The organism is Streptomyces atratus (assembly GCF_014648655.1).
Taxonomy (GTDB): Bacteria; Actinomycetota; Actinomycetes; order Streptomycetales; family Streptomycetaceae; genus Streptomyces; species Streptomyces atratus.
In genome coordinates this window covers 1-40,500 of record NZ_BMRN01000048.1, presented here as the reverse complement: position 1 = coordinate 40,500, position 40,500 = coordinate 1, and the positions used below count along the sequence as shown (strand labels likewise).

At 70.1% G+C, this 40,500-nt stretch carries 38 protein-coding genes and 6 pseudogenes; 20 read left to right on the top strand and 24 right to left on the bottom strand.

Annotated features, from left to right (window positions below):
• Window positions 1-33 precede the first annotated feature (33 nt).
• From IEZ15_RS37290 to IEZ15_RS37275, 4 genes are all read left to right on the top strand, one after another.
• On the top strand, window positions 34-7,302 hold the full coding sequence (locus IEZ15_RS37290) for a non-ribosomal peptide synthetase (protein WP_189281333.1): 7,269 nt from the start codon (window positions 34-36) through the stop codon (window positions 7,300-7,302).
• A gap of 281 nt (window positions 7,303-7,583) precedes the next feature.
• A complete protein-coding gene (locus IEZ15_RS37285) occupies window positions 7,584-7,940 on the top strand; it encodes a hypothetical protein (protein WP_189281331.1) in 357 nt (118 codons plus the stop codon).
• A 634-nt stretch (window positions 7,941-8,574) separates the two neighbouring features.
• Window positions 8,575-10,446 (top strand): ABC transporter ATP-binding protein, encoded by a 1,872-nt coding sequence (locus IEZ15_RS37280; protein ID WP_229846362.1) that lies wholly within the window; start codon window positions 8,575-8,577, stop codon window positions 10,444-10,446.
• Window positions 10,447-10,814: 368 nt separating this feature from the next.
• A complete protein-coding gene (locus IEZ15_RS37275) occupies window positions 10,815-11,027 on the top strand; it encodes an MbtH family protein (RefSeq protein ID WP_114242457.1) in 213 nt (70 codons plus the stop codon).
• A gap of 82 nt (window positions 11,028-11,109) precedes the next feature.
• Here IEZ15_RS37275 and IEZ15_RS37270 read toward each other — a convergent pair whose 3' ends face one another.
• From IEZ15_RS37270 to IEZ15_RS37260, 3 genes and pseudogenes are all read right to left on the bottom strand, one after another.
• Window positions 11,110-12,147, bottom strand: coding sequence for a threonine ammonia-lyase (locus IEZ15_RS37270; protein WP_157986974.1), 1,038 nt, complete (start codon window positions 12,145-12,147; stop codon window positions 11,110-11,112).
• A 497-nt stretch (window positions 12,148-12,644) separates the two neighbouring features.
• Window positions 12,645-12,920 (bottom strand): annotated as a pseudogene (locus IEZ15_RS37265) (transposase); the annotation flags it as partial.
• A gap of 182 nt (window positions 12,921-13,102) precedes the next feature.
• The gene (locus tag IEZ15_RS37260; RefSeq protein WP_114242455.1) at window positions 13,103-14,101 is read right to left on the bottom strand and encodes a LuxR C-terminal-related transcriptional regulator; all 999 of its coding nucleotides are present in this window, start codon (window positions 14,099-14,101) and stop codon (window positions 13,103-13,105) included.
• A 381-nt stretch (window positions 14,102-14,482) separates the two neighbouring features.
• Between IEZ15_RS37260 and IEZ15_RS37255 the strand changes: the two genes are divergently transcribed.
• From IEZ15_RS37255 to IEZ15_RS37235, 5 genes and pseudogenes are all read left to right on the top strand, one after another.
• Complete coding sequence (locus IEZ15_RS37255) at window positions 14,483-15,004, top strand: hypothetical protein (RefSeq protein ID WP_189281326.1); 522 nt, start codon at window positions 14,483-14,485, stop codon at window positions 15,002-15,004.
• Window positions 15,005-15,048: 44 nt separating this feature from the next.
• Window positions 15,049-15,351 carry a hypothetical protein gene (locus IEZ15_RS37250; protein ID WP_189281324.1) on the top strand — a complete coding sequence of 101 codons (303 nt, stop codon included), beginning with the start codon at window positions 15,049-15,051 and terminating at the stop codon, window positions 15,349-15,351.
• A gap of 178 nt (window positions 15,352-15,529) precedes the next feature.
• A complete protein-coding gene (locus IEZ15_RS37245) occupies window positions 15,530-15,685 on the top strand; it encodes a hypothetical protein (RefSeq protein WP_157986972.1) in 156 nt (51 codons plus the stop codon).
• Window positions 15,686-15,734: 49 nt separating this feature from the next.
• Window positions 15,735-16,775, top strand: a complete 1,041-nt coding sequence (locus tag IEZ15_RS37240) for a ParB/RepB/Spo0J family partition protein (RefSeq protein WP_189281322.1) — start codon at window positions 15,735-15,737, stop codon at window positions 16,773-16,775.
• 139 nt (window positions 16,776-16,914) lie between these two features.
• A pseudogene (locus IEZ15_RS37235) lies at window positions 16,915-18,018 on the top strand (prephenate dehydrogenase); the annotation flags it as partial.
• A 134-nt stretch (window positions 18,019-18,152) separates the two neighbouring features.
• On the opposite strand, the gene IEZ15_RS37230 reads toward IEZ15_RS37235, so the two are convergent.
• From IEZ15_RS37230 to IEZ15_RS37175, 13 genes and pseudogenes are all read right to left on the bottom strand, one after another.
• Window positions 18,153-18,317, bottom strand: a complete 165-nt coding sequence (locus tag IEZ15_RS37230) for a hypothetical protein (protein WP_189281318.1) — start codon at window positions 18,315-18,317, stop codon at window positions 18,153-18,155.
• Between the two features lie 32 nt (window positions 18,318-18,349).
• Entirely contained in the window at window positions 18,350-18,910 is a 561-nt protein-coding gene (locus IEZ15_RS37225; RefSeq protein WP_189281316.1) for a cysteine hydrolase family protein, read from the bottom strand.
• Window positions 18,907-19,083 (bottom strand): hypothetical protein, encoded by a 177-nt coding sequence (locus IEZ15_RS37220; protein ID WP_189281313.1) that lies wholly within the window; start codon window positions 19,081-19,083, stop codon window positions 18,907-18,909. Before IEZ15_RS37220 ends, IEZ15_RS37225 begins: the two co-directional genes overlap by 4 nt.
• Window positions 19,084-19,264: 181 nt before the next feature.
• A complete protein-coding gene (locus IEZ15_RS37215) occupies window positions 19,265-19,513 on the bottom strand; it encodes an SRPBCC family protein (protein WP_268250476.1) in 249 nt (82 codons plus the stop codon).
• Between the two features lie 30 nt (window positions 19,514-19,543).
• On the bottom strand, window positions 19,544-20,554 hold the full coding sequence (locus IEZ15_RS37210; protein WP_189281311.1) for an aldo/keto reductase: 1,011 nt from the start codon (window positions 20,552-20,554) through the stop codon (window positions 19,544-19,546).
• 651 nt (window positions 20,555-21,205) lie between these two features.
• Window positions 21,206-21,979 (bottom strand): SDR family NAD(P)-dependent oxidoreductase, encoded by a 774-nt coding sequence (locus tag IEZ15_RS37205; protein WP_189281309.1) that lies wholly within the window; start codon window positions 21,977-21,979, stop codon window positions 21,206-21,208.
• Window positions 21,980-22,120: 141 nt separating this feature from the next.
• Window positions 22,121-22,323 (bottom strand): annotated as a pseudogene (locus tag IEZ15_RS45630) (NAD(P)-binding domain-containing protein); the annotation flags it as partial.
• Window positions 22,272-22,592, bottom strand: coding sequence for a VOC family protein (locus IEZ15_RS37200; protein WP_189281307.1), 321 nt, complete (start codon window positions 22,590-22,592; stop codon window positions 22,272-22,274). The pseudogene IEZ15_RS45630 and the gene IEZ15_RS37200, both read right to left, overlap by 52 nt.
• 248 nt (window positions 22,593-22,840) lie before the next feature.
• Window positions 22,841-23,878 (bottom strand): TIGR03571 family LLM class oxidoreductase, encoded by a 1,038-nt coding sequence (locus IEZ15_RS37195; protein ID WP_114242446.1) that lies wholly within the window; start codon window positions 23,876-23,878, stop codon window positions 22,841-22,843.
• Window positions 23,879-24,064: 186 nt separating this feature from the next.
• Window positions 24,065-24,895, bottom strand: a complete 831-nt coding sequence (locus tag IEZ15_RS37190; RefSeq protein WP_189281305.1) for an aldo/keto reductase — start codon at window positions 24,893-24,895, stop codon at window positions 24,065-24,067.
• A 15-nt stretch (window positions 24,896-24,910) separates the two neighbouring features.
• Window positions 24,911-25,267 carry a nuclear transport factor 2 family protein gene (locus IEZ15_RS37185; protein ID WP_189281303.1) on the bottom strand — a complete coding sequence of 119 codons (357 nt, stop codon included), beginning with the start codon at window positions 25,265-25,267 and terminating at the stop codon, window positions 24,911-24,913.
• A complete protein-coding gene (locus tag IEZ15_RS37180; RefSeq protein ID WP_114242443.1) occupies window positions 25,267-25,689 on the bottom strand; it encodes a GlcG/HbpS family heme-binding protein in 423 nt (140 codons plus the stop codon). Before IEZ15_RS37180 ends, IEZ15_RS37185 begins: the two co-directional genes overlap by 1 nt.
• Before the next feature lie 91 nt (window positions 25,690-25,780).
• Window positions 25,781-26,992, bottom strand: a complete 1,212-nt coding sequence (locus tag IEZ15_RS37175; RefSeq protein ID WP_189281301.1) for an MFS transporter — start codon at window positions 26,990-26,992, stop codon at window positions 25,781-25,783.
• 149 nt (window positions 26,993-27,141) lie between these two features.
• Here IEZ15_RS37175 and IEZ15_RS37170 point away from each other — a divergent pair, with 149 nt between their 5' ends.
• Window positions 27,142-27,612 (top strand): MarR family winged helix-turn-helix transcriptional regulator, encoded by a 471-nt coding sequence (locus tag IEZ15_RS37170; protein ID WP_189281299.1) that lies wholly within the window; start codon window positions 27,142-27,144, stop codon window positions 27,610-27,612.
• Window positions 27,613-27,618: 6 nt separating this feature from the next.
• Here IEZ15_RS37170 and IEZ15_RS37165 read toward each other — a convergent pair whose 3' ends face one another.
• The 3 genes from IEZ15_RS37165 to IEZ15_RS37155 all read right to left on the bottom strand — a co-directional run bounded on the left by IEZ15_RS37165 (window position 27,619) and on the right by IEZ15_RS37155 (window position 29,132).
• On the bottom strand, window positions 27,619-27,783 hold the full coding sequence (locus IEZ15_RS37165; protein ID WP_189281297.1) for a transposase: 165 nt from the start codon (window positions 27,781-27,783) through the stop codon (window positions 27,619-27,621).
• Window positions 27,784-28,028: 245 nt separating this feature from the next.
• Complete coding sequence (locus IEZ15_RS37160) at window positions 28,029-28,265, bottom strand: hypothetical protein (protein WP_189281295.1); 237 nt, start codon at window positions 28,263-28,265, stop codon at window positions 28,029-28,031.
• Between the two features lie 267 nt (window positions 28,266-28,532).
• On the bottom strand, window positions 28,533-29,132 hold the full coding sequence (locus IEZ15_RS37155) for a TetR/AcrR family transcriptional regulator (protein WP_189281292.1): 600 nt from the start codon (window positions 29,130-29,132) through the stop codon (window positions 28,533-28,535).
• Between the two features lie 114 nt (window positions 29,133-29,246).
• Here IEZ15_RS37155 and IEZ15_RS37150 point away from each other — a divergent pair, with 114 nt between their 5' ends.
• From IEZ15_RS37150 to IEZ15_RS37140, 3 genes and pseudogenes are all read left to right on the top strand, one after another.
• Window positions 29,247-30,299 (top strand): alpha/beta hydrolase, encoded by a 1,053-nt coding sequence (locus IEZ15_RS37150; protein WP_189281290.1) that lies wholly within the window; start codon window positions 29,247-29,249, stop codon window positions 30,297-30,299.
• A gap of 128 nt (window positions 30,300-30,427) precedes the next feature.
• A pseudogene (locus IEZ15_RS37145) lies at window positions 30,428-30,613 on the top strand (IS256 family transposase); the annotation flags it as partial.
• Window positions 30,614-30,654: 41 nt separating this feature from the next.
• Entirely contained in the window at window positions 30,655-31,455 is an 801-nt protein-coding gene (locus IEZ15_RS37140; RefSeq protein ID WP_189281288.1) for an alpha/beta fold hydrolase, read from the top strand.
• Window positions 31,456-31,575: 120 nt separating this feature from the next.
• On the opposite strand, the gene IEZ15_RS37135 is transcribed toward IEZ15_RS37140, so the two are convergent.
• Window positions 31,576-32,034 (bottom strand): protein-tyrosine phosphatase family protein, encoded by a 459-nt coding sequence (locus tag IEZ15_RS37135; protein WP_189281286.1) that lies wholly within the window; start codon window positions 32,032-32,034, stop codon window positions 31,576-31,578.
• Entirely contained in the window at window positions 32,031-32,387 is a 357-nt protein-coding gene (locus IEZ15_RS37130) for a lysylphosphatidylglycerol synthase domain-containing protein (RefSeq protein WP_229846360.1), read from the bottom strand. The genes IEZ15_RS37135 and IEZ15_RS37130 overlap by 4 nt, the downstream gene beginning before the upstream one ends.
• 13 nt (window positions 32,388-32,400) lie before the next feature.
• On the opposite strand from IEZ15_RS37130, the gene IEZ15_RS37125 reads away from it, so the two are divergent.
• From IEZ15_RS37125 to IEZ15_RS37110, 4 genes and pseudogenes are all read left to right on the top strand, one after another.
• Window positions 32,401-32,814 (top strand): methyltransferase domain-containing protein, encoded by a 414-nt coding sequence (locus tag IEZ15_RS37125; RefSeq protein WP_189281284.1) that lies wholly within the window; start codon window positions 32,401-32,403, stop codon window positions 32,812-32,814.
• A gap of 490 nt (window positions 32,815-33,304) precedes the next feature.
• Window positions 33,305-33,634, top strand: a pseudogene (locus IEZ15_RS37120) (transposase); the annotation flags it as partial.
• Window positions 33,631-34,161: a GNAT family N-acetyltransferase gene (locus IEZ15_RS37115; RefSeq protein ID WP_114242433.1), complete on the top strand. Its 531-nt coding sequence runs from the start codon at window positions 33,631-33,633 to the stop codon at window positions 34,159-34,161. The pseudogene IEZ15_RS37120 and the gene IEZ15_RS37115, both read left to right, overlap by 4 nt.
• A 158-nt stretch (window positions 34,162-34,319) precedes the next feature.
• Window positions 34,320-34,694, top strand: coding sequence for a hypothetical protein (locus IEZ15_RS37110; RefSeq protein WP_189281282.1), 375 nt, complete (start codon window positions 34,320-34,322; stop codon window positions 34,692-34,694).
• A gap of 29 nt (window positions 34,695-34,723) precedes the next feature.
• Here IEZ15_RS37110 and IEZ15_RS37105 read toward each other — a convergent pair.
• Window positions 34,724-35,047, bottom strand: a pseudogene (locus IEZ15_RS37105) (ATP-binding protein); the annotation flags it as partial.
• Between the two features lie 160 nt (window positions 35,048-35,207).
• Here IEZ15_RS37105 and IEZ15_RS37100 point away from each other — a divergent pair.
• Both IEZ15_RS37100 and IEZ15_RS37095 read left to right on the top strand, forming a co-directional pair.
• A complete protein-coding gene (locus tag IEZ15_RS37100) occupies window positions 35,208-35,801 on the top strand; it encodes an Imm21 family immunity protein (protein ID WP_229846359.1) in 594 nt (197 codons plus the stop codon).
• Between the two features lie 196 nt (window positions 35,802-35,997).
• A complete protein-coding gene (locus tag IEZ15_RS37095) occupies window positions 35,998-36,294 on the top strand; it encodes a transposase (RefSeq protein WP_189281342.1) in 297 nt (98 codons plus the stop codon).
• 100 nt (window positions 36,295-36,394) lie between these two features.
• On the opposite strand, the gene IEZ15_RS37090 is transcribed toward IEZ15_RS37095, so the two are convergent.
• Complete coding sequence (locus IEZ15_RS37090) at window positions 36,395-36,976, bottom strand: TetR/AcrR family transcriptional regulator (protein ID WP_189281280.1); 582 nt, start codon at window positions 36,974-36,976, stop codon at window positions 36,395-36,397.
• Window positions 36,977-37,098: 122 nt separating this feature from the next.
• Between IEZ15_RS37090 and IEZ15_RS37085 the strand changes: the two genes are divergently transcribed.
• Window positions 37,099-37,887, top strand: coding sequence for an SDR family NAD(P)-dependent oxidoreductase (locus tag IEZ15_RS37085; RefSeq protein ID WP_189281277.1), 789 nt, complete (start codon window positions 37,099-37,101; stop codon window positions 37,885-37,887).
• Between the two features lie 315 nt (window positions 37,888-38,202).
• Here IEZ15_RS37085 and IEZ15_RS37080 read toward each other — a convergent pair whose 3' ends face one another.
• On the bottom strand, window positions 38,203-39,750 hold the full coding sequence (locus IEZ15_RS37080; RefSeq protein ID WP_189281275.1) for a hypothetical protein: 1,548 nt from the start codon (window positions 39,748-39,750) through the stop codon (window positions 38,203-38,205).
• Between the last annotated feature and the right edge of the window lie 750 nt (window positions 39,751-40,500).

The window sequence follows — 40,500 nt, the reverse complement described above, 5'->3', positions numbered from 1 at the left end:
GTCCCGCTGCGGGCCCTGTTCGGGACCCCGACCGTGGCCGGTCTCGCTGCCGGGCTGAGCGGCGCCGGACAGGCCCGGCTCGCCCTGACGGCCGGTGATCGCCCGGAGCGGATCCCGCTCTCCTTCGCCCAGCAACGACTCTGGTTCATCAGCCAGTTGGAGGGACCCAGCGCCACCTACAACAGCCCGATCGCCCTGCGCCTGTCCGGTGAGGTCGACCGGCAGGCCCTGAACGCGGCCCTGCGCGACGTCATCGGCCGCCACGAGGTCCTGCGGACCGTCTTCGGTACCGCGGACGGGCAGCCGTACCAGCAGGTCGTTGAACTCGACACGCTCAACTGGGAGTTGGGCGTCGTCGAGGTCGACGCGGCCGAGCTGGAGGACGCGGTCACCGGGGCCGCGCGGTACGCCTTCGACCTCTCCGTCGAGGTGCCGATCCGGGCCACCCTCTTCGAGACCCGCGAGGGCGAGCGCGTCCTCGTCGTCCTCGTCCACCACATCGCCAGCGACGGCTGGTCGCGGGCGCCCCTGGCCCGGGACTTCTCCACGGCCTACGCGGCGCGCGTCGAGGGCCGGGTCCCCGAGTGGACGCCGCTGCCGGTCCAGTACGCCGACTACGCGCTCTGGCAGCGCGAGCTGCTCGGCGACGAGGCCGACCCCGACAGCGTCGTCGCCCGCCAACTCTCGTACTGGCGCAAGACGTTGGCGGACATCCCGGAGGAGCTGGAGCTGCCCTTCGACCGGTCCCGCCCGGCCGTCGCCTCGCACCTGGGGCACAGCGTCGCGCTCGACGTCCCCGCCGAGGTGCACGGGCGCCTCGCGGAGCTGGCGCGGGCCGAGGGCGTGACCATGTTCATGGTCCTCCAGGCCGCCCTGGCCACCCTGCTCTCCAAGCTGGGCGCGGGCACCGACGTCCCGATCGGCTCGGCGCACGCGGGCCGCGGCGACGAGGCCCTCGACGACCTGGTCGGCTGCTTCGTCAACACGCAGGTGCTGCGGGCGGACCTCTCGGGCGACCCGGCCTTCACCGAACTGCTCGCCCGGGTGCGGGAAGCGGGCCTGTCCGGCTTCGCCCACCAGGACGTGCCGTTCGAGCGGCTGGTCGAGGAGCTGGCCCCGGCCCGCTCCATGGCCCGCCACCCGCTCTTCCAGGTCGTCCTGACGAAGCAGAACACCATCAGCGCCGGTCTCGACGCGCTGGCTACGCCCGTCGTGTGGACCGGGGGCATGTCCACCGGTACCCGTGCGGCGAAGTTCGACCTCGACGTGATGGTGGGGGAGACGTACGACGCCGAGGGCGCCCCGGCCGGGCTGCGCGGCTCGGTGACGGTCGCCGCCGACCTGTTCGACGCGGAGTGGGCCGAGCGGATCGCCCGGTCCTGGGTGCGCGTGCTCGACCTGCTCGGCGACAGCCCGCAGACCCGCCTCAGCGGCGTCCCGGCGCTCGACGAGGTGGAGCGCCACCGGGTGCTGGTCGGCTGGAACGACACGGCGACCGACGGCGAAGTCACCGTCGTGCACGAGCTCTTCGAGCAGCAGGCGACCCGTGCCCCCGAGGCCGCCGCGATCGTCAGCGAGGGCACGGAGGTCTCGTACGGGGAGCTGGACGCGCGGGCGAACCGGATCGCGCACTACCTGATCGGTCAGGGCATCGGTGCCGAGTCCGTGGTCGGGCTCTGCCTGCAGCGCGGTGTCGACATGATCGCGGCGATCCTGGGCGTATGGAAGGCGGGCGCGGGCTACCTGCCCATCGACCCGGCCCAGCCGACGGACCGGATCGCGTACATGCTGCGCGACAGCCGGGCCGCGCTGGCTCTGACCACCGAGGAGATCCTGGACGAGCTGCCGGCCGGGCGTTCGCGTCTGGTGGCCATCGACGACACGTTCGTGGAGATGCAGCTCGCGGCGGCCTCGACGGAGCGTCCCGAGCGGCGGGTCGCGCCGCAGTCGCTCGCGTATGTCATCTACACCTCGGGTTCGACCGGTCAGCCCAAGGGCGTGGCCGTCACGCACGGCGGCCTGGCGAACTACACCTCGTCGGTCCCGGAGCGGGTCGGCTTCGGTCAGCCCGGCGCGCGGTACGCGCTGCTCCAGGCGCAGGCGACGGACCTCGGTAACACCGTGGTCTTCGCGAGCCTGGCGACCGGGGGTGAGCTGCACGTCCTGGACGAGGGTGCCGTCACCGACCCGCAGGCCGTTGCCTCGTACCTCTCCGAGCACCGCATCGACCACTTCAAGGCCGTGCCCTCCCACCTGGCCGCTCTGTCGGCCGCCGGTGGCGTCGAAGGCGTCCTGCCGGCCCAGTCCCTCGTCCTCGGCGGGGAGGCCGCCTCGACCGTGTGGCTGCGGGAGCTGGTGGCCGCCGCCGGTGAGCGCGAGGTCCACAACCACTACGGGCCCACCGAGACCACGATCGGCGTCGCCACCACCCGGCTGACCCAGGAGCGGGCCGCCGGGGAGACCGTCCCGGTCGGGTCCCCGATCGCCAACACCCGCTTCTACGTCCTGGACCAGCACCTGAGCCCGGTCGTGCCGGGTGCGGCGGGCGAGCTGTACGTCGCGGGTGCGGGGCTGGCACGCGGTTACGTGGGGCGCGAGGGCCTGACATCCGAGCGGTTCCTGGCCAACCCCTTCGAGCCGGGTCAACGGATGTACCGCACCGGTGACCGGGCCAAGTGGACGGCGGACGGCCAAGTGGTCTTCCTGGGCCGCGCCGACGACCAGGTCAAGATCCGCGGCTACCGGGTCGAGCCCGGCGAGGTGCAGGGCGTCCTGACCGGCCACCCGCTGGTGGACCAGGCCGCCGTGGTCGCCCGCGAGGACGTCCCCGGTGACCGCAGGCTCGTCGCCTACGTGGTCGCCGACGACCTGGAGCCCCAGGAGAAGGTCCAACTCGGGCCCGCCCTGAGGGAGTTCGCGGGGCAGCGGCTGCCGGAGCACATGGTGCCGTCGGCGGTCGTGGTCCTGGAAGCGCTGCCGCTGACCGGCAACGGGAAGCTGGACCGCAAGGCCCTGCCCGCACCCGACTACTCCTCGTCGCCGGCCTCCGGCGGGCGCCGGGCGGCCACGCCCCAGGAGGAGATCCTGTGCATGGCCTTCGCCGAGGTCCTCGGCCTTTCCGAGGTCGGCGTCGACGACGACTTCTTCGAGCTGGGCGGCCACTCGCTCCTCGCGGTGCGCCTGGTCAGCCGGATCCGCTCGGTCCTCGGCGTCGAGGTCGAGATCCGGGCGCTCTTCGAGGCCCCGACGGTCGCGGGCCTGGCGGAGCGGCTGGCGGGTGCCCGTACGGCACGGGCCGCGCTGACGGCCATGGAGCGTCCCGAGCGGCTTCCGCTCTCGTACGGACAGCGCCGGCTCTGGATCATCAACCAGATGGACGGGCCGAGCCCCACCTACAACATCCCGGTGGCCGCCCGGCTCGCCGGAGCGGTGGACGCCGACGCGATGAGCGCGGCCTTCCGCGACCTGCTCGCGCGCCACGAGGTGCTGCGGACCGTCTTCGGGGTCGCCGACGGCGAGCCGTACCAGCGGATCGTCGACATCGACGAGCTGGACTGGGAGCTGACCGTCGCCGACGTCGAGCCGGACGCCCTGGCCGACGCGGTCGCCGGGGCGAAGGCGTACACCTTCGACATCGCGGCCGAAGTCCCCGTCCGCGCATGGCTGTTCAGAGCCGGACCCGAGGAGCACGTGCTGGTCGTCGTGGTCCACCACATCGCCAGCGACGGCTGGTCGTGGGCGCCGCTCGCCCGCGACGTGTCCACGGCCTACGAGGCCCGCAGCGCGGGCCGCGCGCCGCAGTGGCAGCCGCTGCCGGTCCAGTACGCGGACTACGCGCTGTGGCAGCGCGAGGTGCTCGGCGACAGCCAGGACCCGGAGAGCCTGATCTCCCAACAGGTCGCCTACTGGCGCGAGACGCTGGCGGGGGTGCCGGAGGAGCTGGAGCTGCCGTTCGACCGGACGCGTCCGGCGATCGCCTCGCACCGGGGCCACCGGGTGCCACTGGACGTCCCGGCGGACGTCCACGCCAGGCTGGCGGAGCTGGCGCGGGCCGAGGGCGTGACGATGTTCATGGTGTTGCACGGCGCCCTGTCCGTCCTGCTCTCCCGGATCGGCGCGGGCACCGACGTCCCGATCGGCTCCGCGATCGCGGGCCGCACGGACGAGGCCCTCGACGACCTGGTCGGCTACTTCGTCAACACGTTCGCCCTCCGTACCGACCTGGCCGGGGACCCCACCTTCCGGGAGGTCCTGGAGCGCGTACGGGAAGCGGGGCTCGGAGCGTTCGCGCACCCGGACGTGCCGTTCGAGCGACTGGTGGAGGAGCTGGCCCCGGCCCGCTCGATGGCCCGCCACCCACTGTTCCAGGTCATGCTGCTCCTTCAGAACAACGAGCAGGCGGTGCTCGACCTGGAGGGCGTGGACGCACGGCGCGGGGCCCCGGCGGCCCGGGCCGCGGGCGGCGCCCCGGCCGAGGCGGTCGTGAAGTTCGACCTGGACGTCAGCGTCGCCGAGCTGTACGACGCCGAGGGCGCCCCGGCGGGGATGCGCGGCTCGCTCGTCGCGGCGGCCGACCTGTTCGACCCGGAGTCGGTCGAGCGGATCGCCGAGCGGCTGAGCCGGGTGCTGGCGGCGCTCGCCGCCGACCCGGGGATCCGCCTCGGCGAGGTGGACGTCCTCGGCGAGGACGAGCGGGTGCGGATGCTCACCGAGTGGAACGCGACCGAGGCCGAGGTGCCGGACGCGACGGTCGTCGGGCTGTTCGAGGCGCAGGCCGCCCGTACGCCCGACGCGATCGCCCTGGTCCACGACGACGTGGAGCTGACCTATGCCGAGCTGGACGCCCGGGCCAACCGGCTCGCGCGCCACCTGGCGGGCCGGGGCATCGGCCCGGAGACGGTCGTCGCGGCGGTCTTCGAGCGCACCGTGGACCTTGTGGTGGCTCTGCTCGGCGTGATCAAGTCGGGTGCGGCGTACCTGCCGATCGACCCGGCCTACCCGGCCGACCGGATCGCGTACGTCATCGCCGACTCCGGCGCGGTGTGCGTGCTCACCAGCGAGGAGCTGGACGCCCGCCCGGCGGCACCCGAGCACCGCCCGCGGGTCCCCGTGGTCCTGCTGGACGGCGCGGAGGTCACCGAGGGGATCGCGGGCCTCGCGGACGGGCCGCTGGCCGACAGCGAGCGCACGGCGGCGCTGCGGCCGGAGCACCCGATGTGGGTCATCTACACCTCGGGATCCACCGGGCGCCCCAAGGGAGTCCTCGTCGAGCACCGCGCGATCGTGAACTTCCTGAGCGCGATGCAGGACCGGTTCGCGCTCGGCGCGGACGACCGGCTCCTGGCGGTCAGCACCCACGGCTGCGACATGGCGGGCTTCGAGTTCTACCTGCCATTCCTCAACGGGGCGCGGATGGTGCTCGCCTCGCAGGCGCAGGTGCTCGACCCGTGGGCGCTGCGCTCCCTGATCCGTACCACCGGCGCCAACATCGTCCACGCGACGCCGAGTCTGTGGCGCGGCCTGATCGCCGACGCCGACGACCCGGTCGACTGGACGGGGGTGCGCGCCATGATCGGCGCGGAGGCGCTGCCGAGCGACCTGGCCCGTACGCTCCTCGCCAGGACGCCCACGCTGACCAACCTGTACGGTCCGACCGAGACCACCGTCTGGTCGACCGCCAAGGAGCTGGCGGGGGAGGGCGCCGACGCGACGTCGATCGGCGGCCCGATCGGCAACACCCAGGTGTACGTGCTCGACGAGGCCCTCGCTCCGGTTCCGCCGGGCGTGGCGGGCGAGCTGTACATCGGCGGCAAGAGCGTGGCGCGCGGCTACCTGGGCCGCCCGGACCTGACGGCCGGCCGCTTCGTGGCCGGCCCGTTCGGGGAGCCGGGGGCGCGGATGTACCGCACCGGTGACGTGGTGCAGTGGACCGCCGGCGGGGACCTCCAGTACGTGGGGCGCTCCGACGACCAGGTCAAGATCCGGGGCTTCCGGGTCGAACTCGGGGAGATCGAGGCCGTGTTGGCCTCGCACCCCTCGGTCGGCCAGGCTGTGGCCCTGGTCCGCGAGGACACCCCCGGCGACCAGCGCCTGGTGGCGTACGCGGTGCCGAACCGGGCGGCCGCCGAGGCGGAGGAACCGGAGTCGGCGGCCGACCGGATCGCCCAGGAGGCGCGGGGCCTGGCCCAGGACCGGCTGCCCGGCTACATGGTGCCGTCGGCGGTGGTCGTCATCGAGCGGCTGCCGCTGATGCCGAACGGGAAACTGGACCGCAAGGCCCTGCCGGTCCCGGAGGGCGGCGCGGTGGACGAGGCGGCCAACTGGGCGGTGACCTCGTTCGAGGACAACATGTGCGAGGCGTTTGCGCAGGTCCTCGGCCTTCCCGAAGTGGGCGTCGACGACGACTTCTTCGCGCTCGGCGGGCACTCGCTGCTCGCGGTACGGCTGGTGGAGGCGCTGCGGGAGCGGGGCGTGTCGATCGCGGTGCGCGACCTGTTCGCGGCGCCGAGCGTCGGCGAGCTGATGAAGCGGATGAGCCTTTCCTCGATCCGCGACGCGCTCGACGTGCTGCTGCCGATCCGGGAGCAGGGCAGCGAGCCGCCGTTCTTCTTCATCCACCCCGCGGGCGGCCTGAGCTGGTGCTACATGCCGATGGCGCGGCACGTACCGGCGGAGATCCCGCTGTACGGCCTTCAGTCCCGCGGCCTGGACGGTACGTCCGAACTCGCCCGCTCCGTACCGGAGATGGCGGCGGACTACATCGAGCGGATCCGCTCGGCGCAGGCGAGCGGCCCCTACCGGCTGCTCGGCTGGTCCTACGGAGGGGCGGTCGCCCACGAGATGGCCGTCCAGCTCCAGGCGGCGGGCGACGAGGTCTCGGCGCTGGTCATCCTCGACCAGTACCCGTGGCAGCGTCAGGACGGCGAGGCCGTCGACCACGCCGACGAGACCGAGGCCGACCTGGACGCCAAGGCCGACCGGCTGATCGAGGTCGTACGCCGGGAGGCGGGAGGCGCCCTCGGCGCGGCCACCGAGGAGGAGTACCGGACGTTCGCCCGGATCCTCCAGAACCACCGGACGATCCGGGCCGACCACGAGCACGGGCGCTTCGACGGAGACGCCCTGCTGATCGTGGCCGAGCAGAGCAAGCCGCAGGGCGAGGCCACCGGCGAGCTCTGGAAGCCCTACATCACGGGTGAGATCACGGAGACCGGTGTTCCGTGCACCCACTACGAGATGGCCAAGCCCGAGACGCTGGCCGACGTATGGACCGCGGTGGCCGCCTGGCTGGCCCAGCGGTAGCACGACACGGGGGCGCGCCGGCCGGTGCCACCACCGTCCGGCGCCCCCGGAACGAGCGCGGTCTCCCATCGCGCGGGCAAGGCACGACTGCGAAGACTCTTGACGGCACAGGCCCTAACGGCCCAAGCCCCGAACAGCCTGACGGTCAGCGGCCCACGGCCCCAAGGCCCGGACGGTCCGACGGTCCAGGGCGCCGACGGCGCGACCGCTCAGTTCGGTTCGTGGCCGCTTCAGCGGCCCCGCAGAAATCCATTCCTGGCGACAGAAAGCGCAGATTCCTCATGTCTATCGCGACCCCCTCCTCGACCGCCTCCGCCTACGGGCCGGAGGGCAACACCGGCACCGCCACGCAGCTGGTGGGCGCCGCCCCGCAGGTCGAGGCACCGGGCCCCGAGGTCGTCGCCCCGGCGCCGTCCGCAGCGTCCGTCGCGGCCGCCTCGCTGCCGATCACCAACCCGGGCGTCGACGTCATAGCCGTCGCCGAGATGCGGCGCAAGGCGATGCTCGACGCCCTCGACCCGGGCCCGCGCCCCGACTCGGCCGCCAAGCCGAGCCGGCGCAGCTTCCTCTCCCGCGTCAAGACCTTCTACGCGCAGGAGCTCACCCACGACACCCAGAAGCCGGAGAACAACGGCTGATGGGCGGGCCTTTCGCCGCCCGAATCCGGGCGGCCTTCCCTGACAAGGGAATTCCCTTGGCAACAGAAAGCGCAGATCCGACATGCCTGTAGTGACAACCGCAGGAATTCTTATGGCATTCGAGCCGCATTACGAGCCGACCGTCTCCACCATCCGGGGCGGCCCCGAGCGCATCACGCACACAAACACGCACACAAACACGCACACGCACGCGTACGGCGCACCGGCTCCACCTGGTCGGGGACACGCCCACCCCGCACCCCACCCCGCGCCTCCTCGCCAAGGCCGCCCCCGACTCCCAACTCCACTGCAAAGAAGCAAAACTGACGGTTCTTCAGGCAGCCTTTGCCGCAGTAGGGATGGGTCCGCCCCTACCCCGCCGGCCCGCTGCTACGCGGCCGGCGCCGGCGCCCACACCCACGACCATGCGGCGTGCGCACGAGCACGGGCCGACATCGCTGGAAGTCGCCCCGCACACGGCTCGGGCCGTCCATATCCGTACCCGGCGACAATCCGCCGGGCCGCATTCCGATCGGACTGAAAGGTCTCTTTCACCCACTAACGAGGAGTTTTCTCCATGGCCCTCATAGGCGGCCCAAGTCTTACCTCTGGAAAAAATTTCGACGAAGGCGGGATGAGCCGCCAGAAGATCAAGCCGGGCACGCTGCGACGCATACTCCCGTACGCCGTTCGCTACCGGAAGCAACTGGCGGTGCTGGTCCTCGCGAGCATTGCCTGCGGTGCGATCACCGCTGCCAGCCCGCTGATGCTGAAGTTCATGATCGACGACGGCATCATGCCGAAGAAGTTCGAGATCGTCGTGATGCTGGCCTTCGGCATCGTGCTGCTGGCCCTGATGGAGTCGTTCGTCCTCTACATCGAGGCCCGCTGCTCGGGCAAGATCGGCGAGGGACTGGTCTACGACCTGCGGACCGAGGTCTTCGAGCACGTGCAGAGGCAACCGCTCGCCTTCTTCTCGAGGGTGCAGACGGGAGCGCTCGTCAGCAGGCTCAACACGGACATCGCGGGAACCCGGCAGGCGATCACCTCACTGCTGACGCAGGCGGTCTCGGCGCTCCTGACCCTGGCCATCGTCATCAGCACGATGATCTACCTGTCGTGGGAGATCACCCTCGTCGCCCTGGCGATGGTGCCGCTGTTTCTCTTCCCGGCCCGCATCATCGGCCGCAAGCTCCAGCGGCTCACCCGGGAGCGGATGAACCTCGACGGCGAGATGGGCTCGATGATGAGCGAGCGCTTCAACGTCTCGGGGGCGGAGCTCGCCAAGCTGTACGGCCGGCCGGCCTCGGAGGCGGCGCTCTTCGAGGAGAAGGCGGGCCGCGTCCGCGACATCACCGCGCTGAACGTGGTGCACGGCCGGATGTTCTTCATCGTCATCACGGTCCTCACCTCGATGACGACGGCGATCGTGTACGGCTTTGGCGGGAACCTGGTGATCGGCGGAGCGCTCCAGATCGGCACGCTCGTCGCGATGGTGACGCTCCTGTTCCGGATGTACGGGCCGATCAACCAGCTCTCCGGCCTGCAGATCCAGGTGCTCACGGTGCTCGTCAGCTTCGACCGGATCTTCGAGGTCCTGGACCTGAAGCCGCTGGTCGACGAGAAGCCCGATGCGCATGAGCTCGTCTTCATCGGCAAGGGTGTGGATGCCGGGGCCGGTGGCCTGGACGTCGAGTTCGACCACGTGTCGTTCCGCTACCCGACCGCCGAGGAGGTCTCGCTGGCCTCTCTGGAACCGATCGCCCTGCGCGAGAAGGACCGGGGCGACAGCGCCTGGATCCTCAAGGAGCTGAGCTTCACCGCTCCGGCCGGAAAGCTGACGGCCCTCGTCGGCCCCTCCGGCGCCGGCAAGACCACGATCACCCAACTGGTGCCCCGGCTGTACGAGGCGACCTCCGGCACCGTCCGGGTCGGTGGCCACGACGTGCGGGACGTGACGCTGCAGTCCCTGAGCGACACGGTGGGCGTGGTCAGCCAGGAGACGCACATGTTCCACGACACGATCCGCGCCAACCTGCTCTACGCGCGCCCCGAGGCGATCGAGGAGGAGCTGATCGACGCGTGCAAGGCGGCGCTGATCTGGGACTCGATCTCGGCTCTGCCGAACGGTCTGGACACCGTCGTCGGTGAGCGCGGCCACCGGCTCTCCGGCGGTGAGAAGCAGCGGATCGCCCTGGTGCGGCTGCTGCTCAAGTCGCCCCCGGTCGTGGTCCTCGACGAGGCCACCGCGCATCTGGACTCGGAGTCGGAGGCCTCGATCCAGCGGGCCCTCAAGGACGCGCTGGCGGGCCGTACGTCGCTCGTGATCGCACACCGCCTCTCCACCATTCGGGAGGCCGATCAGATCCTGGTCGTCCAGGCGGGCCGCATTTGCGAACGCGGCACGCACGAGGAGTTGTTGGCACAGGGCGGACAGTACGCGTCGCTCTACCACACACAGTTCGCGGAGGAGGTGACGGAAATCGACATCCAGCGCTCGGCCTGAAATGGCTTCCACGTATTCCGTGGGTACTCCCACTGTGGCGCCGAGCGCTGCGAACGAGCAATGTGCTCAGCCCGCTTATAGGGAAAAGCGCCTTTCAGCAAGCAGGCACCGGGGTTGTTCAACTGACGCACGGTCGCGGTTGAACACCCCCGGAAACCCGGCGCGGGCCGTGCGCCGCAGCCGTTGTGGCGTACAGCCCGCCGGGTGTTGTTGGCTCAGTACGAAGCGAGTCATAGTGGATCGCCGCGGACTCGTGGCGCTCCGCGAGATGGGAATTGTGGATCGCGTACGTGTGGAATACCTGCACCTGGCCCACTGGTGTGGTCACCGACGTGATCAGAGTTGTTCGCCTGAGAAAGGACAGTGTGGTGACGAATCCGTTCGACGACCCCAATGCCAGCTACCTGGTCCTCGTAAACGACGAGGGACAGCACTCCCTCTGGCCCATCTTCGTCGATGTGCCCGAGGGTTGGAATTCGGTGTACGGCGCGGCGGGCCGGGAGGACTGCCTCGCCTTCATCGAGAAGTCCTGGACCGACATGCGCCCCAAGAGCCTGATCGAGGCCATGGCCGGGAAGTAGTCCGGCATCACGGCACAGACACCTCGGCCCGAAGACGGTGGGAACCGTACTTCGGGCCGAGGTGTCTTGGTATGGCGGGCGCTCAGCTCGCCACGGCCCGGCGTGCGAGGTCGGCCGGGTCGGCCAACACGGCGGAGACCAGGCTCGGTTCGACGTTCCCGCCGGAGAGCAGGACACCGATGTCGGTGCCCCGGCCCGGCCCGGACGCGTACTCGAGCGCCCCGGCCAGCGCGGTCGCGGCCGCCGGCTCGACGAGCAGTTGGGCCCGCAGCAGCGCGGCCCGCAGCGCGTCGGCGATCGCCTCCTCGGATACGGTCAGCACGCGCTCGGCGACCAGGGACGCGAGGGCGAAGGGGAGCGCGCCGATCCGGTCGGGGCGCAGCCCGTCGGCGATGGTGTGCTGGGCACCCACTGTCACCGGCTCGCCCGCCCGCAGCGCCGCGGTGAAGGCGGGCACGGCCTCCGGCTCCGCGCCGACGACGGCCGCCCCGCGGCCGGACGCGGCCAGGCAGGCGCCCGCGAGGGCGCTGCCCCCGCCGATGGGGACGACGACGGTGTCCAGGCGCACGCCCTCCGCGGCGGCCTGGTCGAGCAGTTCGGCCGTGGCGGTGCCCTGGCCCGCGACGACATGCGGGTTCTCGTAGGGGTCGACGATGTCGTAGCCGTGCAGCTCCCGCAGGTTCTCGACGGCGGCGACCCGCTCGGCGAGCGTCGTCCCGGCGAACACCACCTGCGCACCGGCCTCCCGGATGCGCCGGACCTTGGCGGGCGGCGCGTCGGACGGCAGCACGATCAGGGTGGGCAGCGCGTGCGCGCGGGCCGCGAGGGCCACCGCGATCGCGTGGTTGCCGGTGCTCTGGGCGACCACGCCCCGGCTGCCGGCTGCGGCCAGCTCCTCGACGGCGAGCAGCGCACCGCGGACCTTGAAGGACCCGCCGCGCTGGAGGTTCTCGGCCTTCAGCCACAGCCGCGCGCCGCACAGGGCGTCCAGTTGGTCGGAGCGGATGACGGGAGTGCGCAGGACCCTGGTGGCCAGGCGCAGTTCGGCACGGTCGATGTCGGCGCGGGAAAGCCCCGGCAGGGTGGTGCCGACGGTGAGACCGCTCCTGTGATCGGACATGGGTGTCCCCTCCATGAATGTGTCACCGGGTCATTGCAGAAAGTTCACAGGGCAGCGCAGTATTACGGCCGGCTGCGCGAAGGCCCCGCACAGCGGCGGATAAGTCCGTCGGCCGCGCCGGTGAATTGCGGGGGCAGGTGCCCGCGCCAGGCCGTCAAACTACTGCGTTCATTCCGGAACACGCACGTGTCCATATTCCGGCGGAAGTCCGGAAGAGATCCGCGGGGGAGTTCACGAGGGATCACGGGGAGCCGGGGGCAGGATCGCGGGGAGCGGCGGGCAATGCCGGAGGGCTTCGCGGGCAGGGTGCGCGGGCGCCTCGGGCAGGGCCCGGGCGGGAACGGGGCTGCCGGAGTGTTCAACCGCCCTGTGCCGCAGTTGAACAGCGGCCGCCCCGTCGGGCGTCAGCCAAAGAGAAGCGCCCGGGGCCTGGCCTCGCCGTTTCAGTTGAGGCTGTCGGGTGGCTGAGCGGGGTCGTTCGAGGTGGTGCCGGTTGGTCAGTGGGCGGGGCGGGGTAGGGCGGCCAGGCGGTGGAAGGCGGCCGTGAGTTCGTGTCTCCAGGGCCAGGTTGCCGAGATCCGCAGGTGGAGGCGGCGGCCGCCGCAGGTGATCCGGGCGGCGACGTGCAGGAGGCGGTAGCGCAGTCTCTTGGGTTCGGCGGCCGCGAGTTCGCCGTCCAGCAGGAGGACGCGGGTCCAGGTGAGGAGGTCCATCGCCGCGAGGCTGAGTTCAAGCCATGCGGCGTCGACTGGGAAGTGGCGGGAAGCGCGCCTTGAACTACGACGCCCAGGCCCCTCGACAAGTCCAATCATTGCAGGTCAGGAGCATTTTCTGTGTTCGTGATCAAGCCTCGGACAGCACGTCGCGTGAGAGCGCGGGGCCAGGGCCCAGGGCGGGGGCAGAGCGGTCTAGGGGTGGCAGGCCGTACGAATAGGGATGTTCAGCCGTAGTCGGGTCACGCCGGGGAGGAGGGCAGGTAACCCTCCTGCACGGCGTGGACGCCGGCCTGGAAGCGACTGCGCGCGTTGAGGTGCGTGAGCAGGCCCGTCGCGATGCGCCGTGCCGTACGGGGAGAGACCCCGAGCTTCTTCGCGATCGACTCGTCCGTGGCTCCCTGCGCCAGCAGGTGCAGGGCCGTGACCTGCTGCGGAGTCAGTTTGCCCGGCTGCTGTGCGGGCGTGGCGCCCAGCGGCTGCGCGGAGTGCCACTCGCTCTCGAACAGGGCGCACAGGGAAGAGATCAGGCCCGGTGAAGTGATGGCGACCGCGCCCACTTCGGTGTTGTCGCTGTCGGTGGCGATGATGGCTTCCCGGCGGTCGCAAATGATCATCCGGTTGGGCAGCGAAGGCGCTGTCCGGACATGGGCACCGTGGGATGTGAGCCATTCTGCGTGTTCAACACTGGGCTGGTCGCGGCGAATGCTGTCCAGGTATATCGTGCGCATACTGATCCCCCGCTCAAGCAACCGCCTGTTGAGTGGACGCGAAGCCCGCATGTTTGCCGGTGTCTGAGCGCCGCCGGGGGCGAAAGTCAGGAATTCTTCATCGACTTGATTGTTCAAGGCTGCGAGATAATCCCGAATGGCATCGACGCCCTCGAGGTATCGGACCGACGCATTGGAATGGGAGGACTGTTCGTGTGCGAACTCGGAGATGAGTCGGGCGGCTGCCGCGCGACTCGCCTCGACGCGCTGCTGCTGGGCCGCTAACTCGGCCTGCTGGCGCGCGAGAAGGATCTCCATGCCGAGGTGCGGGTTGACCGCGTGCACCTGGCTGGGCTCGTCCGAGGATGCCCGCACCAGGGCGAGTTCGCTGAGCTTGTCCAGCGCTCCGCGCAGGTCCTCCTCGGGGATACCCAGTCGGCTGCCCAACTCGGTCAGGGAGTCGCCGGGGTGCGCCAGCATCCCCCGGTAGACAGTCTCTGCGACGGCGTCGAGTCCGAGGTTGATCAGCATCTGGCTTCCATCTCCGTTGAGCACTCCAGACATGGCAGACGCAACCGAGCACGTCCCGGCTGCGTACGCGCGTTCGAGGAAGTTCTTGCCAAGCCTAACCGAGGGGCGAGTTCGGGACATCAACTTTTCTCCGGGCAACTCCCGGTTGCTTCCACCGGTGCCATTGGTCAGCAGGTTCCCTCTCTGTCGAAGTAAGTTTAGTCAGGCGTATTGGATGATTCATTGAGTCGAGGGCGGATAAGGAGTAGTACCCAAGGTGGCCGGCACCAACGACCACGGGACCCTGATCCGCAGGCAGAACCCCGTTCGACCGGGCCGCGCCGGTACTCCGCGGCGTACAGGGCGAGGATCCTCGCCGAGTACGACGTCAAACCTGGCCAGTTGACGATCCATTCCGACCACGGGTCGCCGATGGCCGCGACCAACGTCGCAACGCTGCCGGCCGGCCTGGGCGTGATCAAATCGCACTCCAGGCCGAAAATGTCAAACAACAATCCCTACTCGGAGAGTCGCTGCAAAACGCTCAAATATCGTCATGGCTTTCCCGATCGGTTCGGCTGCATCGAGGACGCCCACGCCTGGTGCGAGAGCTTCTTCGACTTGTACAAGCTGGCCCATCGCCACTTCGGGATCGCCCTGCATGCCCCGTTCGACGTGCACTTCGGCCTCGCCGAGCAGCTCCGCCAGATGCGCGCCGACGTCCTGGCGGACGTCTGCCGCCGGCACCCTGAACAATTCGTCCGCAAAGCCCCCGCGCCGCCGAAGCTGCCCGACACCGTCCGGACAAGTAACCCCCCAGCCCCCACTGGAACGATCAAGAGATCCCGGCACGGCAATAGTCCGAACTGCCTGCCTCGATCACGTTGGCAGGTTCCGGTTCGGTCTGATCAGCACCGTTCCTGACTCTTTGTACGTGATGTTCCACTTCCCCTCGGCAAGGTTCTGCTGTGTATCTCGTTCACCTCCGCCTTCTCCCGCACCCCGAAGGCGAACAGTTACCCGCGTCCACGGCGGCCCTGCTGACACAGGGCCGTGACGCCGACGCGGACCGCATCGAGCACGTCAGCCTGCACGCCGACGCCCAGCCCTGCCCGGTCGTCGGCGTCTACGTGCAGGCGGCGAATCTGGAAAGGGCGGAAGCGGCCGCCGAACGGGCCTGGACGCGCGCCGTCGTGGCCCATCCACCCCTCGCGCATTGGAAGTTGCTGTCCGCCGAGGTGCCTCTGCTCCGTCCCGACCTGGACGAGTAGCCTCCGAGTTTCGCTTGAAGTCCCCTGCAAAAAGGGCGGAATTGATGCCTCCAGGGGCTGGCGGGCTGGACTGATTGTGCCAAGGCCGCTTTGCCCGCCCCGAAGCCCCTTCTGCTCCCCCTGGGCCGCGGAGAACACTCATGTTCATCGCAGCAAGCCCCGAGGAGAACAGGAAAACATGATGATTCGTCAGTTCATTCTCAGCAGCGTCGCCGCCGGTGTCCTCTTCCTGGGCGCCCAGTCCGCCTGGGCCGACGAAGGCAAGGACGACTCCGGCTGGCAGGTCCCCACCCCGACCGCCGCCGGTGACGAGCGGGACTCCGGATGGCAGTAGGACACCTGCCCCCAGCCCGTTCCGAACGCGCCGACCAGGAGTTGTCGCCATGACTGCCGAACAGCTTGAAAGACCGTACACACGCAGCAGTTCGGAATACTTGCTCGCGCTGCGTGACAAGAGCCTCAATGACGCACCGGTGGAACTCGCCCACCTCGACGAACTGCACGTCACCCACACCCCCCGCATGGGCGGCGTGGACACCGAATACATCAGGGCCCTCGCCGAGGTCGAGTCGGAACTCCCGCCGATCCTCGTGCACCGTCCGACCATGCGAGTCGTCGACGGAGTCCACCGCCTGCGCGCCGCCCAGGCCAACGGGCAGATCTTCATCAAGGTCCGCTACTTCGACGGCGACACGACCGACGCCGACCTCCTCGCCGTAGCCCTCAACGTCTCCCACGGCCGCCCACTGTCCCTGGAGGACCGCGCCGCCGCCGCCGAGCGCATCTTCGCCTCACACCCCGAGTGGTCCGACCGGGCCGTGGCCGCCGTGGCCGGACTGTCCGCCCGCAAAGTCTCCGAGATACGCCAGAACTCGGCCGGCACGCTCCTCCAGTCCGACCGAAGAATCGGGCTCGACGGCCGTTCCCGGCCCGTCGACTCCACCCACGGCAGGGAGCTCGCCAGCGAACTGATCAAGCAGAACCCCGCCGCCTCGCTGCGCACCATCGCCCGCCAGGCAGGCATCTCGCCCGCCACCGTCGCGGACGTACGCAGCCGGGTCATGCGCGGCGAGGACCCCGTCCCCTCCCGTCAGCGCGGTCACGCGGCCGCCCAGCGCTCTCCGCAGCAGCCCGCCTGCCGGCCGCCGCAGCAGCGCCCGGTCATTACCAGGTCGCCCGCCGAACTCGGGTCGATCTTCGACACCCTGCGCCGCGACCCGTCGATGCGGCTCAACGAGATGGGCCGTCACATCCTGCGCATGCTGGACGCCGCCGCCCTGGTGGCCCGCGACCGTCAGCGGTTCGTGGAGAGCGTCCCCGCCCACTGCAAGAACCAGATGTCGGAGCTGGTCCACGGCTACGCCGAGATCTGGGAGACGTTCGCGCACGACCTGAAGAGCCAGCCCGCGCCCGAAGGCGCCTGATCCGAGGGCCCCGGCCTCGATGCGGCGTGCAGTGTTCCGCCACCGAAGCGCCCGGCCCCGAGCCGCTCTTTTCCGTACCCCCTGCTGTCCCAGGGGCACCCCCTTCTGACCAGTCGGTCGGGTCCGTGCTGTCGATGAACAGATGAGGCAAACCATGTTGCGCACCGCCGTCGTCGTCGGCGCCGGTCTGATCGGCACGTCCATCGCCCTGTCCCTGTCGGCCAAAGGCGTCACCGTCTATCTGAGCGACCGGGAACCCATGGCGGCTCTGACCGCCGCCGCGCTCGGGGCGGGTCGCGCCGAGGAGCCGCCCGGCCCCGTCGACCTGGCGGTCCTCGCGGTCCAGCCGGCGGACATCGCGGCCACCCTCGCCGACGCCCAACGCCGGGGCATCGCCCGCGCCTACACCGACGTGGCCAGCGTCAAGGCCCAGGCGCTCGAAGCGATCGATGCCTCGGGCTGCGACACCCGTACGTATCTGGGCGGGCACCCCATGGCGGGCGGGGAGCGCTCCGGCCCGCTGGCCGCGCGCGCCGACCTGTTCGAGGGACGCGTGTGGGCGCTCGTGCCGACCTCGTCGACCTCCGTCGAGACCTGGCGGACCGTACGGAGCCTGCTCGACCTGTGCGGCGCGGTCCCGCTGGTCATGGACCCGCACGGGCACGACCGGGCCGTCGCCCTCGTCTCGCACACCCCGCACCTGGTCGCCAGCCTGATGGCGGCCCGCCTGGAGCACGCCGCCGAGGCCGAGGTGGGCCTGGCCGGTCAGGGCGTACGGGACGTGACGCGCATCGCGGGCGGTGATCCGGGGCTCTGGCTGGAGATCCTCTCCGCCAACGCCGACACCGTCGCGGACATCCTGGCCGAACTGGCCAAGGACCTGGACGAGGCGATCGGGGCGCTGCGCGGCCTGGCCGCCGAGGGCGAGGCCGGGCGCGGCACCGGCGCCGCGACGCTGACCGGCCTGCTGAGCCGCGGCTGCGCCGGACACGGCCGGCTGCCCCAGAAGCGCGGCGCGCCCCAGGGCAGTTACGTCACCGTCTCCGTCCTGATCGGCGACCAGCCCGGCGAGCTGGCCCGGCTCTTCACCGATGTGGGCGCGGCGGGCGTCAACATCGAGGACGTCTTCATCGACCATGCCCCCGGCCAGATCACCGGCCTGGTCGAGCTGCTGGTCACCGCCGAGTCCGCCGAGCGGCTCAGGAGCAGCCTCAGGGTGCCGAGCACGGTCATAGCGCACTGAACGTGCTGAACATCCCGATATGCCTACTCCGAGATGGTTCGTACCGAGGAGGCGAGAGCACGGGATGGCGGGGCCGGCGGCCGGGATCGTGGTGCTGGTGACCTCTTATGAGGTCGTCTCGCTCGGTGTGCTGCTCACAAACCGCGCTCCGGGCCGTGAGCATCGCGGGTGCGTTGGCCCGGAGCGGTAGGGAGGTACTCCAGCAGGACGGGGCCGGGGTGGAAGGTCGCGCTGTCCCAGCCGGCCATCTCCTCGCCGATCAGGTAGCGGTACAGCCACTCGGCGAAGGTCCATCTCACCCGTGACCGGCAGTTACGCCTCTAGTCTGCCGCTACCGGGGTGTGGTGGCATGGAGCCAGTCGTCGACGGTGACGACGTCCGCCCATTGCGGGAACAGCTTCCCGGTGAGGAACCGGTGAACCTCGGCGTCGGTGTCCAGGCAGGCGTCGGCGAGGACGGTGAGGTCGAAGTCCAGGTCGTTGGCCTGGCACAGGGTGTGCAGCACCACGGCGCTGGTGGCGATGCCGGTGAGGACGAGGCTGTCGATGCCGTGCGCCCTGAGAACCACGTCGAGGTCGCTGCCCGAGAACGCGCTCGCCCGTCTCTTGGTGACCACCACCTCGCCCGGCCGGGGCGCGACATCGGGGTGGATTTCGGTGCCGGGGTCGCCCTCGACATGGAGCCCGGCTCGCGCGACGGCGGTGAGTGCCCTGTTGCGCGGGCCGACTTCCGGAAAGCCCGGGCGTAATGCGATGACCACGTAAATGACAGGAATGTCTGCCGCCCGGGCACCATCGATCGCCCTGCGCAGGCGCGGCAGGTATCCGGAGCCGTCGTCGGCAATGTCCACGACGGCTCGCTGGACATCCATCACGAGAAGGGCGCTGCTCATACAGTCTCCAGGAACGACGTCAGTTCGGCGCTGAAGCGGAACAGGTTCTCCATGCTCGGGTAGCGCGCGGCCGCCGGCACCGTGGCAGTGTGCCCGCCAGGGACGAGTTTCGCCAGACGGCCTGCCATGGCGAGGTGGTCCGGTGCGTCCAGGGCACCGTTGATCGCGCACACGGGGAAGGCGATCCCGGGCGCGCTCCCAGGTGGCCGTAACCGGTACCCGATGGTCCGCTTCGCCGGATGCGTGCTTGCCGGGCGCGGTGGGTGACTGTGCGACCCGGGCACACCGCAGCCCGGGTATGCGAGGTGCGTACCCGGGCTGTGCGGTGGGGCCTCGCGATGGATGGCCCCGGTGTCAGGCCGTGAGGGTCTTGTGGAGTGCGTCGAGGCCGTCGCGGTAGATGCCGGTGAAGAGGCCGACGACTTCGTCGTCGGTGGCGTTGTCGGGGTTGAAGCGGCCGGACCACTGGACCTCGGCGATGTCGTCGCCGGGAACGGTGTGGACCCGGATGGTGGAGACGTAGCCGTTGACCGGGAACGGGGCCTGAAGGATGGCGTAGCTGTAGTGGCGCTCGGCCTCGTTGAAGTCCACGAGGCGCTCGATGATGACCTCGCGGGGTTTCGGGGTGTGTGGTCAGGCGCCGTTGGGCAGCGGGGCGGCCGGGCTGACCAGGCCGGCGGTGCGCAGCTCGTGCCAGAACGCGGCCGGGACGGTCTCGTTCAGGGCGGCGATGTCCTCGGCGATGCGGCTGGGCCGGGTCGCGCCGGGAACGGCGGCGGCGGCAACCGGGTGGGCGAGGGAGAACTGGAGGGCGGCGGCCTTGATGGAGACGCCGTGCTTCTGGGCCAGGGCCTTCAGGCGGGAAACCTTCTCGACGATCTCCGGCGGGGCCTGCTGGTACTCGAAGTGGGCGCCGCCGGCGAGGACGCCGGAGCTGTAGGGGCCGCCGACGACCATGTCGACGTTCTGTTCCTGGGCCATGGGCAGCAGCCGCTGCAGGGCGTGCTCGTGGTCGAGGAGGGTGTAGCGGCCGGCGAGGAGGAATCCGTCCGGCTGCGGCTCGTCGAGGGCGAGGGTCAGCTCGATGGGCTCGGTGCGGTTGACGCCGAGGCCCCAGGCCTTGATGACGCCCTCGTCGCGCAGCCGGGACAGCACCCGGAAGGCGCCGGTACGGGCCTCCTCGAACTTCTGCAGCCACAGGTCGCCGTGGAAGTCCTGGGCGATGTCGTGGACCCAGACGATGTCGAGCCGGTCGGTGCCGAGTCGCTTGAGGCTGTCCTCGATGGAACGCTCGGTGGCCTCGGCGGTCCACACGTGGAGCATCTTGTTGGGATTGCCGTGCTCGAACAGGCCGCCCTTCTCGCCGAGGTCGCGGGCACCCTCCTCCAGCTCGTCGAGGATGACCCGGCCGACCTTGGTCGACAGGACGTAGGCGTCGCGGGGCTTGGTGGACAGGACCTCGCCCAGGCGGGACTCCGAGAGGCCGGCGCCGTAGAACGGGGCGGTGTCGTAGTAGCGGATGCCCTGGTCCCAGGCGGCCCCGACCGTGGCGGCGGCCTCCTCGTCGGGGATCGCGCGGAACATGTTGCCGAGCGGGGCGGTGCCGAAGCCGAGTCGGCCGGGAAGGATTTCCTTGAGGGACATGACAGTGTCTTTTCGATCAGTGGTGCCGGGGTGCGACGGCATCCCCGGCGCGGGGGTGAGGCATGAGTGAACGGATGCCTCTGCGGTTGGCGGCTCTGTCGGCGGAGCCGTGGCAGTGGATGCACGGTGGCGTCCTGCCGGAGCCAGGTGTGCGGCGCAGATAGACGCAGAAGCGCCTTACGAGTAAGAACAATAATTGCAGACGCTGGGTATGCAAGTGGCTGCCACACCGGGGCCGGTCGATCCGGGCTCGGGCGCCAGGCCCATGAGGCACAGGCCCTCCCTGCCATCACCCTCACTGCGATCCACGAGGACTTGCCGGCCGAAGGCGTCCGCACGACGACCGCCCGCCCGCGCCGACGATGGCGCACCGCACCCCGGGGGGAACGCCGCGCGCGTCGCCGAGGCTCCCGGCCGGAGCGCATCCCGGAGAAGGAACCACACCGCCCCTCGCCCAGGAGGAAGGCGCCATGGCGGTCGAGCGCGTCGGCCTTGTCGTCCGCAACGGCCCTGCGCCGGGGCGCGCTGCCGATCGTGTTGCCGGACGCGCCGAGGAGGGCGAACCAGGCGCAGCGGACCGGCACCGTGGATCACCCCGTGCACGCGTCGGGTGCGAGCCGTCCGGCACGGGCACCATGCCGGATGCCCGTTTCAGGGGACGATCGTGGGGACGAGGCCGCCGTCGGCGCCGAGCGCCCTGCCCGTGGTCGCCGAGGCCTGTTCCGACGCCACGTACGTGATCATGCTGGCCACCTCATGGGGGCGGATCAGGCGTTTGAGCAGGGACGCGGACGCACGGTTCTCGGCAAGGTAGCGCCGCTCCTGCTCACCGGGGTCGAGACCGGGATAGAGCTCGTCGAACATGGCCAGCACGCCGTCACTCATCGTCGGCCCGGGCAGCACGCAGTTCACCGTGACCCCGGTGCCGGCGACCTCTTGGGCCATGCCGCGGGACACGGCCAGCTGCGCCGTCTTGGTCATCCCGTAGTGGACCATGTCCGTCGGCGTCTGGACGCCGGCCTCGCTGCTGACGAAGATCACGCGGCCCCACCCGCGCCGGGCCATCCGTGGCGTGTAGTGGCGTGCCAGGCGCACGCCGGAGAGCACGTTGACCTCGTAGAGGCGAAGCCAGTCCGCATCGGGGATTTCGAACACGGGCCTGGTCTCGAAGACGCCGGTGTTGTTGACCAGGATGTCGGCCTCGGGCAGCTGCCGGATCAGGTCGGCCGTCCCTTCGGCCGTCCCGACGTCGGCTGTGACGCCGCGTCCGCCGATCCGCTCCGCCGTTTCGGCGACTCGGTCGGCGTTGCGGCCGTTGACCACGACGTCGGCCCCGGCGGAAGCGAGCGCCTGCGCGGCTGCTTCGCCGATTCCCGCCGTCGACCCGGTGACCAGGGCGATACGTCCGCTGAGATCGATCTGCATCGGGCGAGTACCTCTCCAGAAGTGGTGGCGGCCCATCGGTGGCGGGCCGTGTCCGATTCGTGCCTGCGCCGCCCCGGCGTCCGTGCGGGCCTCTCGGGACGGCCGGGCTCGGCCCATCGCGTGTGGAAGCTGCCCGCACGTCGGTGCGGCGGGTGTCGGCGAAGTGCGCGTTGCCACCGTCGGTGACCATGTCGCCCGGCTCCAGCAGCGGGGGCGAACCCCTCGATGACCTCGTCGGTGGCCTCACCGGCCCTCACCATGATCAGCAGCCTGCGGGGGCGCTCCGGCGCCGTCACGAACTTCTGCGGCGACTCCGGCGGGACGAACGCGCCCTCGTGGCCGAACCCCTGCCGTTCGTGCGCTCACCGACCGGCTCCTGGAACTGGATGAGGTCGATGCCCAGGCTGTTGTCCAGGTTGATCGTGGCGTACCGCAGCTTCGAGGTGAGCAGCCCCTGCGATTTGCCGAACGGCACACTGCTCATGGTCCCCTCCGCGACGGGCTCCCGCCCGGTGAGAGCCTTGTAGAACGCGATCGAGGCGTCCAGGTCCGAGACCGAGATCCCGACATGGGCGGCCCGGGTGAGGTTCACCGGAGTGGTGGCAGCGGTCATGACGCGTCCCTTCGTTGTGCGCTCTGCCACCACGACGAAACGTTCGCGGGCGCAGGGCGGCTCCATCAGGAACCGACGGAAGCGATTCTTCGATGGGGCGACGGAGTGCGCACCTTGCCGACGGTCCGCCCCCGGGCCGGCCACACAGGGGTTGCGGGCCGGCCGCCATGATGCCTCTCCAGAGCCTCTGCGGCCGGCAGCGTCCAGCGGGGGCTCGGCATCCCGTACTTCGACGAGCGCTGCCCGCCTCAGGAAGCGACCGTGCCGGCCGCATCGGTCCCGGCCGCCGTGCCGGGGGAGGGGAAGTGCGGCAGGACCGTTTCGGCGAGCTCGTCGAGGATCTCTTCCACGGGGCGGTTGCCGGGACGGAGGTTGAAGGAGACGTGGGCGACGCCGAGTTCGCCCATCGCCCGTAGATGGTCGATCAGAGCCTGGTGGCCGGTGCGCAGCCCGAGCCGGATCGGGGTCGCCGCAGTGGAGGGGTCCCCGGTGAGGTCCAGCTGCATGGGGGTGAGGTACGGCTTGGACGTGCCGGCGGTCAGCTCCTGCCATTCCCGCGTCTTGAGGCGCAGGGCCCCCAGTGGACGCGGGTAATTGAGGGACGCGTCCGCGTTCTGCGAGATCCACTCGGCCGACTGCTGGGCGTGCCCGGCGATGGCGAGAGGCACGGACGGGCCCGTCGGCTTGGGCAGGACGTCCAGATGACGGCCGGCGTCGGGACCGAGCCCGGGCAGCTCCATGCCCGCACCGTCGGTGTGCCGGGCCCACGCGGCACGCAGGATCTCCACACCCCTGCGGAACGTGGCACCGCGGCCTTGGAAGTCCTCCCCGAACAGGGGGTACTCGACGGGCCGGTCCCCGCTCGCGAGGCCGAGGACGAACCGGCCGCCGGAGAGCACGTCGACCGTGGCAGCGGACTTGGCGACCAGCAGCGGCTGCCGCAGCGGCAGGACGACGGCCGCGGTCCCGAGCACGGCCCGCTCGGTCACGGCCGCGAGGTGCCCGAGGTGCGTGAACGTCTCGAAGACGGAACCGGCGTCGCCGAACCGCTCGGGATCGTAGAGGGGGACGTCCCGCACCCAGAGCCCGGCGAAGCCCAGCTCATCCGCCAGACGAGCGAGTTCGGCATGGCGGGTCAGGTCCGGGACACCAAAGGGGCGGCCCGCGGCCCGGTCGGCGCGCAGCCGGGTCGCGCCCCAGTCGTTGTCGAGGGGCAGCTCGAGGCCCAGAGTCGGCAGGCCCGCGGCGTTCACGAGCCGGTCCAGGGCGGTGGGGGCGACGGACATGACAGACACAACTTCCGGAGGAGCAGCGACGACGCGGGGCAACGCGGAGGTGACGCGGGGCGACGCGGAGGTACGGAGTTCGAGTTCGGGCTCGCGCGGGCGGGACCTGCCATTCACGCCCGCGCGAGCCGTGGCAACCCGGCGGGACGGCGCGGAACGCCGCCCCGTCCGGGCCGGTCGGAAGGGTCAGTTGAGCTCGTCCGGGTGGGGGCCGGTGCGCAGGTCGCGGTCGAGGGTGGCGATGGTGGCCATCTCGTCGTCGGTGAGGGTGAAGTCGAAGACGTCGAGGTTCTCGCGGATGCGGGCGGGCGTCACCGACTTGGGGATGACGACGTTGCCGAGCTGGAGGTGCCAGCGCAGGACGACCTGGGCGGGTGACTTGCCGTGGCGGGCGGCGATCGTGGTGATCGCCTCGTCCTTGAGGACGGCGCCCTGCGCCAGCGGGCTCCACGCCTCGGTGGCGATGCCGTGCTGGGCGTGGACGGCGCGCAGCTCACTCTGCTGGAGGCCGGGGTGCAGCTCGATCTGGTTGACCGCCGGGACCAGCTCGGAGCCGGCGATGAGCCGGTCGAGGTGCGCGGGCTGGAAGTTGGACACGCCCGCGGCGCGGACCCGCCCCTCGGCGACGAGCTTCTCGATGGCCTTCCAGGACTCGCGGTACAGGTCGCGGGCCGGGGTCGGCCAGTGGATCAGGTACAGGTCGACGTGGTCCAGGCCCAGCTTGGCGAGGCTGGCGTCGAAGGCCCGCAGGGTGGCGTCGTAGCCCTGGTCGGCGTTCCACAGCTTGGTGGTGACGAACAGTTCCTCGCGGGCGATCCCGGAGGCGGCGAGGGCGCGGCCGACGCCGGTCTCGTTGCCGTAGATCGCGGCGGTGTCGATGCTGCGGTAGCCGGCCTCCAGGGCGGAGCTCACCGCGGCGGTGGTCCGGTCGTCGGGGACCTGGAAGACGCCGAAGCCGAGCTGAGGGATCTCGACGCCGTTGTTGAGGGTGACGGTGGGGATGACGGACGGTGCCATGGTGCGTGTGGCCTTTCAGACGGTACGGGTCGTACGGGTGGAGAGGGTGTAGCGGACGGTCTGGGCGCCGATGAGACCGTCACGGAAGACGAACGTGTCGACGCCGTCGGTGACCTCGTGGGTGGCGGTGGTGGCGGTCCACTGCAGGAACAGCACGTTTCCGGCGAACCGCGGAGTCAACTGCCAGTCGGCGTCGGGGAGATCGGCCAGGAGACGGCCGATTCCCTCCCGTACGCCCTGGTGACCCGTCAGGGTTCCCTCGGGGGTGATGAAGACGGCGTCCTCGGTGTAGTTCGCGGTGATCAGGTCGAGGTCCCCGGTGCCGAGCCGCTTCCCGTGGTCGGCGAAGACTTCCTGCGGGGTGCGGGACATCAGGACAGCTCCTCGACGGCCGCGATGGCGAAGCCGTGGTCCTGCTCGGGGGCGCCGCCGCCGACGCCGATGGCGCCGATGAGGCGGCCGTCGCGGTGGACGGGGGCGCCGCCGGCGATGAACAGCAGCGGCTTGTCGAGCGCGGTGGGCAGGGAGTGGAACGGTCCCTCGGGCTTGACGAGGTCGACGAGGTCCGCGGTCGGCGCGTCGAGCTGCAGGGCGGTGTAGGCCTTGCGGGTGCTGGTCTCGCCGGAGATCAGCACCGCCCGGTCGTCCCGGCGGAAGGCCAGCAGGTGCCCGCCCGCGTCGAGGACGGTGACGCTCACGGTGACTTTCGCGGCGTCGGCGGCGCGGCGCGCGGCGGTGACGAGGACCTCGGCGTCCTGCGTGGTCAGCGGGGCGACGGGGATGGTGGTGCTCATGACGATTCCTTCGCGGGTGGGGGATCGGGTGGGGATCAGATGGGGGATCGGGTGTGAGTGGGAAGGCTCGGGCTGCGGTGGCGCGTCCAGGTCAGTGCAGGACGGTTTCCGGCGTGCTCCGGCGCCCGACGGACCCTGCGACGACGCGTTCGGCGGTGCGGGTACGGCGGTGGAGGCGGGCGGCGAGAAGGGCGAGCAGCAGGGCTGTGCCGGAGAGGATGGCGCCGACCCAGTTGGGGGAGGTGTAGCCGAGGCCCGCGGCGATCACGACACCGCCGAGCCAGGCCGCGAGGGCGTTGCCGAGGTTGAAGGCGCCGATGTTGGCGGCGGAGGCCAGGGTCGGAGCGGCCGGGGCCTGGTCGAGCACCCACTTCTGCAGCGGCGGGACGGTCGCGAAGCCGAGGGCGCCGATCAGGGAGAGGGTGATCGCGGCCAGCACCTTGTTGTGGGCGGTCGCGGTGAACAGCAGCAGCGCGGCGGTGAGGGCCGCGAGGGTGGTGAGGAGCATCGGCATGAGCCTGCGGTCGGCGAACTTGCCGCCGAGGAGGTTGCCCAGGAACATGCCGATACCGAAGAGGACGAGCAGCCAGGTCACCGCGCCCTCGGTGTAGCCGGCCACCTCGGTCATCATCGGGGTGATGTAGGTGATCGCGGCGAAGACACCGCCGTAGCCGAGGACGGTCATGGCCATGGCCAGCCACACCTGCACGTTGCGGAATGCGGCGAACTCGGTGCGTACGGTCACCGAATCGGGTCGGCCCGTCTCGGGCACCAGCTTGGCGACGCCGAGGAAGCCGATGACGCCGAGCGCGGCGACGATGACGAACGTGACGCGCCAGCCGGCGGCCTGGCCGATGTACGTACCGCCGGGGACACCGACGATGTTGGCCACGGTCAGGCCCATGAACATCAGGGAGATGGCCGAGGCCTTCTTCTCCGGAGCGACAAGGCCGGCTGCGACCACGGAACCGATGCCGAAGAACGCGCCGTGTGCCAGGGAGGACACGATCCGGCCGATGAGCATGACGCCGAAGCTCGGTGCGATGGCGGACAGTGCGTTGCCGATGACGAACAGCGTCATCAGGAACATCAGCATCTTCTTGCGGGACACCTTGGTGCCGAGAACGGTCAGGAGCGGCGCGCCGAACACGACGCCCAGGGCGTAACCGGAGACCAGCCAGCCGGCGGCCGGGATGGTCACGCCGAAGTCGCCTGCGACCTGGGGCAGCACGCCCATGATCACGAATTCGGTGGTGCCGATCCCGAAGGCCCCGATGGCGAGAGCCAGGAGCGCGAGAGGCATGGGGAGCTACCTTCCAAGTGCTTGCGTTGAGCGCTTACGTCTCACGACAATAGTTGCATACGCCTGATAAGCCAAGCGCATGCTAAGGGTGTATGCATGTATCGTCGTGTGCAACTATTGAGGGGACGGCCCGAAGAAGGAGGCCCCCGTTGACTGCTACTGCCCCCGCGCTCACCGCACTGGCTCAGGGCTGGTGCGCGCTGTCTCTGCTGCACGGAAAGATCGAGTCCCACCTCGAGCGCGCCCTGCAGGCCGGTCATGGCCTGAGCGTGCGCGAGTACTCGCTCCTCGACGTCCTCGGCCGCCAGCACGAGCGGGAGGGTGGACACCTGCAGATGAAGCAGGTCGCCGACTCCGTCGTGCTCAGCCAGAGCGCGACGACCCGCCTGGTCACCCGCCTCGAGGACCGCGGACTCCTGGAGCGCTACCTGTGCCCCACCGACCGGCGCGGGATCTACACCGACGTCACCGAGGCCGGCCTCAAGCTGCTCGGCGAAGCCCGCCCGACGAACGAGGCGGCCCTGCGTGCGGCGCTGCAGGAAGCCGCCGAGGACCCCCGGCTGGAACCTCTGGTGCGCACCGTCGAAACCGCGCGGACGCCGGCAGTGATCGCCGCATGAAAGCGATCACGCTGATGTGCCGGACCGACGTCCGTCAGCGACCCTGATCCAGTTCCGCAGTGTCCCGGTGTCCACCCGAAGGTCGGTGGCGACCGAATTGATCGTCGCTCCTGGACGCGACCGGTACAGCGCGACCGCGTCCGCCTTGAATTCGGCGGGGTAGTGCTTCATCCCCACAGGGACTCCGTTCTCCTGGACCATCAAGATCCAAGTTTCTCCGGTGTCCAAAACCCGGGGTCAGGGCCCAGGGGAACAGCACCCGGGGTGGTGGTGGTCGCCGCGGAGACAGCGGCCGGGCGGGGCGTCTTGTCTTCCATGTCCCCGCGGTGGGTCGGGGCCGGGCGTCGCCGTCCGGCGCTCAGGCGGTTTCCCGGGCGGTGTTCCCACTCGGGAAACCCGGTGCTTCGCCTGAAGGGTCAGGAGTCGCAGGTGTCGAGCATCTGGGACAGGGCGTCGGCCTCCGTCTGGTTGGCGGTGAGGTTGTAGTCGGACTTCACGCTGATCCAGGCCCGGCCGTAGGTGCAGTGGTACGACTCCAGCGGCGGCTTCCAGTTCCCCGGGTCCTTGTCGCCCTTCGCGCGGTTGCTGCCGGCCGACACCGCGATCAGTTGCGAGCGGAACAGGTCGTTCGCGAAGGCCCGCCGCTCATTCATCGACCACTCAGACGCCCCGACTGGCGAGGAGCGTCATTCCGAATATGGGGTATTCGTCCGGTGGAGCCTGTGGGCGCGGGCACATAGTCACCTGGTGTGCGGCTGCCGGGCCCCTGGGCAGCACAACGCAGACACCAGCAGGGACTGCAACGGGAACGCCCTCCTGCGCGAGACGCGGCTGCGGGTGCCGCACCGGAGCGACGTTGGAACCTGAGCGGCGGCGTTCCACCGTTGCGTACCAACCCCCTGGGAGGCTGGGGACAGCCCCTAACTCCTCCCCCTCAGGCCGTCCAGTACCAAGTCCGTCAAACGCTCCGGGAGGTCCGGTTCGATCGGGCGGTGGCCGAGCAGGGAGCGGGTCTGGAGCGGGGAGCAGAGCAGTTCCAGCGCCAGGGTCGCGTCCGTGTCCGTCGGGAGTTCCCCGCGTTCGACGGCCCGGCTGACGATGGCGCCGGCCTGATCGAGGCGGGACTGCCAGAAGGTCTGCCAGGCCTCGGCGAGGTCGGGGTCGTCGGAGCTGAGCGAGGCCGCCCGGGCAACGGCGCGGCCGGTCGGGGTGGCGAGGTACTCGGCCAGCGCGCGGGCGAAGGCTGCCAGGTCGGTGCGGACGGTTCCGGTGTCGGGGACGGGGATGCCCTCGTCGCTTCCGGCGAGCATGGCATCCAGCGCGAGCTTCTCCCGGCTGCCCCAACGCCGGTACACCGTGGTCTCGTTGACCCCGGCACGGGCCGCGACTTCGGCGATGCTGAGCCGGGCGATGCCCTCCTCGGCCAGCACCTCCATGGTGGCCGCCAGAACGGCCTGGCGGACGCGCGCGGCGCGGCCGCCCGGGCGGCGGCGGACCGGCTCGGGTTCTTCCTCGGTCATGTATCGATCACCTCGACCATCACCTTAACGCAGTGCTGCTTGCGTTAAGTGCCGCACGGGTACATAGTCGCTAATGCAAGAGTTCCGGCTTTAAGTGCAGCAGGAGGCATCACCATGTCATTCACCTGGCCCCTGGACCCGCAGGACCTGTTCGTCGAGCGCTACCCGCAGATGACCCTCGGCCTTCCCGTCGACGAGGTGGACGCGGTCCGCGCCGCCGTCACCGAGATGTGGCCCGACCGGCCCGGCGGCTGGGTGTACGAGTGGTCCGCCCTCGCCGCCCGGCATGCCGAGGCCGGGCGGCACCGCCTGGCCGCGCAGGCATACGGCTGGGCCAAGTTCCCCTCACTGGCCGACGACCCGAAGCGAACGGCGCTCGCCCGCCAGGTCGAGCAGTACGCCCTCGCCGCCCCCGGCTTCCCGGTGGAGTTCGAGCGCCGCACGCTCACCGTCCCGTACCGGGGCGGCGAGGCCACCTTGCCGATCCACCTGATAGCCGCCCCCGGCCTGCCCGCCGACGCGCCGGTCGTGCTGGCCAGCGGCGGGGTGGACTCCTGGAAGACCGACCTGCACGGCATGTGGGAGCAGCTCGCGCTCGCCCTTCCGGCACGACTCCTGCTGTTCGACCTCGCCGGCACCGGCGAGACCGCCCACCTGCCGATGACCCCGGACGGCGGGGCCGAGGTGATCGCCGGACTGGTCTCCTTCGCCCGCGCGGCCGGCAACGGGAAGGTCGGCCACTTCGGCATCTCGATGGGCGGTTACTACTCCGCCCGGAGCGGACTGACCGGCGCGGTGGACGCCTCCGTGGTGCTCGGCGGCCCGGTGGAGCGCTCCTTCGCTCCGGGCCGCGGCTTCGCCTTCGGCATGGACGGCATCGTCGGAAACGCCCTGGGCTTCGACGCCATGCCGAGCACAGCCGAGCGCGAGGAGGCCTTCGCGGCCTTCGACCTGCGCCCGCTGCTGGACCAGGACGCCAATGGGCCGATGCTTGTGGTCAACGGCACTGAGGACGTCCACGTCCCACTGGACGACACCCTGGTGTTCGAGGGCCGCCGGGACACCCGGGTCGAACTGATCCCGGACACCGGCCACTGCGCCATCTCGCGCTTCGGCGAGGCGATGGCCGTGATCGCCCCATGGCTGAAGGACACCCTGATCGGCTGATCCGGCGCTCCTGCCACGGACAGCTCACCGTGGCAGTCGGTTCAGGACGGCGATGACTTCCTCCGCCCGGCTGCTCCGGACGAGCAGCCAGGCGCGGGTGAGCGTCCGGACGGTGAACGGCATCCGGCACGAATCCGATCGAGTCGACCTTCGCCACCGTCCAGCTGCGGACCAAGGTCACCCACGGCGCCGGCTCCCGCACCGCCGCCCTGGCCATGGTCTTCAAACTCGTCGAGTCCGCCCAGCAACGGTGGCGGGCCGTGAATGCACCCCACCTCGTCGCCCTCGTCCGGGCGGGCGCCTGCTTCGAACGCTTGCGGCATGATCAAGGCCAGCCGATTCCCTGGGGGCCGACGTGGCATGGTCTGAACGCGTGGTGGTGCGAGACGGTGTCCGGCTTGCCTGTCGGGACTGGGGCGGGCCTGGGCAGCCCATCGTGTTGCTGCACGGCCTGGCCGGTCACGCGGGTGAATGGGACGTGCTGGCACGGAGGTTGAGCTCCAGATATCGGGTCGTCGCGGTCGACCAGCGCGGGCACGGCGCCAGCGAGCGCCACCCACGGGACGTCTCCCGCGCCGCCTACGTCGCAGACGCCATCGCCGTTGTCGATCAGCTGGCGCTGCAGCGGCCCGTCCTGGTCGGCCAGTCGCTGGGCGGGCACACAGCCATGCTCACCGCCGCCGCGCATCCCGGACTCGTCCGCGCGCTCGTGCTCGTCGAGGCGGGCTCCGGCGGTCCAAACCCGAACGGCCCCGTGGACATCGGCGGATGGCTCGGCTCGTGGCCGACACCGTTTCCCTCACGCGAAGCGGCAGCCGCATTCCTCGGCGGCGGACCGGTCGGCGCAGGCTGGGCGGCCGGACTGGAAGAACGCGACGGCGGATGGTGGCCTCGCTTCGACCGGGACGTGATGGTCCGCTCGCTGGCGGAGAACGCCCAGCGTTCCTTCCGACACGAGTGGAGGCATGTCGCATGCCCCACCCTGGTCGTCCTGGCCCAATCCGGCTTCATTCCTGCACAGGAAGCCGACGAAATGCTCCGGCAGCGACCCGCCACCATGGCCATGAGCATCCCAGGCACCGGCCACGACCTGCACCTGGAACAGCCTGGGATCCTGCACACCGCGCTCTCGGACTTCATCGAGGGCCTCGCCTGAAACTCCTGCGCGGTCACAACGACACCAAAGTCAGACCCCGCCCATGGCCATCGATCCACAGATCTTGACAATTACTCCCCTCGCGGCGTGGAGGATGGGACTGGGTAACTGCACAAGCGGTTACGCCTGCCCTGATCCGGAGGTGTCGGCGGCGAAGACCTGGTGGATGAAACGCCGCTGCCAGGGCACCTCGACCGCACGGGGGTGATAGTTCTGTCGCACCCACTTGACCGCCTCCTTGGGATCCATGCCCTCGAAGACGCAGATCGCGGACAGTGCCGTACCAGTCCGTCCGACGCCGCCCCCGCAGCAGACCTCCACGCGCTCGCTCGGGGCGCGCTCGTAGGCGAGGCGGAGTTTACGCATCGCGTCCATGGGGTCGGCGGGAAGCCAAAAGTCCCGCCAAGGAACCCATATGGACTCCCACGGCGAGCTGGGCTGCTCATGGTCCGTCAAGTGCACGGCGAACGTGGGGGTCTGTCCCTCCGGCAGGTCATACCTGAGGCCGCGCCCCCGGATCATCCGCCCCGAGGGCAGATGAATCAACTTGGGAGTGTCGGCGTTCCACAGTTCGGTCATGTCGAATTCCGTTTCGATCGGTCTCGTAGAAATGAATTGCCTGCCATCGCCATCATCCCCAGCGGGATCTGGGGAAGCACTTGCTGAGCATGGAAGAATAGTGCGAAGGCCACCCCTTCGGCCTGGCTGAGGACGCCCGCTGTCGCGCCCAGCACGGCCGTCTCGAAGGTGCCCAGCTGACCCGGCAGGGTCGGCATGATGTTGGACACCTCGATCGGCATCAGGACGAGCACCAGGACGGCCGCCGACAGCCCCAGGTCGAGGGCCTTCGCGACAGCCGCCGCCGCGAGGTCGAGTGCCCGGGTGGCGAGCCCGGCCGCCCCCACCTCCGCGAAGACGCGCGGGCGGCGCACCGGCCCGAGCGGGGTGCGCGCATCGAAGACGATCCGCCACAGCCGGCCCTCCGGGGCGGACGGGGTGCGCGCTCTGGGTGTCGATTATGCAGAGACGGCCATCTCTTTGGCCCGGTCCCGCTACCGGGGAACGAGCGGCCTGTCGTTCCAGTGCTGGAACGCCGAAGGCGATGAATGGGCGACGCTTCCCCTTTATGACGTGATTTCAAGTCGCCTGAGCTACACATTTATTCAGGAGAAAGAGAAATTCCTGAAAGATGTTCGAGACCCTCTTGTGCCCGGCGGATCCTTCCACGTGATGACCCCGCATGCCGTTCGGCCCCCGCCCGAACGCCGAAGTGCTGGAATCACAGCGGCCGAAATCAATGAACTGTGTCACGGCCGGACCGCAGTGAAGGAACATGGCCAGCAGAAGCTCAGCAGATAGCCGAACGGTCGCCCCCGGATCCTCCGTGGGCAACGCCGTGGCCGCCCAGCCATCCGTCACCCAATCCGAGTCGTGACCGTCTTCCGGCCTTCGACCGCCCATGGCACCCACTCTCATCAGGCGCGCTGAATGTCGGTTTCGAGAGTAGATGTGACCTCTGGCAATGCTCATGGGAGTCCAGGTGGCGGGGCCGTCTCGCGCTCGCCCCCGGCGCCGAGGCGTGCTGTCGGTGCGTGCGGAGTCGGCTGAACTGCAAGCGATGCGCTCCTTTGCTGAAAGGCGCCAGGGCATCGCCGCCAGTTCAGCCCCGCCGCTCCATTCGGCTCAGCCAAGGGCCCCGCCCGGACGCGGTATTCGTAGAAGCCGGGCAAAGTGGAAGTCGGAGCCCGCCCGGGAGCCCTTCGCACGTCGACCGGGCGGGCCGTGCCCGCCTCTATGCAGCCGCCCCCAAACGCCGAGAAGGCGATCGAGGCGTTCGCCCGCACCTGCCGCGAAGTGGCCCAAGGCCGTCGCGAAGATCACCGATGATGTGGAGGAGCTGCTGGCGTTGTACGACTTCCCGTTCCCGGCCGAGCACTGGATCCACCTGCGGACCACGAATCCGATCGAGTCGACGTTCTCCACGGTCAAGCTGCGAACCAAGGTCACCCGCGGTGCCGGCAGTCCGGCCGCCGCCTTGACGATGGTGTTCAGGCTCATCGAGTCCGCCCAGGAACGCTGGTGCGCGATCATCGGAGGCCACCTGGTCGCCCTGGTCCGCTCCGGCGCGAAGTTCGAGAACGGCGTCCTGGCCGAGCGTTCTGAGAGGATCGCAGCATGACCGGCCAACGCCACACCGCCACCGAATCCCACCGGCCCTTTGCTGAACCGGTCCGGCTCGACCTGTCTGATCCCGACACCCTGCGTCATCTGTGGGACCTTCAACGGGCCTCCTACGCGGTCGAAGCCCGGCTCATCGGCTTCGACGGCATCCCGCCCCTGCACGAGTCCCCCGAGCAGTTGCGCGCATGTGACGAGTCCTTCCTCGGGGTTCGCGATGAGTTGAGACTTGTCGGAGCGGTCGCCTGGACCCGCTTGCCGAACGGCGCTCTGGACATCTGCCGCCTCGTGGTCCATCCCGTCGCGCATCGCCGCGGCGTCGCAACAGCACTGCTCGACGCGCTGGACTCGATCGAGCCCGCGGAACTGACCATCGTCTCCACCGGAACTGCCAACCTGCCTGCGGTCGCGCTCTATCGTCGGCGCGGATTCATACCTGTCGGCGAGCGCCAGGTCGCGCCCGGCGTCACGGTCACCCTGCTGGAACGCAAGAACGCATCAGCATCTCAGCCAATCCACAACTCCTGACAATTGCTCCTCCACGCTGATCAGGGTCCTGACCTGTCGGCGTACGGACTTTCCTCCCAAGTTGCGTACGGACCAACGTCCCCGGCTCTGTCCACGGGCGGGCAGCACGGCAGAGGAGCCAGGTCGAGACCGACGTCCCGACCAGAGACACTCGCACGATGAGTCACAGCACATCGGCTGAACCGGTCGAGCTGGGGTGGGATGAGCCCTGGTATCGGGTCCGCACAGAGGACTTTGAGGCATTGTTCTTGCCCGGCCCTGACGAGGATCTGGACTCGGTGTGCAATGTAGACGTCGAGGTCCGGTTGGCGGGTGGATCTCGGTGGAGCGCAACGGTGTGCACCGTCGCCGAGGTCGAGCGCCTGATGGAGAACTGGTCTCGAAGCGGTGAGGCCCTGGGCGGCCGCTACTTCTGGTGCTCAGATGGCCTGATCGTGCGCGGTCCCGGCATCAACAGCATGACCCAGGTGATCAGGGGGCTGCTCGATGTCGGTGAGTTCGACGACGTCTTCCAACGGCTTGAGAACGAGTGATCGGCCAACTGCCGTCCTGAAACGATCAGTCAGGCCACCTCGTTCTCTCGTTCGATGGCTTTGAGGCGGTTCTTGAGCTGGTAGCTCGGGCCGTTGATGGAGATCACTTCGCAGTGGTGCAGGAGGCGGTCGAGGATGGCGGTGGCGAGGACCTCGTCGCCGAAGACCTGGCCCCATTCGCTGAAGGTCTTGTTCGAGGTGAGGATGATCGAGCCCTTCTCGTAGCGCTTGGAGATGACCTGGAAGACCAGGTTCGCCTCGGGTCGTTCGAGGGGCTGGTAGCCGACTTCGTCGTCCACGAGGACGCTGGGCCGCAGGTAGGTGCCGAGTTTGTTCGTCAGACGTCCGGCGGCAGTGGAACCGCCTCGCCCGGGGCGACGTGCCGACGGTCTTGGTCCGGTCGTAGACGATCGTCATCGGGACCCCTCTAATATGCGGGTCTCGGTGTCAAGAGATGGGTTGGGCTGGGCGGCCTGAAGGATCGTTGTCAGAGGCCCTGGGGATACTGGCGTCGTGACGACGTTCCCCTCCGCCGCAGCCGGCCTGACCGAGCCTTCCCCCACCTGGGTCGAGTCGATGGGCGGCCCGCTGATCGTAGTGCCGATTTCCGCGCTGACCAGGTGGCATGGTTGTACCCAGTCGGGGATGGTCGTCGGCAGTGGTGACGTTCGGGACGACTACGACCGCGCCTGCGAGGTGGAGGGTCTGGTCGGAGTGATCGCCGTCGGCGAGGAGGGCGCCCAGGGACTTGTCCTGGCGGACGAGCCCGCCAGCAGCTTCTATCTGCCGGAACACCAGGCCTTCGTTCGCTGGCTGGGCGCCAACAGCGAGGCCGAACTGATGGCCGCGGCCCAAACCGTGCTTGCCGACCCCACCACCATGTGGGAGGAGTGCGGTATCTGGGAGACGGACGGCCCCGCGGTTCTCATGGACTCCGTGACAGCCGGGACCGAGCTCAGCGTCGAATACCCGAACGGCGGAGGCATGCCGGAGCAAGCCCTCGTCACCCTGCCGCCCGGCAGCTGGATAGTCCGCGCTGTCCACGCCTCGCCGATCGAGGACACCTCGGTGGGCGTGATCCAACTTCTTCCTCAGCCATCGAACTGACCGGGATGCGCCCTCGGTGGGGGAGGAGATCAGGACGCTTCTCCGTCCCGGCGGCTGAGGAGTCCATCGAAGACGGGGTGCCGGTAAGAACGCTGTCACCGATCCTGCTGGTTAATTCCGTGCCATCCGGTGTGGCTCGTTGGCCAGGGTGGCGGCCGTTTTGCCGTTCCGGTCGCGTGTGGGGTGCTGGATGTCGATGCAATCGCGGCCTTGGCCGCAGGTGCCGGGGCTGACCGCGCAGGTGGCTCGCGCGGTCACAGCACGCGGACCGTATCCGCTGGCGATGCGGGTCCGCGATGAGCTGGGCGAGCTGTTCCCGGACACCGGCATGCGACGCGCCCGCTACCGCGGCCTGCCCAAGACACACCTCGAACACGCCTTCTCCGCGGTCGCGCTGAACCTGGTTCGTCTCGACGCCTGGTGGAGCGGTCACCCGCTCGACCGCACCCGGACCGGCCACCTCGCCCGCCTCGACCTCTCCCTCGTTGCATAACCCGAAGTAGGAGCAGCCCTTTCGAAGGGATTGGTTAATCCGGGAGGTTGCAGGTCGGACTGCGGCGGGCCCGGCCCCCGACCGGCCCTCGCGGCAAGGTCTACACCGGTGCCCCGACTCCGTGCAGCAGGGTGTCCACCACACGCGCGGCCAGCTGGTCGACGGCGCCGATATCGACGACCTCTCGCCCTTCCTCGGATGCCTCGTGGATCAGGGCGTAGTAGACCCGGCGGGCCCACTCCAGGTCGGTGTCCGCAGACACGAGGCCGGCCTCCTGCGCGCGGCGGAAGAGCTGATCGCACTGGGCCAAGACGTCGGCGTGCACTCGCGCCGCCTCGGGGTCGGACGGAGCGGTCCGGCTCATCGCGAAGCTCCAGCCGATCTTCACCTGAAGGACGTTGACGGTCACCTGGTGCAGGGCAACCAGCGGCGGGGAGGTGAGCGGGCGCGCGGCCTCCACGGCCTGGTGGAACCGCTCGGTCGCCCAGGTCGCCAGCGCCTCGACCAATGCCTCGCGGGTGGCGAAGCGCCGGTGCACGGTGGTGCGGGCCACCCCGGCCGCTGCTGCGATCTGCTCCATGGTCGCCGCCGGGTCGGCGGCCAGCACGCGTTCGGCTGCCTCCAGGATCGTCCGCACCGTCCGCTCCGTATCGGCGCGCAGCGCGCGCCCCCTCGTCTCCATGGACCAGACAGTACATCGGGGACGCCGTTCATGGCTTACTTGCATCATAGATGTCGCATCTACTAGCTTCACGGCGTCGCTGAAGTCGCGACTGGTTTCATAGTCACGACAGGAGTGCATCCATGGATCTGCAGCTGACGAACACCACCGCCGTGGTCACCGGCGCGAGCCGCGGCATCGGACTGGCCACCGTCCAAGCGCTCACCGCAGAGGGCGTTCGCGTGGTAGCCGCCGCCCGCACCATCACTCCGGAGCTGAAGGAGACCGGCGCCCTGGCCATACCGGTGGACTTGCTGACCCCCGACGCCCCCGCCCAGCTGATCGACCGCGCCACCACCGAACTCGGCGACCTCGACCTGCTCGTCAACAACGTCGGCGGCGGCGACGGCGGAGAGGGCCAAACCGGCGGCTTCCTCTCCTTCACCGACCAGCAGTGGCAGCAGTCCCTCGACCTGAACTTCCTGGCCGCCGTGCGGACCAGCCGGGCGGCGCTGCCCAGCCTGCTGCGCCGCCGCGGGGCGCTGGTCAACATCTCCTCCAACGGCGCCCGGATGCCGCATGCCGGGCCCGTCACCTACACCACGGCGAAGGCCGCGCTGACCGCCTTCGGCAAGGCACTGGCGGAGGAGTTCGGACCGCAGGGCGTGCGCATCAACACCATCTCGCCGGGCCCGGTGCGTACCGCGATGTGGGAGAGCCCGGATGGCTACGGCGCGGAGCTGGCCCGCTCCATGGGGGTTACCCAGGAGCAGTTGCTGGCTCAGATCCCGGCCGCGATGGGCATGACCACCGGCCGCCTGCTGGAACCGTCCGAGGTCGCTACGGCCGTCGCCTACCTCGCCTCACCGCTGGCGGCCGGCATGTCCGGCACGGACCTGCTGATCGACGGTGGATCTGTCAAGACCGCCTGACACGACGTCCAGGACGCAGCCCGGTCCGCGGCTTCCCAGCTCAAGCAGGTCTCTTCAGGAGGGCTACACCCACCTGAATCGGCCAGCAGGATCGTCACCAGCCGCAAACGAGGGGGTGTCACGTCCGGTGGCGTGCGGCTGGGTCGCGCTCAGCAACGTGTCGGGCGACTGCGTCGACGCCGGGGCGGGTGTACCGCTCCATCGGGCGGCGGCCGGAACGTGGCTCGCCTCGCGCCATGCCCGCTCATCATCCAGCGGACGAGCGGGCCAAGGCGGACGACACCGTCGTGGGTTCACTCTGACGGGTGCTGTACCTCAAGCCTGAAGGGGACAGGTGAGCGGGAGGACGCGCTCGGTCAGCTGCCCGGTGAGGTGGGTATCGGTGAGGGCGGCGTTGGTGAGCCAGTCCGCTGCGGTCAGCTGGTCGGCCAGGTGCTGCAGCTCGCCGGAGCCTACCGGGGCCCAGGCGGCAAGAGCATTCAGGGCGATGCCCTGGCCGCCGGGACCGAGGCGTCCCGAGGCGTCGGTCTGGGTGGCCAGCGTCAGGGCGAGCAGCCGGGTGCTGGCGGTGGCCTTGGCCTTGCGGAGCTTCTTGTCCGAGACGACCTTCTGTGCCCAGCCGGAGAGCTTGGGCCGTAGTTTCCTGCCGAACGTGAACGGGCCCGGGGCGTCCTCGTCGGGAACCAGGGAGGGGACGGTGATGGGGGTGGGGTTCTCGGGCCGGGAAGCGAGCAGGTCACCGGGGGTTCCGGGAAGGCGCAGCCAGCCGCACTCGGCCAGCTGCTTGACCAGGTCTTCCGGCTCGCTCAGGCCCAGCCCGGTGAGGTCCTGGCCGACGAGGTTGCCCGTTCCGGTGTGCGCGGTACGCAGAGTCAGCATCACCACCAGCAGGCGCGCCTCCGGACCGGGCAACGGGGCGGTGTCGGTGACGTGGGCCAGGACGGACCGGGCGTGGGCCCACTGGGCGGGGCCGGTCAGCAGGTGGGCCACGGCCGGAGTGTTGCTGTCGGGTTCGCTGTTGTTGCGCGTGGCGTGGCCGGTGCGCTGCTGGTGCTGGAGGCGGGCGGCGGTGGCGGCCTGCTCGGCGCGCTGGGCGTCCAGTCGCAGGCGCGCGTCGCCGGTGGCCGTGGCCCAGGCCGTGAAGGCGCTGGCCTTGCGGGTGTGGAGGTCGGCCAGGAGCGCCAGGTCGGGCTCGTTGCGCTGTTGGTAGGCGCGGAAGAGGTCACCGAGTTCGACGAGCTCGTCCCGCAGGGCGGCGGGCCGCAGATCGTGCGGGATGACGCGCTGAGCGATCTTCACCTGCGGTGGGCGGCGCCGCACGGGTGCGGAGCGAGGCGCCGGAACCTCCGTCCCGGCCGCGACCTGCCGGTCGGAGAACTGCGGCGCGCCCGCCCCCGGGGCTGCGGAGGCCGGACGTTCGAAGTGTTGGGGCCCGGAGGCCTGGGAGGTGGCGGCGGTCTTCGCTCCGGGTGTGGCGGCTGCGCACCGTGAGCAGCACTCCGTGGCCTGCCACCAGCGTCCTTCCCGGTCGGTGACCACGGCCAGGACGACCGGGCCGCCGCACCGCCAGGGCTCGGTACGCGGATGCCGGCCGGTGTCGGGCAGATGGGTGTGGCAGCCTTCGGCCCTGCACGCGCAGTACGCCCCGGGCCTGGGGGCGGGGGCGGCGCGCAGGTGGGCCTTGAGGTGGGCGACCGCCGCCACACGGCCGGCGGCCGCGGACGGCAGACGCTGCTCGGCACAGGCGGGGCGGCTGCACGAGACGCGCACCGCCGCACTGCCCCGGCCGGCGGCGTCCAGACGCACTGTCCACCGGCGTCCCGGCACCCGCTCGTCCAGCTCGCTCTCCGCGGCCTGCGTCATCCCGTTCTTCCTTCCGATCCGTGTCCCCGACCGCCGCACGCTGCCTGCCGTGCCCGATGGCGCGCGGCGGGCCCAGCGTATGCGGCACAGGGGCGGGAATCCTGGCGGGCGCGGCCGGTTGCTCGACCGATATCGCGCCCGGCCGTGGGGGGGACACCGTCGATCAGCGGCTCGTGGTGGGCGGTGCGGTTGCGCAGGGAACGGACGCGGCTGGCAGCGAGGGCCGGGCGCCCGTCGGCGCGGCAGCGCACCAGCAGACCCGGAAGGCGGCAGCAATGCGCGGATGACCGGCTGCGGCGAAAGGAGAAAGATCCTCTCCCTGCACGGGGCGCTCGATTCATATCCGCACTCCCGCAGCGCTCCTCTGCTACCTCCGGACGTCTCTCTGCGCCCTCCTTCAGTCCGGCCTTCGGGGACTGTCTTCATGGCCCCAGCCGATCATTGTGGGCGTCACAACAAGGCTCACGAATCAGATGGGGGCAGTATGCGAAAGTTCAGCAAGCGGATGGGGTTATTCGCCGGGGCAGCCGCAACAGCGTTCGTCAGTACGCTCATCACGCCCACCTCGGCCTCCGCAGCACCTGATGCCTGGCAGTGCACGCCGGGTGCCTTCTGTGTCTACACCGGAGACAACGGTACGGGAAGCGGGGGCTTTCCCCTTGATCGTGGACACCGGTTGTCATGCGGCGGTGGCCAGCGTAGTTGATCGTTGTTCGTAGGCGATCGGGCTGATCTGGCCGAGGCGGGAGT

Bases quoted from the DNA above. Each gene is read 5' to 3' on its own strand.
- IEZ15_RS37285 (WP_189281331.1), top strand. From the start codon at position 7,584: ATGTCTATCGCGACCCCCTCCTCGACCGCCTCCGCCTACGGGCCGGAG.
- IEZ15_RS37085 (WP_189281277.1), top strand. From the start codon at position 37,099: ATGGATCTGCAGCTGACGAACACCACCGCCGTGGTCACCGGCGCGAGC.
- IEZ15_RS37080 (WP_189281275.1), bottom strand. From the start codon at position 39,750: ATGACGCAGGCCGCGGAGAGCGAGCTGGACGAGCGGGTGCCGGGACGC.
- IEZ15_RS37240 (WP_189281322.1), top strand. From the start codon at position 15,735: ATGACTGCCGAACAGCTTGAAAGACCGTACACACGCAGCAGTTCGGAA.
- IEZ15_RS37115 (WP_114242433.1), top strand. From the start codon at position 33,631: ATGACCGGCCAACGCCACACCGCCACCGAATCCCACCGGCCCTTTGCT.
- IEZ15_RS37165 (WP_189281297.1), bottom strand. From the start codon at position 27,783: ATGAAGCACTACCCCGCCGAATTCAAGGCGGACGCGGTCGCGCTGTAC.
- IEZ15_RS37135 (WP_189281286.1), bottom strand. From the start codon at position 32,034: ATGACCGAACTGTGGAACGCCGACACTCCCAAGTTGATTCATCTGCCC.
- IEZ15_RS37185 (WP_189281303.1), bottom strand. From the start codon at position 25,267: ATGTCCCGCACCCCGCAGGAAGTCTTCGCCGACCACGGGAAGCGGCTC.
- IEZ15_RS37210 (WP_189281311.1), bottom strand. From the start codon at position 20,554: ATGTCCCTCAAGGAAATCCTTCCCGGCCGACTCGGCTTCGGCACCGCC.
- IEZ15_RS37200 (WP_189281307.1), bottom strand. From the start codon at position 22,592: ATGACCGCTGCCACCACTCCGGTGAACCTCACCCGGGCCGCCCATGTC.
- IEZ15_RS37150 (WP_189281290.1), top strand. From the start codon at position 29,247: ATGTCATTCACCTGGCCCCTGGACCCGCAGGACCTGTTCGTCGAGCGC.
- IEZ15_RS37195 (WP_114242446.1), bottom strand. From the start codon at position 23,878: ATGTCCGTCGCCCCCACCGCCCTGGACCGGCTCGTGAACGCCGCGGGC.
- IEZ15_RS37095 (WP_189281342.1), top strand. From the start codon at position 35,998: ATGCAATCGCGGCCTTGGCCGCAGGTGCCGGGGCTGACCGCGCAGGTG.
- IEZ15_RS37225 (WP_189281316.1), bottom strand. From the start codon at position 18,910: ATGAGCAGCGCCCTTCTCGTGATGGATGTCCAGCGAGCCGTCGTGGAC.
- IEZ15_RS37180 (WP_114242443.1), bottom strand. From the start codon at position 25,689: ATGAGCACCACCATCCCCGTCGCCCCGCTGACCACGCAGGACGCCGAG.
- IEZ15_RS37270 (WP_157986974.1), bottom strand. From the start codon at position 12,147: ATGTCCGATCACAGGAGCGGTCTCACCGTCGGCACCACCCTGCCGGGG.
- IEZ15_RS37245 (WP_157986972.1), top strand. From the start codon at position 15,530: ATGATGATTCGTCAGTTCATTCTCAGCAGCGTCGCCGCCGGTGTCCTC.
- IEZ15_RS37110 (WP_189281282.1), top strand. From the start codon at position 34,320: ATGAGTCACAGCACATCGGCTGAACCGGTCGAGCTGGGGTGGGATGAG.
- IEZ15_RS37260 (WP_114242455.1), bottom strand. From the start codon at position 14,101: ATGCTGATCAACCTCGGACTCGACGCCGTCGCAGAGACTGTCTACCGG.
- IEZ15_RS37205 (WP_189281309.1), bottom strand. From the start codon at position 21,979: ATGCAGATCGATCTCAGCGGACGTATCGCCCTGGTCACCGGGTCGACG.
- IEZ15_RS37280 (WP_229846362.1), top strand. From the start codon at position 8,575: ATGAGCCGCCAGAAGATCAAGCCGGGCACGCTGCGACGCATACTCCCG.
- IEZ15_RS37155 (WP_189281292.1), bottom strand. From the start codon at position 29,132: ATGACCGAGGAAGAACCCGAGCCGGTCCGCCGCCGCCCGGGCGGCCGC.
- IEZ15_RS37160 (WP_189281295.1), bottom strand. From the start codon at position 28,265: ATGAATGAGCGGCGGGCCTTCGCGAACGACCTGTTCCGCTCGCAACTG.
- IEZ15_RS37190 (WP_189281305.1), bottom strand. From the start codon at position 24,895: ATGGCACCGTCCGTCATCCCCACCGTCACCCTCAACAACGGCGTCGAG.
- IEZ15_RS37175 (WP_189281301.1), bottom strand. From the start codon at position 26,992: ATGCCTCTCGCGCTCCTGGCTCTCGCCATCGGGGCCTTCGGGATCGGC.
- IEZ15_RS37090 (WP_189281280.1), bottom strand. From the start codon at position 36,976: ATGGAGACGAGGGGGCGCGCGCTGCGCGCCGATACGGAGCGGACGGTG.